This is a genomic window from Oribacterium sp. oral taxon 078 str. F0263 (assembly GCF_000469565.1).
Taxonomy (GTDB): domain Bacteria; phylum Bacillota; class Clostridia; order Lachnospirales; family Lachnospiraceae; genus Oribacterium.
The window spans coordinates 3,230-60,900 of sequence record NZ_KI273139.1 but is presented as its reverse complement, the minus strand read 5'-3'; the positions used below and the strand labels follow the sequence as shown (position 1 = coordinate 60,900).

Sequence of the window (57,671 nt, the reverse complement as noted above, 5' to 3'; positions counted from 1 at the left end):
GCCTCTCCGCCCTGAGTGAAAATCTGGACTATGAAATCCCCGATCGAATCCGGGACGGCTACGGGATCAACCGGGAAATCATCCGCCGGGCAAAGGAGGACGGAGTCGGACTGATCCTGACCTGTGACAACGGGATCTCCGCGAGAGAGGAGCTTTCCTATGCAAAGGAGCTCGGCATCCCGGTACTCGTGACGGATCACCACGATATCCCGAGGGATTCGGAGGGGAGGGAGCTTTTGCCGGAGGCTCTCGCCGTCGTAGATCCCAAAAGAGAGGGGAGCCGCTATCCCTTTCCCGAGATCTGCGGCGCGGTAGTGGCCTGGAAGCTTTTGCTCCTCCTCTACCAGATGAAAAACATCGCGGAGGAGGAGGGGATGAGGCTCCTCCCCTTTGCCGCCATTGCCACAGTATGTGATGTGATGCCTCTCCGGGAGGAAAACCGCATCCTCGTAAAATACGGTCTCCAGGCTCTTTCGGATCCGGAAAATCCCGGCCTCCGGGCTCTCCTCTCACAGAGCGGTCTCTCCGGACTCTCCCCCCTTCGCGCCTATCACCTCGGTTTTGTGCTGGGTCCCTGCATCAATGCAGGGGGGAGGCTTGAGAGCGCAAAGACCGCCCTCCGCCTCTTTCTCTCGGAGAGCCCGGAGGAGGCAGAGCCGCTCGCCCAAAAGCTGAAGGAGCTGAACGAGCAGAGGAAGGCCATGACGAAGCAGGCCTGCGAGGAGGCCTTCCGGCAGGCGGAAGAGGAGAAGGAAGACAGAAGCGTCCTGCTCCTTTATCTTCCAAAGCTCCACGAAAGTCTCGCGGGAATCGTCGCAGGGAGAGTCCGGGAGCGCTACTACCGGCCGAGCTTCATCGTCACAAGAGCACAGGAGGAGGGCATGGCCAAGGGCTCCGGAAGATCCATTGAGGGCTACCCGATGGCAGATAAGCTCGCAGAGCAAAAGGAGCTCCTCGAGCGCTTCGGCGGACACCCGATGGCAGCGGGCTTCTCCCTCCGCGAGGATAAGATCGACGCTCTCCGCTCCGCTCTGAATAAGGATGCGGAGATTCCGCCGGAGAAGCTCAAGGAGAAGCTCTGGATCGACGCTGCGATGCCCTTTTCCTATGTGACGGAGAAGCTCATCACGGAGCTCTCCCGCCTGGAGCCCTTCGGAAAGGGCAACGAAAAGCCCCGCTTCGCGGAGAGGGCGCTCCGGATTCTCTCCGTCAGGGTCCTCGGCCAGAAGCGGAACGCCGTAAAATTTCTCCTTCTCTCCGGGGAGGGAAGGAGGGCGGAGGCGATTCTATTTTCCGACGGAGACCGCTTTCTCCGGGAGCTCGGAGAAAAAAGGCTCATGGATATCGTTTACTATCCGGAGATCCATGAGTATAATGGCAGGAAATCCCTGCAGCTTATCATCAGCGATTACCGCTTCAGGGAGGGGAGGAGGGAGCCATGATTAAGGAAGTGATGGACTATATCGAAAAAGCGGATCCGGAGGTCGGGAGAGAGATCCGGAAAGAGTATGAAAGACAGCAGCAGAACATCGAGCTGATCGCCTCTGAAAATATCATCTCCGCCGCCTCGATGCTGGCGATGGGGAGTGTCCTCACGAATAAATATGCAGAGGGCTATCCCGGGAAGCGCTACTACGGCGGCTGTTCTGTGGTGGACAGGATCGAGAGCATCGCGATCGAGCGGGCGAAGAAGCTCTTTCACTGCGAATACGCAAATGTACAGCCGCACTCCGGTGCTCAGGCCAATATGGCGGTGATGATGGCGCTGTGTAATCCCGGGGACAAGGTCCTCGGTATGTCCCTCGATGCGGGCGGACATCTGACGCACGGCTCTTCCGTGAATTTCTCCGGACGCTATTTCTCCGTCAGCTCCTACGGGATCAATGAGGCCGGCTTCCTGGATTATGATGAAATCGAAGAGACCGCGCTCCGTCTGAAACCGAAGCTGATCATCGCCGGCGCCTCCGCCTATCCGAGGATCATCGACTTCCGGCGCTTCCGGGAGATCGCAGACCGCTGCGGCGCGATCCTCTGGGTCGACATGGCCCATATCGCCGGACTTGTCGCGGCGGGGCTTCACCCCTCCCCCATCCCCTATGCCCATGTGACGACCACTACGACGCATAAGACGCTCCGGGGCCCGAGAGGGGGACTCATCCTCTCCGACAGGGAGACCGCGGAGAGATTCCAGCTCGACAAAAATGTCTTCCCCGGCTCTCAGGGAGGGCCTCTTGAGCATGTCATCGCCGCAAAGGCGATCTGCTTCGGAGAGGCCCTGAAGCCGGAGTTTTCGGACTATCAGAGGCAGATCCTGAAAAACACCAGGGCTCTCGCAGAGGACCTTATGCAGCGGGGCTTCCGGCTCGTCTCCGGCGGGACGGAGAATCATCTGATGCTCCTCGATCTCACAAATCTCCCGGGGCTCTCCGGGAAGGACTTCCAGGACCGCTGCGACGAGGTGCACATCACGCTGAACCGAAACGCGATTCCGAACGATCCCCGCCCCCACTTCATCACCTCCGGCGTCCGGATCGGCACCGCCGCGATCTCCTCCAGAGGCTTCACGGAAGCGGAAATGGAGCCAATCGCGGAATGTCTTTGGAAAACCGCGGCGGATTTTGAGAAGAGCAAAGAGGAGGTCCTTCGGACCGTTCTCTCCCTCAGCGCTGCCCATCCCATCTACGAGGGCTGACGCTCCTTCTTCCTGCTCAGAAGATGATAGTAGACCGGAAGCAGCAGGAGTGCCAGTATCGTGGAGGCACTCAGACCGCCGACATCCACGAGGGCGAGGCCCTGCATGACCTCTCCGTTTCGTCCGAAGGCCGCGGCCATAGGGAGCATGGACAGAACCGTAGTCAGCGTGGTCATGAGGATCGGGCGAAGCCTCGTCGCCCCCGCCTCGACCAGGGAATCCTGAAATGGCATTTCTCTCCGGTACTGGTTGACCGTATCCACGTAGAGGATGCCGTTGTTTACGACGGTTCCGACCAGCATGAGAAAGCCGAGCAGGGAGTTCATGGACAGGGTGGCATTAAAGAGCCAGAGGAAGCCGAAGGATCCGATCAGGGAGAAGGGGATCGTCGTCATGACCATGATGCTGTAGCGCATGGATTCGAACTGCGCCGCCATCACGATGAAGACCAGGAAGACCGCGATGGAAATCGCAAGTCCCAGTGCTCCGAATTCCTCGTCCATGCTCTGCGAAGAGACGCTGCTCGTCTTACTCACATCATGATCCAGATACTTTGAAATAAGCTCCTCATCCAGCTGCTTCTTTGTATTTTTCGTCGCCTTATCCGTATAATCCGCCGTGATCGTGAGCTGATACTTCCGATCGACGCGGTAGATAGAAGCCGGGGAATCCGAGAAGCTGATATCCGCGATATTCTGAAGCTTTACGGAAGAGCCCCGCGCTGTCTTCAGCATGATATTTTTAAGCTTCTCCAGGCTGTCATAGTCCTCCTTCGGATACTCCAGCATGACGGAGGCATCCTCCCCGTCCACCTTCATCGTCATCACCTCCGTGCCGGAGAGGAGAAGATTCAGGTTCTGCGCCGCAAGGATCGGCGAAAGCCCCTCCGCGGCGGAGCGGATCGGATCCAGACGGACCTTCAGAATGGGGGCCGCGTTCTCCATGCTGGAATGAACAGCGGTCAGATCCTCCCTCTGCCGAAGCTCCGAAACCAGCCGGTCCGAGATCTCCTTCAGCTTATCATAATCCGTCCCGCTCAGGATCGCCTCATAATTCGGCTGCTCGCTTGACATATAGGACATGCTGCTCGAGGACTTCACGCGGATTGAGGCATCCGTCATATCCGAAAGCTTCTTCTGCCAGAGCTCCGCCTTTTTCTTCGTGCTCACGGAGCGCTTCTTCTTCAGATAGGCCGTCACACTCGATCCGCTCTCCCCGAAGAGAAGGCTCCTCGCATCCGAACTGCTCCGCACCATATATCGCTCCGTATCCGAATCCGAGGCTGCGAGCGCCTCCGTCTTTTTCAGGATCTTATCCAGCTCCTCGATCCTAAGCCCCGGCTTTGTCGTGATGGAGATACTCACAATCCCTTCATCCGTCTGCGGCATGAGCTCTGTCTTTACCTTGGTCGCGAGGAAGATCGAGAGGACGAGGAGCAGGATCGTCGTAATGACGACCAGAGGCTTATGCTTCAGAAGCCTCCCGATCACATTGCGGTAGCCCTCCTGCAAGGCCCGGATCCCCCGATAGGCGGGTGCCTTCTCATTCTCCTTCGGGCGATAGATGCTGTAGCAAAGCGGCACGATCGTAAGCGCGGAGATCAGAGAGGAAAGCATACAAAATACGATCGTAAAGCCAAGAGGCTTGAAAAACTGTCCGCTGATCCCCTTCATAAAGCCCAGGGGCAGAAAGACCACGCAGGTTGTCAGAGTAGAGCCGAATACAGAGCCTCCCACCGTCTCCACGGAGCGAATCGCCGCCTGTCTTCTCGCCTCATCCCCGCTGTCTCCGATCTTGTCTATGGAGCGGAAGCAGGCCTCCAGCACGACGATGGAATTATCCACCATCATCCCCACACCGAGGACCAGGGCGGAAAGAGTGATCATATTCATGCTGTAGCCCATAGCCCACATGAAGATGAGCGCTCCGAGAATCGCGATCGGGATCGAGGTCCCCACGATCAGAGAGGCCTTCCAGTCCCCGAAGAAGAGAAGGATGATCGCCATGGAGATCGCGACCGCCATGAGCATCGTCTGAAACACACTGGAGAGAGAGTCCCGGATGCTGTCCGCGGCATCGTTGATCACCGAGATCTTCAGATTCGGATCCTCCTTCTCCAGCTCCGCGATCAGCTTCTTTGCCCCCCTTGAGAGCGTGACCGCAGACTCGCTCTGCGTCTTTTTCAGGCCGAGCATCACGGTATCGGAGCCGTTGTATCTCCCGATCGAGCTCTGCTTCTCAAGCGCCGTCCTCACGGTGGCGAGATCCTTCAGATAGATGCTGTCTCCGGTCCCGGTGATAATCGGAAGCTCCTTCAGGCTCTCGACCGTATCGAAATCCTCTGTCGTCGTGACAGAAAGATCCTGCGATCCCACGCCGGTCTCCCCCGCGGGATAGCTGAAGTCCGCATTCTTTATGATATCGGAGAGCTTTGAGAGATCGAGATGATACTGCTCGAGCTTCTCCGGGCTCAGCCGGATCTGCACATACTGCTTCCTCCCCCCGGATAGATCGACAGAAGCCACGGAGGAGAGCTTCTCAAACTGCGGCGAGATCGTATTCTTCACGTAGTTGTACATGTTTTCCTGCGCATTGTTCTCAACCGCAAGATCCATGGATGAGCTGTCTGTGATGTTCATCTCGACGTAACTTGGCTCCTTCGCGTCCTTCGGAAGCGAGGGCTTTAATTCATCAATCTTTTTCTTCAGCTGATCGTAGGCCTTGTCCATATTGGTCCCGTAATTATAGCGAACGACAACCATAGAGAGGTTTTCCGCAGAGGTCGAGGTATATCTCTTGACATCGGAAAGAGCGGCGACCTTCTCCTCGATCGGCTTGCTCAGCAGCTTGTCCACATCCGTCGGGGAAGCCCCGGGATAGCTGGTTGTGATGAGAATCAACGGGAGATTCATATCGGGCATCAGCTCGAGCTTTGAATTCAGGATCGACATAAAGCCGAAGAAAATGAGACAGAGAACGGCGAGAAAGGTCGTGACCGGACGCCTCAGAACAAGCTTTGTGATAGAACTCATACTTATCTCCTATCTGCCTTCCATTCCGGGGAAGCATGTCCCGCACTATCTTTTGGCAAGACTCGTTCCCCCGATGCTTTCTTTCTATATCAGGGGGCCCCGCGGTTCAAAATCCGAAGGCCCCTTCTATTCGCTCTGAGAGGCAGAGCTTCCGCTCTCCCCCGTATCCCCGGACAGCCTCACGAGGGCGCCGTCATAGATCTCATTATTCCAGCTCAGCACTACGAGAGCGTTCTCATCCAGTCCGGACAGCACCTCCGCATGATCTTTATTCTGTATTCCGAGCTCTATGGGGTTTCGAACGACCTTCCCGTCCTGGTAGAGATAGACATAGGGCTCCCCCGCGGAATAATAGACTGCGTCCAGGGGAATCAGCTCCGCGTCCTCCGCCCTCTCTGAGACCAGACTGATCTTGCAGGAGGCGCCGTCGGGGAGAAGCTCCGCATTCTCCAGCGCCGCCTTCACCGGGAAAAGTCCGGTCTCAGGACTTGCAGCGCTCCCGATCTCCGTGATCTTCCCGCTGTAGCTCTGGCCCTCCTTCTCCAGGCTGATGCTCTTTCCCAGGCTCAGCTTCCCCAAAAGATCCTCTGTCACATTGAATTTCGCGATCTTTCCGCCGGAGGCCGCGATCGAGCAAAGCTGCGTGCTCTGAGATACCAGTGCATTCCTGCTCATCGTGCTGTTCTGCACGGTCCCCGAGGCCGGAGCAGTGACCGTCGAGAATTCCACCTGCGTATCATAGTTCAGGCGGGCGGATTTCACCGCCGCCGAAGCGGCCTCCGCCGCCGTTCTCGCGCTCTCATAGTCCTGCTCGGAGATATCCCCCGACTGCCGGAGAGCGGCCATGCGGTTTGCCGTATCCTGGGCGTTTCTCTCCTGCGCTGACGCCTGCTCCAGTGAGAAAGCTGCCGCATCAATCTGCTTTTGATTATCGATCGCCGCGATCTTGTCCCCCGTCTTGACGATGTCCCCGTTTTTCACATAGACCTCCCGGAGCTCTCCCGCGGCCTTCGGAAGGACGCAGTAGGTATCAGAGGGCGCGACCTTCCCCATCAGGGAGACTGTGGTCTCGATACTCCCCCTCTCCGGCTTCCCCGTGCTGACGATCGGGAGCTCCCTCGTCTCAAGCTCCTCCTTCGGCGCAAGCATTCTGGCCGCGATCAGCGCCGCCAGGCAGGCGACGATTGCTGTTCCAATCAAAACCTTCATGATCTTTTTCATACCATTTTGCTCCTCTTTCAGACAAATAGGATTCGCCCCATGGCAAAGCATCACCAGTTCTCAAAACAGAAGGGCTGATCGTTTCAGCCCCTTTCCCTCACGCAATCGCCTCCGACATTCACCGACCCTGCCTCTTAATACGACAGGATCCTCCTTATGGCTGAGCATCGGCGGACATGCAGCCACGCTTCAGGATTCCCATGAGGATATCAAATTCCCTGAGCTCCGCCTTCATCCCCTCGGGATAGGTATAGATGCGAAGCAGCGTGATGAGAGCGGAGCTGAACATCACCTTAAACAGGACAATCCGCTCCTCCTCCGGTGCATTTCCGAGAGATGCCGGGCTCGTGCGCCTGAGAAGCCAGTCGAGAAGGACGCGCTCATACTCGCGCTTCGCATCCTTTCGATTGATAAGGTCCAGTCTTCTGGGAATCCCCGCATAGCTCAGAATGCGAAGACTCTCTTTCACGAGAAAATTCTCCTTCGCTTCGACAAGCCTCCTGAGCCAGCTGTGCACGGCAAGCCAGATATCCCCCTCGTACTCCTCCATCCTCTCCTGGAGATAGGCCGCTGCCAACCTCTCCTCCTCCTGAAAAATATAGGCGAGAAGATCCTCCTTGTCCTCGAAGTAGGTATAGAAGCTTCCGCGGGAGATCCCTGCACAGCGGATAATCTTGTTGATTGAAGCCTGCTCATAGGGCACATGGGAGAACTCCCTCCGCGCTGCCCTGATGATCCGCTCCTGCTTTTCCTTCTCCAACTTTAGAAAACGCTCGCTTGGCATCTTCTCCCCCTTTTTTAGATGACAAGTTGTCATCTTTTGAACTTTTCCCAGTATAATGACAACTTGTCATTCTGTCAAGCCCGGATTTCGTCCTGCTGCCCGGATAGGAGATAAGCCGCTTCGCTTTCATGCTTAGCTTCTGCCTCCTTCCGCTCTTTCCGGCTTTTAGAAAGATTATTGCTTCCTTCATAGCCAAAATCATCCCTTTGATTGGACGGCTCTTCCACGCGTTCAGATCGGGCAAAGGTATGAAAGCGGCACTCAGACAAAATAAAAAAAACCCGCTCCGTTAAATCCCGGGGCAGGGCACAGTCCTCTTTTTTTCAATAGACACATTTCACGGAAGAGACCGTCCGTAATTCCGCCGGAATGCTTTCCTTCCGAGCAACGCCCTCAGGATAGCTCGACCGGACGCAGAGTCGAAGTCCCCCATCCGGGTCGAATCCCCATGCTTCATTCGATCTGCAGGGCAGCACCTCTAATCCTTCTTCTCCACACTGTCCAGAATATTCACGCCGTCCCGCACATCCTTTCCATCCTCATCCAGGACAGTATCTCTGTATTTTTCATAGTGTACCTTTCTCCCACTGTGATCGATAAATTCATTTCCCAGATTGGACCAGGGGATCCAGCCTTCTCCCCACTCTTTGATATTCTCAAGCCCCACTGCCTGACACCAGTAGGCTATCTTTGCCGCTCCCCAGCTGTCACCGCAGAAGAATGCCGTCGTCTTCCCCGTGTCAATGCCGCTCTTTTCCATATAGGCTCGAAGCTCCGCCTGCGTTCTGGGAGTCCCATCCACATTCTCGAAAAATTCTCCTGCCTTCTCCTCATTTTCAAGACACCATATCGTCTTGTCAATTCTTCCCGCAAGGTCATGGTAATCGTAGCCGGAGTACTCTCCCTTCCACTCCTTTTCGCTGCGGTTATCGACGATCTGCCCCTCTTCCTCCCCCGAGAGAATCCTCTTTACCTCGTCCATCCAGATGATCTCCTCCGGATTTTCGATCTGATCCGAGCCAAAGTCCTCCGCGGATGAGGGGATGACCAGGCTGCCACTCCCCCTGTCGAGAGGATAATCGGCATAGGTCCATGCGGAGAGCTTTCCGCTCATCACATATACCTTGACTCCGAGCGAACGAAGCAAAAAGCCAAGTCTCGCCTGCGGGTCCGTAGCATCCCCCGTGAGAATCACGACAGAATCCTTCCGGATTCCATACTGCGGGCACAGGCTGTCCCTGAATTCCGGGAGGGAAATCAGCCTCCATTCCTTCGCGTAGTCCGATCTTTTCTCCGGCACATAGACCCTCGGCCTTTCATAGCTGTCCGTGTTGATGTGTACTGCCCCGGGGACATGTCCCTTGCTAAGATACGTGGACTCCTCTGCATTTCCCCAGCCTACATCGATCAAAATGATCTTCGACGGGTCTGTCCCGAACAACGCCTCCGCTTCCGCCGAGAGCTTCTGAGCCGCTCCCGTTTTCACATCGGAAACGCTCTTCACCAGCGCTGCCGGGACAAAATGCTCATAGCCCGGGTAGGATTCATTCCTCCCCTCCTCCAAAAGCCCATCCGCGTGGAAAATCGCGATGTTCTCCATTCCCTCAGAGAGGAAATAATTTGCGGCGCGCTTCGCCTCTTCCCCTGACCTATCGTAGACAATCAGCTTTTTCCCCTTTATGATCCCCTGCTCCTGCATGCTCCGATCCAGATAGGCTTTCCGCTCTGCCTTCCCGGAATAGGGACAGTCCAGCCAGCGGGAAGAGAAGAGAACGGCATTTTTCAGATGTCCCCCGCTCTTCCCATCGCCCTCTCCCCATCCGGAATAGAACTCCTCCGCCCTTGCGTCTACAAGAACCGTGTTCTCATCGCTGTCCTCCATAAAGGCTCTCACTTCATCCTCTGCTGCCTCGGGAAGATCCCTTAAGGTCTTCGGAAGAAGAGAATTGTCCGCCGACATCTCTCCGGAATCCGCGCCTTCAAAGGCACAGGCCGGACCTTTGTTTTCCTCCGCTTTTTCAGTCTGTTTTGCAGTTTCCGTCGTACTCTCTGTCCCCGGAGCCGAACAGGCGCTAAGAAGCATGAGCGCCGCTGTCAGCACAGATGCCGCCTGGATATAGCCTTTTCTCATTCGATCCTCCCAAAATCACAATACAAAAACAGGAGGCCCTCCGCGGCGCGGAGAGCTTTCCGCCGTAAATCCAAATCCATTCTGGCGGAAAGGATTCCTCCTGTCCAATTATGATTTACGATAAGGGAAAGGGATTATTCCAAATCTCTATCCAGGACCTCTACTTTCCGAATAAGGTTTCCAGGATGCCCCGGCCGAGTGCAGAGCCGACATTCCCTCCGATCCTGCGTCCGACGCTGTTTCCGAGGAGGGACTTTCCGACTGAATTTCCGAGCTCCCGTCCGATCGCTCCCGCGGTGGATTTCCCGACCCTCTTAAAGATCGCACTCTTCTCCTTCTCCGCCTTTGCCTTCTCCTTTTCGGCCCTTGCCTCCGCCTTTTCCTTCTCCTTCGCGGCTTTCGCTTCCGCTCTCTCCCTCTCTTTTTCCTCTCTCAGGGCAAGCCTTTCTGCCTCTGCCTGCTGCCTTTTTGAAAGCTTCTCCGCCTCCGCTCTTTCCTTTGCCGCCGCCTTTTCCTCCGCCGCCCGGCGCTCTGCCTCCTCCTTCTCCGCCGCTGATCTCTCCAGAGCCTTCCGAAGCTCTTCCTCCGAAAGCTCCGTCTTTCTCTTCAGAAATTCATAGGCAGAATCCCGGTCTATGCTCTCATCGTATTTCGAATAGAGCGAGGACGTCTTGATTTTCGTCTCGCGGACGCTGTCCTCGATCGGCCCCATCCTGCTCTCCGGCGGAAGGATCTTCCCCCTTCGCACCGGCTCGGGCCGTCCCTCCTGATCCAAAAAGGATACCAGCGCCTCTCCGGTCCCGAGCTCCGAGAGCAGCTTTTCCGTATCGAATGCGGGATTCTTCCGGAAGGACTGCGCCGCGCTCTTCAGCTTCTTCTCCTCCGCCGGCGTATAGGCGCGGAGCGCATGCTGGATTTTATTTCCAAGCTGTGAGAGTACGGAATCCGGGAGATCGGAGGGGCTCTGGCTGATGAAATAAATCCCGATCCCCTTGCTTCGGATCAGCCGGACGACCTGCTCTATTTTTTCCAAAAGAGCCTTCGGCGCATTATCAAAGAGAAGGTGCGCCTCGTCAAAGAAGAAGACAAGCTTCGGCTTTTCCGGGTCCCCCGCCTCCGGCAGTGCCTCGAAGAGCTCAGAAAGCAAGTAAAGCATAAAGGTCGAGTAGAGCCTCGGGTCCTGCACGATCCGCGCCGCATCCAGGATAGTGATGAATCCCCTCCCATCGCTGTCCGTCCGGAAAAAATCCCGGATATCAATGGCCGGTTCTCCGAAGAAACGATCCCCTCCCGCATTTTCCAGTGCCACCACGGCGCGGAGAATCGCGTTCAGGCTCGGCTTCGACATATTGCCGTATTCTCCGGAATACTGTGCGGCATTCTCCCCGATATACTGGAGCATGGAGCGAAGATCCTTGGAGTCCAGGAGAAGAAGCTTCTCTTCATCCGCGATCCGGAATACGATAGAAAGGATATCTGCCTGAAGATCCGAGAGCTGGAGAAGCCTTGACAAAAGCACCGGCCCCATTTCAGAGACTGTAGTCCGAAGCGGAAGGCCCCTCTCCCCGCTGAGATCGAAGAACTGCACCGGAAAGCTCCGAAACTGAAATCCTGTCCCCTCCAGGCCAAAATAATCGATCCGCTTCCTCATGTCCTCGGAGTCCGCACCGGCCTCACAGCAGCCCGCAAGGTCCCCCTTCACATCTGAGAGAAAGACCGGCACCCCCATCTCGCTGAAGGACTCCGCGAGCACCTTTAAACTCACTGTCTTCCCGGTCCCGGTCGCGCCCGCGATCAGGCCGTGGCGGTTCGCCATCTTCGGCAGGATAGAAACCCTGCTCCCGTCATCAGCATCCTTCAGCACCCAAAGCTTATCCTCAAATCGCATCCTTCCCTCTCCTCCTCTGCCTCTTCTCCATAAAGCAGGACCCTCCCGCTCTGCTCCGCAGCCCTTCGTGCTCATAAAGGGCACATCCTAAAGTCTCTCCGACTCTCCCTTTTCCCGGCTCTTTCAATGATTCCACGCATGCTTTCGCGTCTGCGGCGCTCTCAGCATGCTCCCCGACATTCGCACTCCCGTTCTGCTCCGCATCCCTCCGTGCTCATAAAGGGCGCATCCTAAAGTCTCTCCGACTCCGCCGTGCCGCTCCACTTTTTCCTGATTCCACGCATGCTTTCGCGTCTTCGGCGCTCTCAGCATGCTCCCGGGCATTCGCACTCCCGCTCTGCTCCGCAGCCCTTCGTGCTCATGTCGGGGCGTGTCTTAAAGTCTCTCCGACTCCGCCCGCTTCTCGGCTCTTACAATGATTCCCCGCATGCTTTCGCGTCTTCGGCGCTCTCAGCATGCTCCCCCGGCATTCGCACTCCCGCTCTGCTTCGCAGCCCTTCGTGCTCATGCCGGGGCGTGTCTTAAAGTCTCTCCGACTCCGCCGTGCGAGCACGTCGCGTCGGAGAGACTTTAGACACTGGAATCATTATACCATCCCTCACGAGAATTTCCTGCTTGATTCTGGTCGGATCTTTTGGAGTTTAGTTTTTGGCTTCCTGGATTCCGAGGATTTTCTTTGCGTGCGAGATCTCCTGTTCTGTCGGCGGGTTGACCGTCGGGAGGCGGTAGGGGATCCCCAGCTTTTCGTATTTATAGACCCCCAGGGTATGATAAGGCAGGATCTCGACCTTTTTCACATTATGCAGGTTATCGATAAAGGACTTCAGCTTCCGGAGCTCCTCATCCCGGTCTGTGACACCGGGTACAAGCACGTGTCGGATCCAGACGGGAACCCCGATTTCGGAGAGGTAACGCGCACAGTCCAGGATATTCTCATTGCCCCAGCCCGTGAGCCAGCGATGCTTCCTGCTGTCAATCTCCTTTATGTCCAAAAGCACCGTATCCGTCAGCTTCATAAGTCTTGTAAATTTTCCGAAAAAGGGCTCCTTCCTCGTAAAGGGCTGCGCGGAGGTATCGAGGCAGGTATTGATCCCCCTCCTCTTCGCCTCTTCAAAAAGCTGCAGCACAAAGTCGATCTGTATCAGGGGATCGCCCCCGCTCACGGTAATTCCACCATCCTCTCCCCAATACTCCCGATAGCGCTCCGCCTGGTCCAGGAGAGAGTCCGCGCTTCTCCTGTCCTCGGAGTGATACTCCCAGGTATCCGGATTATGGCAGTAGCGGCAGCGCATCGCGCAGCCCTTCAAAAAGATCAAAAAGCGCGTTCCCGGTCCGTCCACAGAGCCAAAGCTCTCCACGGAATGCACCGCCCCAAGAAGCTTCTTTTCCCCGGAAGGCGCATCCGCCGCATCCTTTTCCCTATTGATAAGCCTCTCCTCCATGACCTCCATAAACCTCCTGATCTCCCAGATTCTCTCCCCAACCATCATTTTTCGATAAGAAACGGCAGCTTCCGATCGTTCCGGGAGCATACACGGAAAAAGGGCCGTCCAGAACATCCCAGGCTCCCGGGCCCTTTGGCACAGTCGCTTCTCTGTCCTGAATGGCCCTCGGCTCATTCCCAGTCTATCTCCATGGAGACACGGATCGATTCCGGTCCCTGTCCCGGAAGTCAGGGCGCCGCGTTCCTCCCGCGGCGTCCCAGCTCCTCTCGCCTCTCAGCTTCCGTCTTTCTTAAAGCTTCTTGTGCTCGGTCCTCGCGATCACATCGAGCTGCTGCTCCCTCGTGAGGTCGATGAACTTCACCGCATAGCCGGAAACCCGGATCGTGAAGTTCGCGTACTCCGGCTTCTCCGGGTGCTCCATCGCGTCCCTGAGCTTCTCGACGCCGAAGATATTGACATTCAGATGATGCGCGCCCTTTGCGAAATAACCATCCATGACCCGCACAAGCGTCTTCGTCTCCTCATCCTCCGTATGTCCGAGCGCCGAGGGATTGATGGTCTGCGTGTTCGAAATCCCGTCCAGCGCATACTCATAGGGAAGCTTCGCGACCGAATTCAGAGATGCCAAAAGTCCGTTCTTCTCCGCCCCATAGCAGGGATTCGCTCCCGGAGACAGGGGCTCTCCGGCCCTTCTCCCATCCGGCATATTCCCGGTGGCCTTCCCGTAGACCACGTTGGAGGTGATCGTCAGGATTGAGGTCGTGGGCTCCGAATTTCGATAGGTATGATACTTCTTGATCTTCGTGAGGAAGGTATGGAGGAGCTCCACCGCGATATCATCCGCCCGGTCATCGTCATTTCCATAGCGCGGGAAATCTCCCTCCGTCTCAAAATCCATGACCAGGCCGCTCTCATCCCGGATCGTCCGTACCTTCGCGTACTTGATCGCAGAAAGCGAATCGACCACATGGGAGAAGCCCGCGATGCCGGTCGCGAAGGTCCTTCTGACATCGGTATCAATGAGGGCCATCTCCGCCGCCTCGTAGAAGTACTTATCATGCATGTACTGGATCAGATTCAGGGTGTTGACATAGAGCCCCGCGAGCCAGTCCATCATCAGATCATACTTCTTCATCACCTCATCGTAGTCCAGGTACTCGGAGCTGATCGGCGCAAAGGGCGGGGATACCTGCTCCTTGGTCTTCATATCTCTCCCGCCGTTGATCGCGTAGAGGAGGCACTTCGCAAGATTCGCCCTCGCCCCGAAGAACTGCATCTCCTTTCCGGTCTGCGTCGCAGAGACACAGCAGCAGATGCTGTAGTCATCCCCCCAGACCGGGCGCATGACATCGTCGTTCTCGTACTGGACGGACGAGGTCTTCACGGAGATGCGGGCCGCATACTCCTTAAAGCTCTCCGGCAGGCGCTTCGTATAGAGCACGGTCAGATTCGGCTCCGGCGCAGGACCCATATTCTCCAGGGTGTGGAGGAAGCGGAAATCGTTCTTTGTCACCATGGATCTTCCGTCCTGCCCCATCCCTGCGACCTCCAGCGTCGCCCAGACCGGATCTCCGGAGAAGAGCTGGTTATAGGACGGGATTCTCGCGAACTTCACCATCCGAAGCTTCATCACAAAGTGGTCGATGAGCTCCTGTGCCTCCTTTTCCGTGATGGCACCGTCTTTTAGATCCCTCTCAATATAGATATCCAGGAAGGTCGAGATGCGCCCCACGGACATCGCGGCGCCGTTCTGCGTCCGGATCGCCGCAAGATAGCCGAAATAGAGCCACTGCACCGCCTCCGCCGCATTCTTAGCCGGGACCGAAATGTCATAGCCGTAGGAGGAGGCCATTTCCTTCATCTGCTTCAGCGCGCGGATCTGATCGGAGATCTCCTCCCTCTGCCGCACGACATCATCCGTCATAATGCCGCAGCCGCAGTTCGCGAGATCCTCCTGCTTCTTTTCGATCAGGAAGTCAATGCCGTAGAGCGCCACCCTCCGGTAGTCGCCCACGATCCGCCCCCTTCCGTAGGTATCCGGAAGACCCGTCACGATCTTATTGTGCCTCGCCTTGATCATCTCCGGTGTATAGGCGTCAAAGACCCCCTGATTGTGTGTCTTGTGGTACTCCGTGAAGATCTTGTGAAGCTCCGGATCCGGCGTATAGCCGTAGGTCGTCAGAGCCTGCTCCGCCATCTTGATCCCGCCGTAGGGCATGAAAGCCCTCTTCAGAGGCTTATCCGTCTGAAGCCCGACGACTTTTTCCTTCTCCTTCGTCCCCTCCGCGATGTAAGCCGGGCCGTAGGCTGTGATCCCGGAGACCCGCTTCGTCTCCATATCCAGGACGCCGCCCTTTGCCCTCTCCTCCTTCTGAAGCTTCTGCACCTCAGTCCAGAGCTCATTGGTCGCCTCTGTGGGTCCCGAAAGGAAGGACGCATCTCCATCGTAGGCCGTGTAGTTCTCCTGAATGAAGTCCCTCACATTGACATCCCTGAGCCAGTGACCGCCCTTAAAGCCTCTCCATTCTTCTCTCATCGCTCGCCTCTCTATTCTCCGGTTCCAGCCGGTCCGAATACTGCCTTCCCGTTTCCGGGAGGGATGAAATAAAAGCTTGAAAAAACTTAACTTCCCTCTTTCCGTGCACAGTATACAATATACATTTTTGCGGGTCAATCTCCCAATCCCTTGATTTTCCCATGTATTGCAGGAAAAACAATAATACTTCTCAGATTTGTTTTTTCCCTGATACATGCTTGAGTAAAGTCTAGTAATATGCTAGGATTAAAAAGATAGACCTGCGTTTTTCGCCGGATGCAGCGGATCCAGTCCGCGCTGTTCCGCTCTCCTCCCCGGCCAAAAGCGCAGCACGGGACAGAGGGAACCTCGTTGCAGATGCAACGCAAAGTAAGTTTTACCTAACTCTATTGAAAAAGTCAAGGACTTTCAGAATCAGCGGGACGGCCGAAAAGGAGGGAGAAGAAAATGATGATTTCCACGAAGGGGCGCTATGCGCTCACCACGCTGATCGATATCGCGGAGAACAGCGACGGACGGACTCCTGTCTCCATCAAAGAGATCTCAGAGCGGCGGGGAATCTCCCTGAAATATCTGGAGCAGATCATCGCCCTCATGGTGAAGGGAGGCTTTCTCAGAAGTGTCCGGGGCGCAAGGGGCGGTTATCTCTTTACCCGCCCCGCCTCGGAGATCGCTGTCGGAGATATTCTGAATGCGGCGGAGGGCACACTCGCCCCGGTGGAATGCCTGATGGACGGAAAGAGCTGTGAGAAATCCGCGACTTGCCCGACCTTTCCCCTCTACCGGGAGATTGACGAGGCGATCTACAGCGTAGTAAACCGCTACCACCTCTCCGATCTTCTGAAAAAATAATAAAGGAGGCACTGCAAATCCACAGTGTCTCCTTCTTTTCTGCGTGCGACATGATTCGAACACGCGACCTTCTGGTCCGTAGCCAGACGCTCTATCCAGCTGAGCTACGCACGCACAGCCGCCTCTTTCAAGCTGCAGAAGCAATTCTAGCAAGCTTTCTATCCGCTGTCAAGGCTTCCTTCAAAAATAGTCCCGCTCGCGCCGCCTCCTTCTGACCTCTCCCCTTAGATAGTCAAAGGCGGCCTTCTCCCCCTCATCCCGGAGAAGCTTCAATAAAAAGATAAGCTCCTCCCTCGTCTTCTCGTGGAGGAGCGGCGTGTGCTCCATCTTTCGAAAATACTCCCAGGGGCAGCTGTCGCGGTAATCCTTCCCCCTGTAGACTTTGCAGGCCGCGACCCGGTCACAGAACATCTCCGCCACATAGCGGTAGGGCATGCGGCAGCCGATCAGACGATTCGGATCCTTGAGATCATAATCCACCCAGTACTCGAAGTGATGCTTGTTCCGCCCCTTGTGATGCAGCCAGGCGGGAGAGACGCCTGTCGCCAGTCTCTCCACCCCGTTCGGGCTCTGGGTTCCCTTGTAGTAGCGGATGCCGGTCCGAAACTCCGTCGGGCTGTACTTCGAAAGATCATGCAAAAGCCCCTGCCGGTAGAGTCCGATCCGGAAGCAGTTCTTCAGGACCTCCCACTTATGGTGATTGATCGTCCGGAAATGCCCCCATGCATTTCGAAGGAGCGGCATCAGCACAGCTCCTCATAGAAGTCGGAGAGGAGCTTCGCGGAACGGCGGTAGGCGGTGAGCTCCTCCGGGTTCAGGTGAATCTCCACGACCTCCTTCGCCCCCTGCCGGTTCAGAATCGTCGGTGCACTCAGAAACACGTTTTTCAGGCCGTAGGCCCCGTCCAGCATCACAGAAACCGGGTATATCCTGTTTTCATCAAAGAGTATGGACTTGATGATCGCCGTGGTGGAGGCCGCGATGCCGTAGCAGGTATTTCCCTTCCGCTGGAAGATATCCCATCCCGCCTGAACGGTTTCCCTCAGAAGCTCCTCCTTCGTCTTTCCGGCGGTTCGCTCCGCGTTGTCACGCATGACATCCGATATATTCTTCCCCCCGATATTCGCGGAATCCCAGGAGACGAGCTCACTGTCACCGTGCTCCCCTATGACATAGGCCTGCACGCTTTTTGCGTCAAGCTCATAGAGCTTCGAGAGGCTGATGCAAAGGCGCGCCGTATCCAGCGTGGTGCCGCTCCCGATCACCCGCTCCTTTGGAAGACCGGAGATCTTCCAGCAATAATAGGTCATGATATCGACCGGATTTGACACGACGACGAAGATCCCGGAAAAGCCGCTCTTCATGACCTCTGTGACGATGCTCCTTATGATTCCCATGCTAGGCGCAAGCATCTCCAGGCGGTTGTTCGAGCTCTTCGGCATCGGAGCCGACGCGGTGATCACGACGATATCCGCCTCCCGGCAGTCCTCGTATCCCCCCTCCCTCACCTTGATATTCCGGTTCATGAAGTAGGTGGAATGCTCCATATCCATCGCCTCTGCCAGTGCCTTCTCCCGATTCACATCGATCAGAACAATCTCCTCGCAGAGCCCCTGGTTTATGATGCTGTAGGCCGTGGTGGCACCCACATTTCCCACACCGGCGATCACTACCCTGCTCTTTCTCTCCCCCATAATGCAGTCCTTCCTAGCTCTCCCTTCTCTTTGAGATCAGCCGGAGACGGCGCTTGGAAAGCTCCCGCTCCGCTGCGAGCTCCCCATCGGGGACCCCATCCTCTTCAAAGACAGGATAGCCATAGATAAATCCATAGACAATACTCGCGAGAATACAGGATGCGCTCACATCCAAAAGTGAATGCTGCTTTAAAAAGAGCGTCGCGAGACAGATGAGAAGCGCCAGCAGGAAGGAGCCTCTCCGGATCAGCGCTCCATGCTTAAGCCCCGCGATGTCCTTACTCTTCATAATCGCAATATGCATCGCAATGGAATTGTAGACGTGAACACTCGGAAAAACATTGGTACAGGTATCCGTCCGGTAAAGCCAGGCCACCCAGTCCGTAAAGATATTTTTATGCGGCATAAGCGCCGGGCGGAGATCCGTCCCGTTCGGATAGATGGTGCAGATCACAAGGCTGAGTATCATCCCGCTGTAGAGAAAGGCCGTGACATGATAAAAATCCGAACGGTTCACGAAAAGGAAATACAGTACCCCCCCGAAGATATAGATAAACCACAAAAAGTAAGGTACGATGAAATATTCGCAAAAGGGAATCATATCATCGAAGCGAGTATGCATGACATGAAAGCCTGTCGCTTTCGTGACGGATTTCTCCAGGACCCGAAACCAAAGAAGATAGAGGATCCCGTAGTACAGCACCCAGGCGCAGCGGTATTTTTTGATAAGCTTTCTGATTCTCTCCATCCGGCTCCTTTTCCGAGATATCCTTCTCTTAAATGGCTAAAGTATAGCATCCTTTTTACCTTCTGTGAAGCCGGAGGACACCCTCCCATCCCGCACTCCTCCTGAGCCCGGAGGAGCGCATGTCCCGGCTGCCGGCAAAATCAAGCGAAGAATCAAAGCTTCCCAAGGCTCAGCGGACTCCGCGGAGGTAGTCCTCCAGGAAGCGGAGAGGAAAGGGAGGATTCGCGAGAGCCTTTACGGCAAGCTGCATGAGCGCAAGCGGATTGTCATCCGAGAGGACGCGGTTTGCGCTCAGCTTCCCGCACTTTTTGCAGCGGTGAATGAGAGCCCACTCTCCGTCCTCCTTCACCCAGACAGCGATCGCCTCCATCTCCCCGCGGCAGTCCGACGCGCGGTCCCCCGGCTCTTGATCCACATGGAGACTGTGAAGACAGTGGGGGCAGTGATTTCTGTGCGCAGAACCTGCCCCTTCGGCCCGGATTTCCCGCCCGCAATGGATGCAGCGAAAGCTCTCCCGGCAGGGCTCAAAGCGATAATCGGGCTCCCGCCCTCTCCCGCCTTCACCGTCCGATCGGTCCTGCCCATGCGCTGACTCAGCGCTCTCCTCGCTCTCCGCTTCCGAGGAGAGACGCTCCCTGAGCTTCCTCTGGTAGGAGGAAAGGAGCTCTCCGCCCTCTGTCTGTATGCGTCCGTCCTTCTTTCTTTTCTTCGGCGGCTTTCTCAAAAAGCGCTCCATCCTCTCCCTCTCTTCCCCGCACCCGATCTCATGCTGTCCCGTCCTTATTCCGCCGCAGCCTCCCTATGCTTCCTAAATCTCTTCCCTGCACCCGGCCGCACGCTGTCTTTCCCTTCCTCTTTTCCTTCGAGGCCCCGCAAGCATAGCACTGCGTAAGCCGGCCCCCGGCAGCTTTATCCGATCAAAAAGGACCGCACCCGAAAGTCCGAATACGGTCCATACAGTGGAGACGACGAGATTCGAACTCGCGACCTCAGCGTTGCGAACGCTGCGCTCTCCCAGCTGAGCTACACCCCCTAAAAGAATCGCTCTCCCTGCGACCTGTATAGTGTAGCGCAATTTGATCCGGAATGCAAGAGGAGAATCATCCTCTCAGCTCTGACTTTTCCAGAGCACGCGGTAGGACTTCTCCAGGACCTCCGCGATTTGCTCGATCTCCCCGTGCTCATCCCGGAAATCGGAAAAATCACTCTCCTCCCGCTGAAATTTCACCGCCGTCCCGCAGGAGGAGCTCAGATCCCGGGGGACCGGCATCATCCTCGCGGGAGCTCCCATCTTGCGAAGCTCCCGCTCGAAGCGCACTGCGCCGAAATGATTATAGAAGGTCGCGATATACTCTCTCATAACTTACTCAGATCCATGCGGTACTCGCCGTTTTCCTCCCGGAACTCCGCCTTGTAGCCCGCACTCGCGGCAAAACGCTTTACATTCTCCACAGAAACCATGCTGTCCAGCAGCACCTCATAGCTCGCTTCCTTTTTCTCCAGCGCCTTCTTCACCTGGATTACCGGCTGCGGGCAGGACAGCCCTCTCACATCGATCATAGCTTCTCTCCCCTCCTTTCCGAAAGCCCCCGGCTTTCTCCCTTAAGCTTCCTTCTTATTAAAAGTATTGGAAACCGCGATCACCGTCACCACGATAAGTCCCAAAATCACGGCAATCCGGCCGTTCGGGGTCGAGCCCTTCCCGGAGGATGCCAGCGCGAAGTTATGCGCGAAGGCCGCGCCGACAAAGAGCCCGAGGTAAGTCACCGCGGAATCCGTATTTCCCTCTCCCGCCATGACCATCTGCCGAAGCGGACAGCCGCCCAGGAGACAGCAGCCATAGCCGGCGAGAAGCATGCCGAGGAAATTCCAGAGACTTTCCGTATGCGCGACCGGCTGATCGGCAAAGCCGGGATGAAAATGCCCGCTCATGAGATTGGCGAGAAGTGCCGCGACGAAGATCATGCAAAAGCCGATCAGAAGCTTCGGCTCGCGGAATAGGATAAAATCCCGGATCCCGCCGACCATGCACATCCTCGTGTGCTGCGCCAGTGCTCCGACCAAAAGCCCAGCAAGAAGCGAGATCAGAACCGCCGCGTGCTTCGCCCCGGGTCCCTCCTTGGTAAAGAAGATAAAGGCCGGAGCCGCAAGTACCAGCACAAGAAAAACGAGCTGAACCGCCGGAAGAACCAGTCCTTCGGGGCGGGTCTGCTGATAGCTTCTCTTCAGAGAATAGCCCCTGTTCAGGAAATAGATCCCTGCGACAATCCCGCATAGAAATCCCAGAAGGCCGAAGATCGCGTTGAAATCCCCTCCCGCGAGCCGAAGCACCGTCCGAAAGGGGCAGCCGAGGAACATCAGACAGCCGATCATCACGAAAAATCCCAGAAGAAATCTCGTCATCGGCGCGGAGCCTCCCCGCACGGAAAACTCCCCCCGGAACAAAGAGAGCAGCATCGCCCCCAGAATCAGTCCGATCAGCTCCGGCCGGATGTATTGCACTGCCTCCGCCCGGTGAAGCCCCAGACCTCCCGCCGTGTCCCGGATAAAACAGGCGAGACAGAATCCCATGTTCGCCGGATTTCCCAGGAGAACCAGCGCCACTGAGACAAGGCCGATCACGGCGCCTGCGACGGCGATCGTGATCCGTTCCGCTTTCACATTCATATTCCCTCCTTCTTTCCTCTGCCCATCCATCTGGCATAACTTTCACCGCCGATTCTAGCATAATTTTAAGAAATATGATATTTTATTATTTAAATCAGAAGGGAAACTTATAGGATTTGACGATAAATAAGGAGGAAAATAGGAATGACCCCCATCTATCTCGACAATGCCGCGACCTCCTTCCCAAAACCGCCCGAGGTCGCCGAGGCTGTCTATGACTTCATGAAAAATATCGGCACAAATATCAATCGGGGCGGCTATCGGAATGCCTACCGGGCGGAAAATACGGTTTTTGAAACGAGGGAGCGCCTCTGCGCGCTTTTCCACGGGCCGGATCCCAGAAATCTCATCTTCAGCTCCGGCGTGACCGCCTCCTTAAACCTCGTTCTGAAGGGCTTCCTGAAGGAGGGAGATCATGTTCTCGTCTCCTCCCTGGAGCATAACGCCGTGATGCGCCCCCTCATGCAGCTTCGAAGCCAAGGCATCAGCTTCACAAGGATCCCGACGGATTCCATGGGACAGATGAAGCTTTCGCTTCTGGAGGGACTGCTCCGGGACAATACGCGCGCCCTCGTATGCACCCATGCCTCCAATGTGAGCGGCCTCATCCATCCCGCAGCTCTTCTCGGAAATTTTTGCCGCCGCCACAAGCTCCTCTTCGTCCTGGACTGCGCCCAGACGGCGGGCTCAGTGCCGATCGATATGGAAAAAATGCAGATCGACGCGCTCTGCTTCACCGGGCACAAGAGCCTTCTCGGCCCCCAGGGGATCGGGGGAGTCCTGCTCCGGGACGGTCTCGGCGAAGAGCTTTCTCCCCTGATCTCCGGCGGCACCGGAAGCCGCTCGGACAGCGAAGAGATGCCGGACTTCCTTCCGGACCGTCTGGAGGCAGGCACGATGAATCTCCCCGGAATTTACGGGCTCTCCGCGGCGCTCTCCTTTTTGGAGAGAACCGGCATTGAGAATATTGCGGGGCGAGAGGCCGCCCTCACAGAGCGCCTCTTAGAAAGGCTCCGCGAAATCCCGGAGCTCCGGATCCTCGGCCGTCCGGATGCCCCGTCTTCTTCCCCAAAGAGAGAAGACAGCGCCCACGATGCGCTTGAAGCCGCTCCGCAGGCTCCCGCCTACTGCCCTGTCCTCTCTCTCCAGGCCCCCGGGCTTCCGCTCTCGGAGCTCGCCTTCCGGCTCGATGAGCGCTTCCACATCTCGAGCAGAGTCGGGCTCCACTGCGCCCCCTCCGCCCACAGGGCATTCGGCAGCTTCCCGGAGGGCAGTCTCCGCCTCTCCATCGGATACTTCAATACGGAGGAGGAGATCGACCGCACGGCGGATGCACTCCGGGAGCTCATACTTGAGCTCTCCCGGAATTCCTCCGTCTGATGCCGTCCCATCTCCTCAGGTACCAGTCAAGTGCTGCACATAATATGCTCCGGGCAGGCCGCAATGATTTCTGCTGCCATCTTTTACCACCTTTTTGCGGCTCTTCTCTTTGCCGGGATCTGCATCGACAGGATCAGGCAAAACCGCACAGGGATCCTGCGCAGCTGCTTCCCATGGGATTATCAGCACATCGGCGTCAAGAAATGAAAAAAGAAAATTCCCCCTTCCTTTCCGGAGTACTTCATTATGTGAAAGCACAGCCTGAAAGAACGCACCCAGCATTATGCGAAAGTACAACCCGGAAGAACTCACCCAGCATTATGCGAAAGCACAACCCGGAAGAACTCACCCAGCATCAGGCGAAAGCACAGCCCGGAAGAACGCACCCAGGTGACATGTCAAGCGGAGACCAATGTGCTGATCCGCGCGAGCGCGCTTTTCGGCGCGGTTCCGTTTGACATGCTCCGCTTCTTTCTCCTGAACCCGCCCGTATCCGGGTGCTCTGCTATAATTTTCCTTGTGACGCAGCGCCGCCGCCAAAGTCGGCTGATGACGCTTCTCGAGAGACAGCGCGCCATTAGATCCTGTTTTTATCCCCCCACTCACACATCCCATCCAGAATGGGAATCAGGGATTTCCCTCTGTCTGTCAGACTGTATTCAACTTTCGGCGGGATCTGCGGATATTCCTCTCTGTGTACAAGCCGATCGGCCTCCAGTTCCTTCAGGGCAGAGCTTAAGGTCTTATAAGAAATCCCTCCGATATATTTTTTCATCTCATTAAAGCGAACCACGCCAAACGACATTAAGGTATAGAGGATTGTCATTTTATATTTCCCGTTGATTAACGACAGGGTATAACTGAATCCTGTGGAACTCAGACATTCCTTATCGATACATTTCCCATGCATTTTACACTCTCCGAAAAGTAAGTATCTGACCTCCCTGTAAGTATCGCACCTCAATGTGCGTACTTGCCGCAAATCTCATTCTGAATAAAATTATAATGCAGGCCTCGGAGAAAGTAAACGTGCTCTACCGGCCGACAAAGAGCAAAAAGAACAGGAGAAGAGCAGGAGGGATTTTCATGGGAAAGAAAATCGTAGTCATCACCGGCAGCCCCCGAAAGAACGGGAACAGCTTTGCCATGACAGACGCCTTTATCAAAGAAGCAAAAGCAAGGGGTCACAGTGTCATCCGCTTTGACGCGAACTCCTTAAATGTGGGCGGATGCCGTGCCTGCGAAAACTGCTTTAAAAGCGGAAAAGCCTGTGCCTTTGACGATGATTTTAATTCTATTGCCCCGCTTATTTTGGAGGCGGATACCGTCGTCTATACCATGCCGGTGTACTGGTACTCTATCCCGGCAAAAATCAAAGCCGTGATCGACAAGACGTTCCCCTTCGGTATGGAGCATGAAAATATCGCCGGGAAGGGCTGTGCCCTGATCTGCTGCTGCGCAGAACCTGATATCTCTGTAATGGATGGCGTGCGCTTTTCCATCGAACGCACTGCTGCCCTGCTGCAGTGGCACATGGTGGGCGAGGTATTGATCCCCGGTGTACAAAACCCGGGGGACATTGAGAAAACCGACGGCTGTAAACAGGCCGCCTCTCTTGCGGAAAGGCTCTAAACGATAATGCCTTTGTGACGAAGCACCCATTGCATTCCATCAAGCTTTCTCTAAAAGGGATACGCGCAGCAAAGCTTTTCGAAATTGCCAAGTATATTGCTGTAAACAGCGGTGCGCTTTATGATCCATCATCAGCACTTGCTTTTTTGAGATTGTATGGTATGATTAGTTATACAAATCATACTGCAGAGGGATCAATCATCATGAAAGCACCAAAGGGGAAATATGCCTGGACAGCCACAGTTGGAGAAAAAGGGCAGATAGTAATACCAAAACAGGCACGGGAAATCTTTAATATCAAACCCGGTGATACCATTCTGCTTCTCGGCGATGAAAAGCGGGGTATTGCCATACCGCCAAAGGGAGCATTCGCACACTTGATGGAAGCAGCTTTTCAAGAGGCAGAGGATGAATGATATGGGATACATTCTGGAAGTAAATGGCCTTTCGAAAATTTATCCGACTTTTGAACTAAAGCCAATCAGCTTTCGTATTAAGGCCGGTGAAGTTATGGGCTTTATAGGCAGAAATGGCGCAGGTAAGACGACAACGCTCAAATCCATTCTGAATCTTGTACATCCCGACGCAGGCAGCGTTCATATTCTCGGAATGAATTATCTCGATAATGAGGCCAAAATCAAACAGCAGATCGGTTATGCGGTGGGCGGAATCAACTATTACAAGAGAGAAAGACTAAAGGATATTGTTGCCATCACCCGCATCTTCTATGACAATTGGGATGAAGAGGCATATCGTCATTACCTTGACGCTTTCAAGCTTGACAAAAATAAAAAGATTATAGAACTTTCCGAGGGCATGAAGGTGAAATTCTATCTTAGCCTGGCTCTTTCTCATCATGCGAAGCTCTTGATTTTGGATGAGCCTACAAGCGGACTGGACCCTGTGTCCAGAGATGAAATGAATGAAATTTTCCGGAAGCTTGCCGAAAAGGATGTCGCAATCTTATTTTCCACCCATATCACCAGTAATTTGGAGAAATGTGCGGATACTATCAGCTATATCAAAAATGGCGCATTGCTTTTATCCGCAGAAAAAGAAGATTTTATCCGTCATTACGCAAAGGAAATCGGCGGTGCACCGACGCTGGAAGATATTATGGTACACATCGAAAGAGAGGAGGTGAATCTGTGATGAAAAAACTTCTTTATAAGGAAATGAAGCTGTCGGCAAATCCTTTGAGCTATTGCTTTATCGCCTTTTCGGCTATGACAATGATTCCAAGATATCCCATTCTTGTCTCTTCCTTTTTTATCTGTCTTGGTATTTTCCATACCTACCAGCAGATCCGGGAATACGACGATATTACATACACAGTCATGCTGCCGGTTAAGAAACGAGACGTTGTCACAGCTAAATATTTATTCGTTTTGTTCATCGAATCCATGGCTTTTATTTTATATACATTGCTGACGATTATCAGGATGAAAGTTTTAGGGACTGCCGCTCCTTATGCTGCAAATCAATTGATGAATGCAAACGCGGCTTATCTTGGATATGCAATGATTGTATTTGCAGCATTTAACAGTATTTTTCTCGCGGGCTTTTTTAAGACAGCTTACAAGATCGGAAAACCTTTTCTAATGTTCTGCATTGTCAATTTCATCATAATAAGCGTGGGGGAGATCCTGCATCATCTTCCCGGTCTGGAAAGCTTGAATGACCCTTCCAATTTGAGCATAGCGCAGCTTGTCCTATTTGCAATTGGCGTCACCGTATTTCTCTTATGTACATGCCTATCCTATCAAACATCCAGAAAGGACTTTGAGCTAATTGATTTGTAAGCGAAAATCCCGCTTCAGAAAATCTTCCGGCTTTCGGCATTCTTATCCTCCTTCGTAATGCCGTTCTGCTTTCGTTTGCGCTTGTGCTTCAGCCTGATTTTTCGCCACGATCCTGCACCGCAGCGGCCAGAGAAGCCGCTGATCACAGTGTTTCAAACAGCTATGACATCACACAAAACAAGCGATCATTTATCAGCCATAAGTACTGCAAAAAAGCTTGACCAGAACAAGATTTTCAGTTTTAGCCGACCCTAGTCTAAGACTCTTTCAGAGGTATCGAACTGCATTGTCTTAATCATATGATGAAATTCGCAAATGGCTCTTTCCCTTTGCTCCTCAGTCATTTCTTCTTTGGAGACAGTGAGCAAAACGGAGTAGTCCAAATCCATAGCATAGACAAACTCATAGTAATAATCTTTACTCTCTCCAAAAACAAGATAATCAAATCCATTGCTATGGATCGTCCGAAGCTGGAATTTCTCAATGCTCGGATATGCTTTTTTACACCTTTCCGTAAACGCTTCCCAGTCCTCCGGGTTCTCCGTGATTTGCTGAAAAGAGATATAAGTCTTGCTGTCTAAATTCACCTGACTCCCGTCGGGAGAATAGGTATAGATGGTGTCAATCTCCATCGTATCAGCATCATAATCTGCATTCAAAAAGGAGCTGGGGGACAGCTTATGAAAGCTAATCTTCATTTCATCTTTTGTTGTAAAGCTTTCCAAGTCAGGGTCTTCCTTCAGACCAAGCTCCCCGGCTTTTTTCGTATCCAAGTAATCCGTCTGTATCTTCGTCTCATCATAGCGGAATAAGCTGCCGGAAGAAGATCCCATTTTATCCTTCACCTCTTTCGCGACGAACCCATTTAACAAAACCCCGACTCTTCCGTCATTTTCACCGACAGAAGAAATTAAATTTCTTCCCTGTTCAATTGCTGTTACCTTCGCCGGACATAGCCCATCCTCTGTTTCCAGCAAGACAAAGTCTCCCGTCCTGAGAGTGCCTTTTGCATTGCCTACTACTACCAGGCCTCTGTTTTTCATCAAAAGACAGTCATCAAAACGGAAAATGGCAGCCCCCTCTTCGGAATCTGTCTTGCCGGATGCTTTCGAGGAAAGCTCTTCTTTATCTGCTGATTGACCATGACTGCTGTTCCCGGTCTCGCTGATTCCCTTTTCAGGATCAGACGTCCCTTTATTCTGCGCCTCGTTTTTGCCGCAGCCGCTCAGCATTATCATCAGGATCAAACTAAAACAAAGACAAAATCTCCTTATCATCTCTCGATTCCCCCTCTTTCGCGATATCTCGACCGTTTTGTACCGGCTTATTGTCTTATCCGCTTTATCGTCACTATATCATTCACTGAAATATTTTTCCATTAAGTTAAGCCATTCTTCTTGTCCGGGACTGTAACAAACAGAGTTCCCCAAAATAAATCCTTCTCCGGTCATGAAACCGGAGTAATACGGCGAGATCTGCAATTCTATCTCACTTCCATCTTCTTTTATAAGAATCAATAAATCTTCATAGGATGGCCTCCCCATATAAGATACATCAGAGCTTTTTAAAATCTTTGTTATTTTATCAACGGCATCCGCATCTTCTATGTTTACAATCTTGCTCTGCCGTCCTTCCGGGTTTTTTCGAATCAGTTTTATGGAAGAAATATTTATAATTTCATCTAAAGAACGGACTTCATAAAAATCTTCAATTTTTTCATAAAGGGATCGATTAACAGAATCCATAAAAGGCATAGGATCCCCATTATAATCATATAAGTGCACACATTCACGATTTATTTTTGACGGATCAACTTTGCTCTTGTCCTCTGTAATTGTAGTCAGTTCATCGTATGAGATCGGTTTGTATGCATAAAAATCTTCTCCGTGTTCCCACTTATACATCGATATATATGGCGTCTTAAACGGCTTAAGAGCTCTTAATTGTTTTTCGTGCAATTGACTAATATATTCCAGTCTGTTTTTATTTACTATTTCATCAAACACCTTGCCTAAATTCATATCTGAATATTTTATATCACCTAAATCGGAATATTGTCTAATGCCCAGGTACAAAAACTTTCCGTCTCTACTTTGATAGAAAGACAGAATCCCCGGAAAATCATATATTTCCTCAAAGCTCTCCTCGTTGCCCATCTGACTATCCATCCATTTTCCCAACTGAACATATCCGATTTCCTCAAGCCTGCAATCTAACTCTCTCAAAACAGCAGTTTCGGTCTTAGATATTCCGAGAATGTAGGCGTATCCGTTATTAGAAAACCGTCCCAAAAACTTATAGTCATTTTTTATAGGCTTTGTGTAGAACCCCAAAAGAGATTGATCCATATCCGCATATTTGATTTCAGGAGTTTCCGCCTCCATCGAAGTTATTAAATCCCTTATTTCACCCATTTCCGTATCAGTAAACCGATTTTCTGTAATACCGTCAGAAACAGCATTTGTTTGTTTATCGGTATCTGTATGTTCAAAGGTTTCCACGGAATTTAATCCCTGCCGCCCGGTACAGGCAATCGATAAAGCCATTGGTATAAAAATATAAAGCCAAAGTTTTTTCATGGTTATACTCTTCCATAAGAATCTCTGAGGAAAATATTCAAGCTTGAAGGATTAGTTTTCGTATTGATTCTCCCCATCAATGATAATGATCCAAGTCTTTGCCTCGTACCATTACCCGATAATTTCCGATTCGACGCACTGCAGATTATCCCCATTTTACATACTACATCTGAAATGCCGTTATCCAAAAACATATTCCGGCTATAAGTGAAAGGGGAGTCATAACATATTTTTCTTTCCTGCTTTTTGAAAGCATGTTCATAATAGTATTCAAAGATAGGTAAGCGGCAAAGAAGAAGCAAATATATTTAGTAACCGTAAAGGGCAGCCACAGGGAAATAAAACCTCCGGCCTGCAAAATAATTATCATTGCAAAAATTTGGATAGCCACCGAGATGACTGCCGCAACTCTAAATTTCTTAGGTAAGATTTTATGTTGTCCACCCATTGTAAATTCACCCAAAGGCAAACCGCAGGCAACAAGAACTGTCATAGCTGCTATAACTCCAAATATTACTGCACCTAATATTGAAAGCATAAATCGGTATTCTCCCTTCGCAAAATACAAAAAATTTCAGTTACAAATTTGTAATTTATCGCTTATCGATCTCTCTCGCTATCCTGCTTTTTTTCAGCGTTTTATTTTTCAAATGCTTAATGAAAACAGTTGGATTATAATTGTAAGACAACCTCACGATATAGTAATTTATCCACTCAATAACAGAGAACAACAAGAGAAAGACGGACACTGCTGTTACAATAAGATTGCTGCAATTCAGCAGGAGGATTGGGACCCCTATACACAACAGAACCGCATCCATCACTTTGAGTATTCTATATGTATTTCCAGTATATTTTATAAGAAACAGAGGGTCAGACACTCTCTTTAATAAAATGAACCAGTAAACAGAACCCTGCATTAAAATAAAACTCAAAACGGACAGCGGATACAGGATAAGAATTATCATTTTAGAATCTACAAGCCACGCTTTCATAGCAAAAAAGCATAACCAAAACGATACAAGCGCAGCAAGCTCCCCAGTCCCTAATTTTATCAGCTCCTTTTTTATCGCAATCGCATTCATTGGTCCCCCCGGAAAAATTCAGTTTATCTCATACATCCCATTAAAGACGGAAATACTTGTCCTCGACGCAACGGGATGAGAATACCTTCCATCAGGAGCTTTATGAAATTTAATCCATAAGTGTCACAAAAGCACTTCTCCCTTGTATTCACCTACAGTTTTAAAGGTCTCGCATTTCATATTATCATAGTTAATTTCAAGGCGGAGTTTTGCGATATCTTACCGGTCTCCTTTGCCAAAAGGATATGGGGTTAAAGTTATATATGCCTTAAAGAAACCTGCGCACCTTTTTTCTCCAGCGTATATAGCCCCCATAAGAAGCTCATAATCGGATTTCAGGCATAATATCATCCTCCAAAAGGGCTTACTCCTTCGATATTAGATGAGAGATTTGCATTTGTCAATTTAAAAGTTCTCCTTCAAATCAGGGGATAGTCCAAGAGACCTTTTCTCCTCTCAACGAAAAACAGCGGCCTGTGCGTCATAAGAGGCACAGGCTGCTGTTTTGCTTCCGGCTTTCGGATAAAGGTATGACGCACTGGAGCTTCAGTGAAAGTCATGTGTTAAAAGAGATGCTGTCGCTTTCGGAATCCTCTGTCACGAAAGCTATGGTATCTCGGGATCATCTCTTTCGCCCTATCATACAGAGACTCCATGGACATATCCTCACTGCCGATGGAACAGCCTTTACCAGAAGCCTGTCATCATAGATACCGCCAAATACTCTATCACGATAGTAAAGGATATATTCTCTCATCATCGCACGGAAGCTGACTTCATCAAGTCCAGACAGCTGCTCTAAGATAAAATCAAGCTACTCTTTCGTTGATACCATACCCCATCCTCCTCTCTTTTCTGCTATCCTCAATGCAGGCAGCAAGCAGATCCGTGGACTACCCATGTCCTTTGAAGGCCCCACAGTCACAGATCAAATATGCTCATCTGCAGATACTTCTCAGGAAATTCCTGCAGAAACCGAAAGCAAACATCCGGTGTCGACAGGATTCCATTATCTCTGCAGATATTTCGGAATATTCCCGACAATTCTTTCGCATTCGGACTCGGCAGCTCATATGCATTCCCATACCGTCTGATATACCGCTCTTTCATTCCCGGAAAATGCTTATCAAGTGCTGCATAATAGTATTCCCGATCACCTTCCCGAAGTGTAAGTCCCATGCCGAAATCGATAATACCCTTTACGCCGACTCTGACGCACTCATTCAGAATTGCCGTGATATTATCTTCTGTATCATTGATAAACGGCAGAATGGGAGTAATCCAGACAATCGTTGGAATGCCTCTGCTCTGCATTTCTGCCAGCACCTCGATCCGACGCTTTGTATTGCAGACATTCGGCTCTAAAATCCGGCATAGCTCATCGTCGTAGGTTGTGAGAGTCATCTCTACGACGCACTTTGCAGACCGGTTAATCTCTAACAGCAGGTCGATATCCCGAAGGATGCGGTCCGATTTTGTCTGAACCGCAGCCCCAAAGCCATTTTCCAGAATAATCTCCAGGCATCGTCTTGTCAGCCGCAGCTCTTCCTCGCAGTGCATATATGGATCCGACATCGCTCCTGTTCCGATCATGCACCTTTTTCTTTTCGACTTCAGCGCTTTTTCCAGAAGCTCCGGCGCATTCTTCTTCACCTCGATATCCTCAAAAGGATGCATGAACTGATAGCAGCTGCTCCTGCTGTCACAGTATATACAGCCATGGCTGCATCCCCGGTATATGTTCATTCCGAAGTATCCGCCGCTGCCATTCAGAATTCCTTTCGCTTCCGCAAAATGCATTTTCAGCTCCCCTTTATCTTAATCGGATGCCTTATCACGGTCTTTCGCTTCTCCGGAGCGACCTTTCTGGCATCACTGAGATAAATCTCATGATGCAGCCGTTTATCCGTAAGATCCAGCTCATAACCCTGCTGTTCCATGAACTCATGCATCCTCTTAACTGTAGCAGGCTCATCATCATAAGAACCGATATGCATGCACTGGACGCATAGGCCTTCTTCGACTGTCAAAAACTCTGCCCTGGAAAAATCCAGCTTTTTCTTTTTCGTCGCCTCCTTCACAGCCCAGCTGAAATCATCCTCTGTCACGAAATCCGGAAGGCGCATCACGGAAATCCAATGGAAGTTTTCCTTATGCGCATAGTCAATTCCAGCCGCGCTTTCCCGCCTGCCGGATCGGTCGGTTCGCAACATGGCATCCGCTGCCTGCCGCTCAGACTGCCACCAAAAACCTTCCAGCGGCGGTACGACATAATCGAAGTATCCCTCTATCCGATGCTCTCCCTTCCTGCTCATTTTGATCGTAAAGGAAATTCCATACAGCAATCCGATAGACTGCCTGTATTCCCCATCCTCCTGATTCGGATCTCCCGATCCGCGCACAGCGACATAATGCATGCTCGGCACTGTCACGATACCGGGCTTATCCTTTGGCATGTAAAGCTCTTTATATTCCTTCTTAAAATCAAATGCCACAGTATTCTACCTCCTTGCATCCTTCTCTTCAAAACGCCTATTCCATGAAGCAATCTCGATCAGTCTGTCTATCTTCATTCTGCTCATGCTCTGCAGGTATCCTATCACGCCAAACACGACAACAGTATGTCATGTCTATTATGCTTCAGCTACGTACTCTCCGTGGGGCTGGTGGATCAGGTACAGATCCATATCATCCGTTCCCAGCTTTTTAAGATTATAATTGGGTTTTTTCAAGTAAGGTCAACCCCTCCGCAGTCATCCTGTAAACTTTATCGCAGACTTCGGAGATGTATTTTCGATCGTGGGAAACGCTGATGATGGTCCCCGGGAACTGTTTCAGGATCTTACGTACTTCCGGCCCTGAGAGCGGCGAAAAGTTTCTGGTCGGTTCATCCAGGATCAGGACATTAGCCTCTGTCAGACTGATCTTCAGGAGAAAGAGTTTTGCTTTCTGGCCGCCTGAAAGCTCCCTGATCGGATGGAACATCTCATCCGACGTATATTTCATGGATCCGAGATATGTCCGTACCATCGTCACATCTTCTTTTCTTCCTGAAGGCGCCAGATATTCCACCGGCGTCAAATCGAACGGAAGTCTTTCCTCATAATTCTGAGGCATATAACAGGCTGTCAGATCCTGCCGCAAAAGAAGTTCTTCAGCAAGCTTCCGGATCAGCGTTGTCTTTCCCACGCCGTTATCCCCGATGATGCAGACTTTCTCAGGCCCTCTCACATTCAACACAATGTTTTCTGCAAGAATCCTTCCCTCCAGCGACTTCAGTTCAGTCAATAAAAATTCTATCACTGTTTTTCCGGCCGGCATGGCCTTCTGCCGCTCAAACTGTATCGTAATAGGGGCCTCCGTTTCCGGGACTTCGGTCATCTCTCCATGTTCCCTTTCGTAACGCTTCTCCAGGGATTTCACAGCCTTCATTTTTTTCTTCAGCCGCCGTCCTCCGCTCGGATCCCGCCTTGATATATTCCGAAGATCCGATTCCACCGTTTGTTCAATGCGGCGGAATCGTTCCATGGCTTTTTTCTCATCTCTGCGCTCGCTGTAAGCCTCCTGCGCCTGTTTATCGAACGCCCTCCGCCGTTCCTCCATGAAGGTCCGAAACGGCACGTTGGCCACAGTCAATCTGGAAGCTGTTTTTCGCCGCAGCTGCTCGATCAGGATCACCCGGTTTGCCGTCCGCTCTATCAATGTCTCGTCATGGGAAATGAAAAGGATCCCGCCTGGAAACCGGTTGATCATTTTCTCCAGCCACTGAAGGGTCTTCAGATCAATATCGTTTGACGGCTCATCCAGAAGAAGGAAATCCGGATGTGCAAGAAGTAAACCCGCCATCTGAACCTTGACCCTTTCTCCTCCCGAAAGCGTCTGCATTTCCTGATCGGAATAAAACAGGGAATCCATAAATCCCATTTCCACTGCTGTTTTCTTCAACTCAGAAGGATTTGCTTCCCGGAAGGCCGAAAGACCCGAAAGATACTCATAAACAGTTTTTCTTTTATCTTCATCCCGAAGCTCCTGCGAGAGATATCCCAAAAGCTCTCCCTGTATGGTTTTCACTCCATTCGCTTCAACATAGTCCTCTACCAGTGAAGGGTCATAGATCCACTTCAGCAAAGTAGACTTTCCATTCCCTTCTTCACCGACCAGGACAGCCTTGTCACCGGCTTTCAGCACAAGGTCAAAGTCCTGAAGGATCGTTCTGAAATCTTTGGTATGTATTATGGTAAGCGATTTGACCTGTAACAAAAAACACCCCTCTCTGACGCGCATAGACTGATTGATAGTCTGTCAGAGCGGGACGGTTTCTAAGTTTACGTAGAATGCTGCAGGAAAGGGCACAGAAGATATGCAGCCAGAATGCACACTGCGATCAAAAACCTTTCTCCAGATCCGCTCAAAAAACAGACAATCTTCCTTCAGTCTACGCAAACCGATTATGGGCATGACGCGCCCATCGAACATCCATCGTTTACCTATCCCGAAATCGATTATCTGTTAATCATTGCTTCACCATCACATGAAGGTCATGTGCCTTTCAAAAGAATCAAGAAATACATACCATATAAATGTCTTTTTTTCAATACTTGTTTCGGACCTTATGTCAAGAAACTATCCTGTTTTCAAGAAAAACGATGGGTTTATAGAAAGACGGCGACATCTTCGGAAAGATAGCGGCTCTATTGTCATTGGGTCGGTATACCGATATAATAAGGGCGTACAGAAATGGAGGTGCCATTATGGATTTACAGACACTGCTCGATCAGCGCCAGATCACAAAATATCATCTCTCCAAAGTCAGCGGCGTTCCCAAGACCACGATCATGGATATATGCGCAGGCCGCAGCGAGATTGAACGCTGCTCGGCAAAGACTGTCCAGCAGCTTGCAAAGGCGCTGGGCTGTACGATGGAGGATATGATGGAGCTGTCATCACCGTATGACAGCAAGACGGGGCTGCCAAAGGATCAGTCCTATTTTGAGTGCGACCTGCCGCCTTTTCTTGCGGCGTCCATCGAGGCCATGAAGGACGCGCAGGCAAAGCTGGACCGGGGCGAGGAATACTATGAATGGGACTGCGACTTCTGCGACCTGCAATCCAGCATCAACGTAGCGGAGGTGGAACAGATCATAAGCCCTGACCAGGCGTGGTATCTCAGGAAAAAATATTTGGGATTGGAAAGGGTGTAGCCGATGGAATACATTGATTTTACAAACTTGAAGCAGCGGAAAAAGACCTACGCAGGCGCGAATGGAAATAAGATTTCCGTCATCTATGAGGGCGAACAATACATGCTCAAATGCAATTAGTAGACCATGGCAGCTTGCTGGAACGGTTTTGGGACATGTTCATCGTGGACGCCCTGATTGGGAACTGGGACCGCCACAACGGGAATTGGGGCTTCCTGTACGATGACCGGTGCGATGAAATGATCCTTGCTCCGGCCTATGACTGTGGCAGCTGTCTGTACCCGCAGGCGGATGAAACCATCATGAAGCACGTCCTGACGGATCGGGCACAGCTCAATAAGCGGATTTACGACATTCCACTTTCAGCCATCAACGTGGACGGGAAGAAAATACGGTATTTTGATTTCATTTCCTCCTTGCAATATGAAGGCTGCAACGAGGCGCTAAAACACATCCTGCCACGGATCGACGTGGAAAAGATAGGGGCTGTCATTGAGCAGACACCGTTCATCAGTGATTTACAGAAGCAATTTTATATGACTATACTGACAGAACGAAAGGCGTGCATCCTTGATTTTAGCCTTGCGGCTTTGGAGAAGAAGGCAAAGGCATGATAGCCCTACGGGCGCAGCAAGGAAAGAGATGCTGTAATGAGAATAGAACTTGGAAATGATTTTCTGGAAGCTCCTTGTATCGAAGTATTGCCGAATTTCTGATATTCTTAATCACCGTGTTCTGAAATAATGGATATTCTTGCCTTTTCCTTCCCGCCTCAGGTCCCCATACTCCACCAGTTTCCGTAAGGCACCTTCCACAGAGCTTAAACTCAGGGAAGGACATAGCTCCCAGATATCCTGTTTGGTGAAACTCCCGATCTTTTGCCGAGAAGCCAGTCTCACTGTTTCCAGAGCAGAACGTTTTGTTTCTACTAAAACAAATCTGTCCTCAAAATCTCTGTAGGCTGCAAGAATCGTCCCAAGAAGGTATTTGATAAACGGAACAGGATCATCATTTCCTTCATGCCATCTATTCCGAGAAGCCCCAAGAGCTTCATAATAAAGATCTTTATTCTTCACAATCTTGGCTTCCAGAGAAATGTACCTGCCCACATAGAATCCGCTTCTATAGAGCAATAGAGTCGTCAGCAGTCTGCTCATGCGGCCATTCCCGTCATTGAAAGGATGAATACAGAGGAAATCGTGGATAAAAACCGGGATCGCGATCAGCGGCTCCAGTGCCATGTTTCCGATCACCCGGTTATATTCTTCGCAGATCCTATCCAGTGCCTCCGTCGTTTCATATGGAGCAAGCGGAGTAAACAAGACAGCTGTATGGCCATCCGGATACGTGGCACCGATATAGTTCTGCACGTTTTTTGTGTGACCGGCGATCGGATTATTCGCATGATTATAAAGGATCTTATGGAGTTGAAGGATATAGTTCTGCGTGATCGGGATGGCATCGAAACTTTCATGGATAATCGAGAGTACATCCCGGTAACCGGCGATCTCCTGTTCGCTGCGGTTTCTAGGGCTTGTCTTTTCTTCGACCAGCTGTCTTATACGAGTATCTGTCGTGACAATACCCTCAATCTCGTTAGACGCTTCTGTGCTTTGGATCTTAGCGATTTCAACCAGTTTTCCCAGTTCCTGCGGTCTCTGTTTTAAATACAGTTCCTGTTTTCCTGCTTCTTTATAGATTGCGGCGATCAGTCCAAGTACTTCGGAATCCCACTTCATTTCACTGATCTTTGTATAATTGAACTCCCGCATTCCCTTACCTCCGTTCATTTCCCTTATTTTATATCATTATTTAAGGGATGCGTCAATCAATTAAGGGGTTATTCCCTTAATATCTTTCAATTTTTAAGGGAATTATACACTATCGCCCATCTCTGCCTTCATAATGCGCAAGGATGTCAGACGGCACTTTATAATCTTTCTGAAGTTTTTTCTTGATGAGGGAATACTCAGCTTCCGTGATCAGGTTTGCATACCTGAGCGTTTGGCGTTGTATCATAAATCTTGACACTTGGGGGCGGATCGGAAAGCTGGAATGCAATTTCATTCTCTCGAAAGACAATTTCGATTATGCTTACGTTCAGGTATGTATGACGATCATGAACGACATCAATACAGAGGATCACCAGAACCGCACACGGCATTACAGCCCTTACACATTTCACCATAGCAATAGCAGGCACTGCAATCAGACTCACAGCAGCTGATACATTCGGTCAAATCATTCCTCTCCCAATATCTCCTTTTGTTTCTTCTTACTGAAGTTCCCAAGCACTATCTGATATGCCTTATCAAGCAGATCCTTCAGGATGTCATCTGGCACCTCTCCATCAGCCTTTACTGAATTCCAATGCTGCTTGTTCATATAGTAGCCGGGGATTATATCTTCATACTGTTTCCGCCAGAAATCCCCCTCCAGCGGCTCAAGCTTCAGCGTAATGTAATAAGGCTCATCATTATCATCCAGACATATCGCGGCAAACATCTTTCCACCGATCTGAAATCGAATCCAGTTCCATTCCGCCTGTAAATCTCTGGTCACAGCTGTTTTTTCCATCAGATACTCTTCAATCCAGGGATATTTCATGCCTTTTGTTCCTCCTGTAATTCTTTATCATAGCTTCTATCGTAGTTCTGACCTTCTCACGAACTTCCTCAGGTTCAATTACCTCCGCTTTATCTCCGAATGTCAAAATCCAAGTGATCAGATTCTCCATGTCCGTATAATCCGCTGTAAAGAGAAGCCTGCCATCCTCATTTTCCGTAAAACATGAAGTCCCGAACTCTTCTACCAACCGCCACTTCTGATCCGCTTCAAATAATGCCTTCACTTTGATCCCACCCGGAAAGATTTTTTCATTCGAGAGATCCGGCATAGTCGCGTCTCTGCATTCAAAATTCCTTTCCGTTATTTGAACACCATCCATACGGTTCAGTTTGAACAGCCTAAAGTCCTTGCTTTTCAAGCACCACGCCCAAAGATACCAGCTCGACCAGCGAAACACCAGATAATATGGTTCAACCGTTCGCTCACTCTCGCCGGATGGAGCATAATATCGGAACTTGATCAAACTCCTGTCTGCGATTGCATCCTGTATCATCTCTATTTTTGGAGCCAGCGAATCCCGGTACCATGATGACAGATCGATCAGAATGGAATCCCTGCCAGTGATAAACTCAGAGGAACCAGCCTGGATCTTTTCCATCAGCTGACCGTAATAACTGCTTCCGCTCACGCTGTCCAGACTCCGCAGCCCTGCAAGGATCATCTGCATATCCTTTGATGTCAGGATTATCCTGTCCATCCGATATCCGTCCATAATGCTGATTCCGCCGCCAGTGCCTTGTGCTGTACGGATAGGAATGCCCGCCCTGCAAAGATCTTCGATATCACGGTTTATTGTTCTTTTTGAAACCTCAAACCTCTCTGCCAGCTCCGGTGCCGTAGTTTTCTCTTTCTGCAGCAGCACTGACAGTATCCCGATCAGCCTGTCTATCTTCATTCTCATTATGCTCCGTATGTATCATATCAAGCAAAACACGACATCTGTATGTCATGTTTATTAAACTTGATATACAACTGAAAACAGCTGACAGAAGCTCTGTACAGTTTCTGTACAGTTTTTTCGATTAGACGTGATTTTTGTGCTATCACAAGCGTTATTTTAAGGCAATAAAAATAGCTTAAACACGTTGATTTTCTTAGGAATCTACGCATTTAAGCCATTTTCTTTTTCGTAGCGAGAGGGGGACTTGAACCCTCGACACCGCGGGTATGAACCGCGTGCTCTAGCCAGCTGAGCTATCTCGCCTTCTCAAACCATCCGACCCGAATCGCGATTAGCCGCGCCCCGGGCCGGACACTGGGGCCTACAGGGCTCGAACCTGTGACCCTCTGCTTGTAAGGCAGATGCTCTCCCAGCTGAGCTAAGACCCCTGTCCGCACTTTTCGCGACCTCCTTAGTCTACTAAACGGGCATTGCTTTGTCAATCCTTTTCTCAGTTGAAGCCATAGAACTTCTGACTCAGTTTATAGGCCATGATGGTGAGGCGGTTTCCGACCTTTCCGGGGAGGTTCACGCCCTGCCCGAGAAAGCCCATCCTGAGCCGCCACCAAAGCTTCAGGTCCTTCTTCCGGAAGTACTCCCAGAGCTTCCGCTTCTTCTCCATGTTTTCCTCTGTACCGGAGCGGATCGCGAGCACAGAGGAGATCGTTGTGATGATCTCCAGATAGTGAAACATATAGTTTCGGAGCTTGGGCGGCTGCACCGCCGCGAGATTGCAGCAATCCGCCATGAATTGATTGACCCGGATCTGCTGATCGATCCGTCCGATCATGACCTGCTCATTGACCGACTGATCTTCTCTTCCGATAAAATAGTGATAGAGATTTTCATCCATATAATAGATATTCTTCACGAAGGGGAGCGGCTGGTAGACAAAGATATTGTCCACGTAAAAGGTGTGCTTTGGGAGCTCCAGTCCGCAGTCCCGGAGCATCTCCGTGCGGTAGATGACGGAATGCATGAGGATGTATTGACCGAGCAGAAAGTGCTTCACCTCCTTCCAGCCGAAGATCCTGTCCTCGGGGAAGGCTGTCTTATAGCGCATGACCTTCTTTCGCTCCTGCCCGACCTTGTCGTAGACAAAATTTGCGACAAACATATCGACCGGAGTACCGGCGAGGACCTGCTCCCGAAGCTTATCGAGCACCCGGAGAAGGACCGCGCTGTCCAGCCAGTCATCGGAGTCCACCACCTTAAAGAAGAGTCCCTTTGCGTTCCGAAGTCCCGCATTGACCGCCTCACCGTGTCCCCCGTTCTCCTGATGGACCGCCCTGCAGATTCCCGGATACTTCGCCTCATACTCCTCCGCGATTTCCAGCGTATTGTCCTTTCCCGATCCGTCGTCAACGATGATGATCTCAAGCTCATCACCGCCGGGCAGGATACTCTCGATGCAGCGCCTCATATAGGCGGCGGAATTATAACAGGGAATCGCAAAACTGACTAATTTCATCTCGGTCCTTTCCATAGCGGAATGAATCCCTTCACGGCATTCAAAAATCGACATCCTCTCTCCCGGTGCTTCTGCAGTCTCCGCCGCTTCCAAAGTCCGGCCGGCAGATATAGAAAACGAGGAGCATCTCTGCTCCTCGCCGGGATCGGAATGACAGGACTTGAACCTGCGGCCTCTTGACCCCCAGTCAAGCGCGCTACCACCTGCGCTACATCCCGATGCCCGTTAATATTATCGCAAAATCCAGAGAAAAGCAAGAGATTTAGGGGAATTTACTTTTATTTTGCGGAAGATAAATCCGTCCCCCCCTGGAAGCCCTGCCACTGCTCTGTCCCGTTGACCGATGCCTCTCCGCTCTCCGCTCCGATCGGATAGGAGACCCCGAGAAGCTTCTTGTGCTTTAAAAATCCGACCATGGTCGGGATCGCCCCGAGCAGCGTAAAGAGATAGTAGAGCGCCAGATTTTGATAGTAGACCGCTGTACTCCCCGATTCCCTGACGACCATTCCCACTGCCGGAAATGCATCGAAGAGATTCACTTCATAGGCCCTCATGATGGAGATCGCCCAGTCCAGATTATTCCCAAGGTAAACCATGAGCGCCATGACAAGGACAGAGAGAATCATTCCGAGGATATCGAACTTCCCCGCGAGAAGCTCATATCCCTTGGTGACACAGACTCCCATGACGATCCCTGCCCAGAGAGAAACATAGCCGAGCTGTCCGATAAAGACCATCACCGCAATGCCGATAAAGCTCCCGAGCAGTGCCCCGACGATTCCCGCGATAAAATTCCCTCTCTTTCCATTGTTCTTCTCAAACTCCGACTGCGTGCGGTTCCTCTCCTGGGCATACTCCTCCTTTGTCAGAAAGCGAAGACTCCCCCCGACAAAATAACAACCGTTTTCGTCCGTGCGGCCGCTGAGCTCGCTGCAGTCCTGCAAACCATTTTGATGCAAAAATGTCGTGAGGTCCCGGATCCCCTCCGCGCATCTTTCGATCTGTGACTTCGCCGTAAGTCCGCTCTTCGCCAGAAAGCTCGCGCGGTGCCCCTGCAGCATCAGCTTCCCGAGCGTCTTTTTATACTCCTTCGGCGCCTGCTTCAGAACCTCCTTCTCCGGCTTCTGTCCTGCCCCCATCGAGACGGACACCACAATCTTTCGGACATTCGCATCCATGATCACCGCGACATGGTAGCCATTGAAATAGCCGGCGCTGATCCCGCTGTCCTTGTCAAAGCTAAGACCGGTCTGCTCCGCAATCTTCCGATTTACATCCTTTACCGTCATACTCTCCCCTTCTTTTGATACCGTGGTCCAGCCCCCTGCTGACCACCATCCACTAATCACTAATCATTGACCACTGAATGAGTATAAGCCAATCCGCCTGCGGCTTCAAGCTCCAGTATAGACATTTCCTCAAAATTTGCTCAGAAAAAGGCCGGGCAAACACCCGGCCCTTCTCAAGGTTTTCTCTGTCTTATTTCTTTTCTCCCCGCAGGAACTCATCAATCCCCTTCGCTGCCGCTTTTCCGGCTCCCATCGCCAGGATAACGGTCGCGGCGCCGGTCACGGCATCTCCTCCGGCATAGACCGCCTTCTTTGAGGTCTCTCCGTTCTCCTCCTTCGCGATGATACATCCGTGGCTGTTCGTATCCAGACCCTTCGTAGTAGCGCTGATCAGCGGGTTCGGAGAGGTGCCGAGGGACATGATCACGGAGTCACAGTCGATGACATATTCGGATCCCGGGATCTCCACCGGTCTTCTTCTGCCGGAGGCATCCGGCTCCCCGAGCTCCATCTTGATGACTTTGATGCCCTTCACCCAGTCATTTTCATCAATGAGGATCTCCACCGGATTTTGCAGGAGATCGAAGATGATCCCCTCCTCCTTCGCGTGGTGAACCTCCTCCTGTCTCGCGGGGAGCTCCGCCTCGGATCTCCGATAGACGACATGCACCTCCGCGCCGAGGCGAAGCGCGGTCCTCGCCGCGTCCATCGCCACATTTCCGCCGCCGACCACGACGACCTTCTTTCCGCACTTGATCGGCGTATCCGCATCCTCCCGATAGGCCTTCATCAGATTATTTCTCGTGAGGAACTCATTCGCGGAGTAGACGCCGTTCGCGGTCTCCCCCGGAATATTCATAAACTTCGGAAGTCCCGCCCCGGTCCCGAGGAAGACCGCATCGAAGCCCTCCTCATTCAGGAGCTCGTCCACCGTGATGGATCTTCCGACCAAGACATTGGTCTCGATCTTCACTCCGAGCTTCTTTACATTCTCGATCTCCGGGATAACTACCCTGTCCTTCGGAAGACGGAACTCCGGGATCCCATAGAGAAGCACGCCGCCCGGCTCATGGAAGGCCTCAAAGATCGTCACCTCGTAGCCGAGTTTCGCGAGATCTCCCGCGCAGGTCAGTCCGGAGGGACCCGCTCCGATGACGGCGACCTTCCTGCCGTTCGGCTCTCCGGGCTTCGCCGCGACATAGCCGTGCTCCCTCGCCCAGTCGGCCACATAGCGCTCGAGCTTTCCGATCGCGACAGGCTCTCCTTTGATCCCTCTCACGCACACGCCCTCGCACTGCGTCTCCTGCGGGCAGACTCTTCCGCAGACAGCGGGAAGGGCCGAGGAGCGGGCGATGACATCCGCCGCCTTCTCAATATTTCCCTCATTGATCTCATGGATGAACTCATTGATCTGAATGGAGACCGGGCAGCCGACTACACAGCGGGGGTTTTTGCAGTTCAGACAGCGGGAGGCCTCCTCCTTCGCCTGGGCATCGTCATAGCCGAGGCAGACCTCCTTGAAATTGGTGGCGCGCACCTTCGGATCCTGCTCCGGAACCGGAACCTTGTTCTTCATCATATTCACAGCCATTCTCTCACCTCCGATCATCCATTGCAGTTGCCGCAGCCGCCATGCGCCTTCTCCGCCTCGAGGAGCTCGAGCATCGCCCTGCCCTCCTCGGTCTTATAGGTCTGCTGGCGCTTCATGGCGAGATTGAAATCGACGAGATGGCCGTCGAATTCCGGTCCGTCCACACAGGCAAACTTTACTTTGTCACCGACAACGAGGCGGCAGGCGCCGCACATGCCGGTCCCGTCGATCATGATCGGGTTCATGGAGACAACGGTCGGGATGCCGAGCTCCTTTGTGGTCAGGCAGGCGAACTTCATCATGATCACCGGTCCGATCGCGATGCACTTCGTGTACTTCCTGCCCTCCTCCAGGACCAGCTTTTTCAGGACATCCGTCACGACACCCTTTGCGCCGTAGGAGCCGTCATCTGTCGTCACATAGACATTTTTCGAGACGGAGCGGAGCTCCTTCTCCATGATGAGAAGATCCTTATTTCTTGCGCCGAGGATGACATCCGCCTCAACGCCGTTCTCATGCAGCCACTTGACCTGCGGGTAAACGGGAGCAGCGCCCACGCCGCCCGCAATGAAAATGATGCTCTCCTTCTTCAGCTCCTCGATCGGGGTCTCAATGAGCTCAGAGGGTCTGCCGAGGGGGCCCACAATATCCGTAAAATACTCTCCCTCCTTCAGCTTGCTCATCTTCTCCGTGGAAGCTCCGACGACCTGAAAGACAATGGTGATCGTCCCGGCCTTTCTGTCATAATCCGCGATGGTGAAGGGAATCCTCTCCCCAAGCTCCCCCAGCTTCGCGATCATGAACTGTCCCGGCTCCGCGTTCCTTGCGACAAAGGGCGCCTCCACGACCATGAGCCAGTCCTTGTCTACCAGATGCTCAACTTTTGTGATTTTGTACATGTTCTCCTCCATGTCCACTGCTTTCGGCCTGATACCCCTGCTGTACAGACCCGTGCGACTTTCGTCATCTTATGATTCCAGTATCAAAAGTCCCCCATCCAGGATCTGCTCGCACAGGAGTGGATGAAAGACTCTATGATACGCCCTCTTCGGCTATGGAACGAAATAGCAGCCGGTATGCAGATAAGAGGCGGCATGGATGGGAGCCGCGAAACAGCGGAACCATGCGGAATCACTTTCGGCGTTTGATTTATTATAGCATATCCGCATGAAAACAGCATCATATAACAGGCGATTTTGCCCCATTTTCCGCCTTGCTTCGCAAATAATACATAAACTTTGCCGTAAAAGCCCCGTCCAATGCCCACGATCGGAGATGAGATGCGCTGCGGCATTGAACGGGGCTGAGCAGCATTGAGCATGCAGGCCCGAAAAGCCGGAATGCAGACGGCAGTAGCTGCCGCGCCCGGGCCATCGGCCTTTACAGACGAGGAGAAGCGGTAAATCATGAGCGCTCCCCGCGGACAGACAAGGCGCCGGAATTCACAGGTACTGGAATCCAACAGGCAAATAAGAGATCGGGATGCCTAGCTCTCTCCCCTCCGAAGGAAGGCCGCCGCTTCGTAGGGGCGAAGCCTTCCGTCCTCCCTTCCGTCCTCGGGATAATTCCCGATGAGGCGCTCCCATCCTTCTTCCCGGGAAGGAATCCCCTCGGCCCTCTCCTCCTCCGCGGAGAAGCTCCCGAAGACGAGGAGGCGCTCTTCCCCGAGGCTCCTCTCATAGCTCAGGACCTTCTCATTCCCGGAATCCGTAAAGTGAATCCGTCCCTCCGAGATGAGCGGGAGCTCCTTTCTGAGAAGGATCAGTTCCCGGTAGCAGTGCAGGACAGAGTCCTCGTCCGCCTCCTCTGAGGCGGCATTGATGAAGCTGTGGTTTTCCGGCACCGCTATCCATGGCTCCGCCTTTGAAAAGCCGGCATATTTCCCACCGTCCCACTGCATCGGCGTCCGGCTGTCATCTCTCGAGCGGGCCGCGAGAATCCGGAGGGCGTCCTCCCTGCTGTGCCCGTCCTTTCGGAGAATTCCATAGTAATTTATGCTCTCCACATCCCGATAATCCTCGATCCTCTGATAGCCCGGATTCGTCATGCCGAGCTCCTCTCCCTGGTAGACATAGGGCGTTCCCCGCATCAGATGGATAAAGATCGCAAGCATCTTCGCGGACTGCTTCCAGTATTTTCCCTCGTCGCCAAAGCGGGAAAGCACTCTCGGCTGGTCATGATTGCACCAGAAAAGCGCATTCCAGCCGCCTCCCTCCTGCATCTTTTCCTGCCACTCCGAGAAAAGCCTCCGGAGCTCCCGAAGATCCGGCGCCATCAGGGCCCATTTGTTTCCATCCTTGTAGTCCACCTTCAGATGGTGAAAGCTAAAGCACATGGAGAGCTCCTTCTCGGAGGGCCTTGTATAGAGAATGCAGTTCTCGATCGAGGTGGAAGACATCTCTCCGACCGTCACCATCCCATCGATTCCGGTCTTTTGCACGAGCTCCTTTAAGAAGCGGTGCACATGTCTCCCATCGGTATAGAACCTCCTGCCGTCCCCTTCCTCATCATCCAGAAATTCCTCCGGCTTTGAGATCAGATTTACGACATCGAAGCGAAAGCCCCGGAGCCCCTTTTCCTTCCAAAAGAGTATGATTTTCCGAAGCTCCTCCCGAAGCTCCGGGTTCTCCCAGTTGAGGTCCGCCTGCGTCCTGTCGAAAAGATGCAGATAATACTTCCCGAGCGAGGGGACATATTCCCAGGCGCTTCCGCCGAACTTCGACTGCCAGTTGCATGGCGCACCTCCGGATACGGGATCCCGGAAGATGTAATAATCCATATATCTTTTCTCACCGCGGAGCGCCCGCTGAAACCATTCGTGCTCCGTGGAGCTGTGATTAAAGACCATGTCAAACATCATCCCGATCCCGAGCTCCCCGGCCTCCCGGATCAGATTCACCGCATCCTCCATCGTCCCAAAGACGGGATTCACCGAGTAATAATCCGAAATGTCATAGCCGTTATCGCGCATCGGAGAGCGGAAAAAGGGCGTGACCCAGATATAATCAATGCCGAGTTCCTTCAGATAGGGAAGCTTTTCCCGGATGCCGTTCAGATCACCGATGCCGTCTCCATTGGAATCCGCGAAGGACTTGATGTAAATCTGGTAGATCGTGCTTTTCCTGAAATCGTTCATTCTGTCTTCCTTATACACTCCTCGCGATCTCGTCCTTTCCGGCCCTGACCTCCTTCCCGGTCTCAAAGGAGAGCTCCGGCCCCTCTGTGACGACGAGAACGGTAATGAGGGGATGGCCCGCGGCGCGGATCTTTTCCGGATCAAAGCGGATGAGCTCCTGACCCTCTCTGACCTTCTCCCCCATCTTCACGAAGCTCTGGAAGCCGTCCCCGTTCATTGCGACGGTGTCCAGCCCGATGTGGAGAAGGATTTCCGTCCCATTCGGAAGGCTCAGACCGACCGCATGATTGCTCTCCTCCATGACGACACTGACGCTGCCGTCCGCCGGAGCGAGAAGGACATTGTCCGTTGGCTCAATCGCCATCCCCTCTCCCAATGTTTTCTTAGAGAAAACCTCGTCCGGAACCTCTTCGATCGGGACCGTTTTCCCGCTCAGAAAGGCCTTTAAGTGAAGGGGAGCGCCGGAATCTTCCGCGGCGGGAGCCTCCTTTTCGGGAGCTTTGTTCTCCCTTTCCTCCTCCCGGTCAACTCCCTTTTTCCGTCCGATCCCATAGGTCAGGAGGAAGGGAAGCGCGACAGCGACCAGCATGCAGAGCGCAAACATCCCCATGCTCTCCGGCTTGATGGAGAGGATCCCCGGGAGTCCGCCGACTCCGATCGCGGAAGCATTGACGGAAAATGCCGTGCTCAGAACTCCAGCGACGCAGGACCCCGCCATGGCGGAGAAAAACGGAAAGACATATTTCAGGTTGATACCGAACATCGCCGGCTCTGTCACGCCGAGATAGCAGGAGATGCAGGACGGAATATTGATCTCCTGCGCCTTCGCGTTTCTCCTTTGCAGTACGATCATGCCGAGAACCGCGGAGCCCTGCGCGATATTGGAAAGCGCGATCATGGGCCAGAGCATGGTCCCTCCGAAATCGGAAATCAGCTGGAGGTCGATGGCATTGGACATGTGATGCAGTCCCGTGATGACAAGGGGCGCATAGAAGAAACCGAAGACCGCCCCGAAGATGACACGGTAGGGGCCGCTGATCCCCGCGTAAACCACCGCTGAGATCACGGAGCCGATGCGCCAGCCGATCGGGCCGAGCACAAAGTGCGCTGCCATCACGGAGAGGAGCAGGCTCATAAAGGGCGTCACAATCATGGACACCACCTTAGGCGTGACCCGTTTAAAGAAGCGCTCCAGATAGACCAGCGTAAAGGCGGCGAGAATCGCCGGGATGACCTGCGCCTGATAGCCGATCATATTGACCTTGACGAAGCCAAAATCCCATTTCGGAATATCCGCCGCCGCGGTCCCCGCGACAGCGTAGGCGTTGAGGAGCTGTCCCGAGACCAGGGTGAGACCGAGGATCAGACCCAGGATCTCCGTCCCCCCCATCTTTTTCATCACAGACCAGCAGATTCCCACCGGGATGCCGACATGGAAGACGGCCTCACCGAGCAGCCAGAGGAAGCTGTCCACTCCCGCCCAGAACTGACTCTGCGATACCAGGGTCGCCCCGTTAAAGATATTCAGGCTGTCAATCACATTTCGAAAGCCCAGGATCAGACCTCCGACGACGATCGCCGGGATGATCGGGGCAAAGATCTCCGCGATGGAGGTCATGACTCTCTGAAGCGGATTCTGGTTTCTCTTCGCCGCGCTCTTTACCTCGCTCTTCGAGACACCGGAGACGCCCGAAACCGCGACAAAGTCCTGATAGAAATCCGCCACCTCATTTCCGATGATAACTTGAAACTGCCCCGCCTGCGTAAAGGTTCCCTTCACGCAGGGGATCGACTCGATCTCCGGAATATTTGCGATCTTCGGATCATTGAGCACAAACCTCATCCTGGTGATGCAGTGAGAGACCGCGTGGATATTGTCTTTTCCGCCGATCGCCCGAAGCAAACGCTCCGACGACTCCGTAAATTTCCCCATAAGCCCTCCTTCGAAAATCCATGCCTTTCATTTACTTGTATAAACAAATTTCTCCTTTTCTACATCTTATCTTGTTTAAACAAATTGGTCAAGCAAATTTTCCTGTCTGATAAGGGAAAACTATGCTATAGTCATCTCAGCATAAAAACACCCCCGCGGACTTTCCCTTCCGCGGGGATGAAATGAGTCTCAGAAAGGAGATCTTATGTTCGAACAGCAAAAGCTCGGCTACAGCTACGATGCTCTGGAGCCCTTCCTCGACGCCCTCACGATGGAAACGCACTACAGCAAGCACCACGCGGCCTATACCAAAAATCTGAATGCCGCCCTGGAGAATGCCGGCATCCGTCCGGACTCCATCGAAAAGCTGCTCTCCTCCCTCGACGAAATATCCGACGAGGCCGTCCGGAAGGCGGTGCGGAACAACGGAGGAGGCTTTTACAACCACAATATCTACTTCCAGTCCCTGAGCCCCGAAAAGCACCGGGAGCCCGTCGGAAAGCTCGCGGACGCAATCCGGACACAGCTCGGCGGGACGGACAGCGTGAAGGAGAAGCTCAGCGCCCTCGCGGTCTCACTCTTTGGATCCGGCTGGGCCTGGCTCTCCGCAAATCCCGATGGAAAGCTTCAGCTTTCCTCAAGCCCCAATCAGGACAATCCCCTGATGGAGGGAAAGGGCTTCGTCCCGATCCTCGCGATCGATGTCTGGGAGCACGCCTATTACCTGAAGTATAAAAACCTCCGGGCCGACTATGTGAAGGCCTTCTGGGAGGTTCTCGACTGGGAAAAGGTCAGTGAAAGCTATGAAAAGCTCCTGAAATAGAAGACGCCCCGTATTTCAGCCGCTTTGCCTGCTCGTAAAAGGCAAAGCGGTCCGGGCGGTGCCGCGACTGCGTATACTCAAACATGACGCCATCCTTATTATAGGTATGGCTGGAGACCACGGCGAGGCAGTTATAGTCCTTCATATCCATATATTTCCCATCGATTTCCGTGATCCGTTCCACCGTGTACTTTCTTTTCGTGGTGACGATCGTCTCTCCGAGGACACCCTCCATATATTCATAGACGGAGCCCTCGGCGATTTCTTTCGTGAGATTCCTCACAATGCTCTTCAGAAAATAATTGTGATCCAAGATCAAAGCCTCTCCATCCAGGTAGCGAAGCCTCTGAAGATAATAGATCTCCGCCCCGATCGGGAAATCCGTGCGGCGCTGAATCCGCTCCTCTACTAAAAGCTCCGCAAAGAAGATCACCTTCGTCTTTAATTCCAGACGGTTCCTCGCGGCGGCCTCGCGGAGATTCTCGATTCCGCCGATCAGAAACTCCGCCTGCTCTTTTCTGCGGAACAGGACCACCGCTCCCTTCCCATGAATGATCTGGACATAGCCGTCCTCTGCAAGCTGCTGGAGAGCCCTGCGGACCGTATTTCGGGAGCAGCCGTAGTGCCGGATGAGCTGATGCTCTGAGGGAAGCATGCTCTGATAGTCATAACGCTGGTTCTCGATTTCCTCCCTCAGGTCCCTGTAAATCGCATCATACTTTGCTGCGGGCATGGCACTCTCCTCTTCAGCTGCTCCCCTCCGATTTCAAAAAAGAGAATAGCATCTTTTCCCCCGGCGGTCCACCGGATCCGCTGTCCTACTGGATTCCGACAAATTCGTATCCGGCCTCCTCCACCGCCTTTCTGAGTGTCTCCTCCGGGATCTCCTGCCCGAGGGTGAGAAGCGCGGTGCCGCTCCCGTGGGAGACCAGCGCGCTCTCCACTCCGGGGAGCTTTTCCAGGGCCTCCTTCACATGTCTCTCACAGTGCTCACACATCATTCCCTTAATCTTCAGCGTCTCTTTCATCTTTTCTTCCTTTCCGGAAAGCGGTCCTTCGCTTTCCCTCCTGTTTGGATCGTTTCCGCTCTCCTCCTCGGGGCAGGGGGCGGGCAGCGGCTTCTCTTCCGCTTTTTCCCTGCCCGGTCCCTCTGGCGCTGAGGATGCCTCAGCTCTAAGCTCTCCTCCCCGGCTCCTCCCCTTTCCCGTTCCATGGATCGGGAAGAGATTCAGGCGAAGCGCATTCATGCACACCGTGAAGCTGGACAGAGACATCGCCGCCGCCCCCAGCATGGGGCTGATCCTCAGCATCGGGAGGAGGCCGGCCGCGATCGGGATCAAAATCGCATTATAGGCAAAGGCCCAGAAGAGGTTCTCATGGATATTCCGAAGCGTCGCACGGCTTAAGCGTACCGCGGCGGAAACATCCGTGAGGCGTGAGTTCATGAGTACCAGGTCTGCGGAGTCGATCGCGACATCCGTCCCCGCGCCGATCGCGATCCCGATGTCCGCTCTCGCAAGAGCCGGGGCATCATTGATGCCGTCCCCCACCATCCCGGTCATGCCCTCCTTCTGGAGCTCCCGGATCACGGCCTCCTTTCCATCGGGCAGTACGCCCGCTATGATCCGATCCACTCCGGCCTCCCGGCCGATCGCCTTCGCCGTCCTCTCATTGTCCCCGGTCAGCATGACAAGGGAAATCCCCATCCGCCGAAGCTCCGCCGCGGCCTCCGCAGAATCCTCCTTGATGCGATCCGAGACAGCGATCATCCCAAGAATCTCTCCGTCCCTTTCAAAATAGAGTGCTGTCTTTCCCTCCGCTGAAAGGGCTGCGGCTCTCTCCGAGAGCTTTGGGGGGAGCTTCGCCAAGGTGGAGATAAAGCTCTCGGACCCCCCGTGCAGCACGCTGTCTCCAAGTCTCCCCGTGAGGCCGTTTCCGGCGAGGGCGCGAAAATCGCGGAGCTCTCCCGCATCGACATGCTCCTCCTCGGCTCTTCTCATAACGGCCCCGGCGAGCGGATGCTCACTCCTCTTCTCGAGGGAGGCGGCGAGGAAGAGAAGCTCCCTCTCCGAGACATTTTCCGCCGGGATCAGATCACTCACCTCCGGTCTCCCCTCAGTGATGGTCCCCGTCTTATCCAAGGCTATGATCCGAAGCTTCCCCGCATTTTCCAGGGCCTCCGAGGTCTTAAAAAGGATTCCGTTTCGGGCCCCCACTCCGTTTCCGACCATGATCGCGACCGGAGTCGCGAGGCCGAGCGCGCAGGGGCAGGAGATCACGAGCACACTGATCGCTCTCTCCAGGGAAAAGGCGAAGCTCTGTCCGGCGAAAAGCCAGCCCGCAAGCACAAGAAGCGCGATCAGCATGACCATAGGTACGAAGACTCCGGAGACCCGATCCGCCACTCTCGCGATCGGAGCCTTGGTCGCGGCCGCATCGCTGACCATCTTGATGATTTGGGAGAAGGTCGTATCCTCCCCGACCCTCGTCGCTCTCGCCCGGATAAATCCGGATCGGTTGATCGTCGCCGCGCTCACCCGATCCCCCTCCTTTTTATCCACGGGAACAGATTCCCCGGTCAGCGCGGACTCATCCACCGCTCCGCCGCCGTCCACGATCACGCCGTCCACCGGGATGGAATCCCCGGGTTTTACGAGAAAGATATCTCCCGCTCTCACCTCCTCGATCGGCGTCTCGACCTCCCTTCCGTCCCGCTCGAGAAGCGCGGTCTTCGGCGCCATTTTCATCAGATTCTTCAAGGCGTCCGTCGTCCTCCCCTTGGAGAGAGACTCCAGGGTCTTTCCGACCGTGATCAGAGCCGGGATCATGGCCGCGGATTCGAAGTAGAGCTGATTATGATAGAGCTCCATGAGCTCCTGACTCTGCGCCCCGTTGGAGACAAGCCAGCTCATCCGGTAAAGGATATAAAGAGACCAGAGAAAGGATATTCCGGAACCAAGCGCCACAAGGGTATCCATGTTCGGGCCCCCATGGCGAAGGGAGCGAAAGCCCGAGAGGAAAAAGGCCCGGTTAATCATCATCACGATGCCCGCGAGTAAAAGCTGTGTGAGCGAAAGCCCGATGGGATTATGCTGCAAAAAGCCCGGGATCGGCAGTCCCAGCATCTTATGCCCCATGCTGAGATACATAAGAAGAAGCAAAAAGACGAGAGAAAGCTTAAGTCTTTGAAAAAGCTTCGCTGTCTCTCGGTCCCGGAGCGCTTCCTCTCCTCTGTCCGCCTCCTCTCTCTTCCCCGCTCTCTCCTTCGGGACCGCCCTGTATCCCGCGTTCTCCACGGCTCTCTCGATCTCGGCATCTCCCGCAGTCCCCTCTACCGACATGGAATTCGTGAGGAGGGAGACGGAGACGGACTTCACCCCCGGAAGCCTGGAGACCGCCTTTTCCACATGCACCTGACAGGACGCACAGCTCATGCCGCTCACATTGTACTGCCTTATTTTCCCCCGCTCTTTTTCCATCCTTTTCCCTCCCCTTATCTCTCTCATTCTGCCATTTCCCTGAGTCTGCCCCGCAGAAAAACCCTCGGCGAAGCTTCGTTTTCCCGGCGGCCTGCCGCTCCGCTCCTCAGCGCATCAGCCTTTGGAGGAGGGCGCAGAGCTCATCGATGGCCTCGTCCTTTCCCTCCCGGATATCCTCCGCGACGCAGCTGTGGATGTGACAGGAGAGCAGGCTCTTATTGAAGCTGTTTAAAGCGCTTGTCGCAGCGGAGACCTGAACCAGAATGTCCGGACAGTAGGCATCCCTCTCCACCATCCTCTCTATCCCCCGGATCTGTCCCTCCACCCTCTTAAGCCGTAAAAGAAGGGCTCTTTGCTCCTCCTCGCTCCGCTTCTTCCGGCGGGATCCGCAGCAGGACTCCAGGGAAATGTCTCCCTCCGCCGACTCCGCATCGAAAAAATCCCTGTCCTCTGTCTCCTGCTTCCCCATCCTCACCTCCATAAGCCAAAAGCCATAGCGAAGCTTTGTACGGCTTCCTTTTCTCTGCAGTGCTTTTTCCGACAAGCGGCAGATCTTTTCCCCACAGTCCGAAGCTTCCGAAATCCACCGCTTTCAGGACGCGGCCGGGGCCTTCTCCGCCGCTCTTCAAAGCCGGGATGTATACCCCTCAGGGGTATCTCTTTTCAAAAGAATATTATACCCCCTATGGGTATTTGTCAAGTCCCGCTTCTCCGCTTTTTTCCATCTCCTCTTCTCCGCTTCGCGGGAGCTTTCGTCTTTTCAATTATTTATTATAGAAATTCTCAATATATTGTCGTTATTTATTTAACAAAAACTCCTTTTCAAGCTCCTCCCATGGTGCTATGCTTCCAAAGGGCGGTGCAGGGCCGCCCTTTGGGACCGGATTCTATCCGGGAAAGGAGAGAGCGTATGGCAAGATTTACTTTACCGCGGGATATCTATCATGGAAAGGGAGCTCTGGAGACACTGAAGAAGCTCGAGGGTAAGAGGGCGATGCTCCTTGTCGGCGGAGGCTCCATGAAGCGCTTCGGCTTCCTGGACAAGGCCGTCTCTTATCTGAAGGAAGCCGGTATGGAGGTCGAGCTCTATGAGGGGATCGAATCCGACCCTTCCGTAGATACGGTTATGAAGGGCGCAGAGGCGATGCAGCGCTTCCGCCCCGACTGGATCGTCGCGATGGGCGGAGGCTCTCCGATCGATGCGGCAAAGGCGATGTGGATCCGCTACGAATACCCCGACTGCAGCTTTGAGGATATGTGCAAGGTCTTCGGTCTTCCAAAGCTTCGGAGGAAGGCCCGCTTCTGCGCCATCTCCTCCACCTCCGGCACCGCCACGGAGGTCACTGCCTTCTCCATCATCACAGATTATAAAAAGGGAACAAAGTATCCGATCGCGGATTTTGAAATCACTCCGGATATCGCCATCGTCGACCCGGAGCTCGCGGAGACCATGCCGAAGAAGCTGGTCGCTCACACCGGTATGGATGCGCTGACACACGCGATTGAAGCTTATGTCTCGACAGCGCACTGTGATTTTACGGACCCCCTCGCCATCCACGCGATCGAGCTCGTTCAGAAGAATCTCATCCCCTCCTACCAGGAGGACATGAGTGCGAGGGATACGATGCACAACGCGCAGTGCCTCGCCGGCATGGCCTTCTCCAATGCCCTGCTCGGCATCGTCCACTCCATGGCGCACAAGACCGGCGCCGTATTTGCGGACTGCGGAGCGCATCTGATCCACGGCGCGGCAAACGCGATGTATCTTCCGAAGGTTATCGCCTTCAACGCAAAGAATGCGGAGGCGAAGAAGCGCTACGCTGTCATCGCAGATTACATGCACCTTGGCGGAAAAAATGAGGATGAAAAGCTGAGCCTTCTCATTGCAGAGCTCCGCCGCATGAATGATGCGCTCAATATCCCCCACTGCATCCGAAATTACGGCGCGGATTCCCTCCCGACGGAGCATGGCTTTGTTCCGGAGAAGATCTTCCTTGAGAGACTGCCCGGTATCGCGGAGCGCGCGATCGGAGACGCCTGCACCGGATCGAATCCCAGGATCCCGACGCAGGAGGAGATGGAAAAGCTCCTGAAGGCCTGCTACTACGATACGGAGGTCGACTTCTAGGAAGGCCGGGATAAAATTTCATGTTGGATCTTCCGAAAGCACTGTGAAATACTGCCCCCGGCGGGCGGCCGCGGCTTCGCCGCTCTGTCTGCGCGAGGGCGCCTTACGCCGCATAAAAAGCCCCCCGCGGATCCTTTGATCCACAGGGGGCTTATTCCCGAAAAAGCTTAGAGAATTACTTCAGCAGGAAACCGTACTTCACGGGATCATCCTCATCCAGAACAAGCTGATTGAAGCCGGTTATATAGGCGCTCCCGGAGATCTTCGGAATGACCGCATCGTAATCTCCGACCTTCGCCGTCCCCACGATCTCTCCCTCGAAGATCGTGCCGAGAATCGACTCATAATAAAATTTCTCATGCTCCTTCAGTTCCCCGCGGGCAAATAAAGTCGCAAGCTTCGCGCTGGTTCCCGTTCCGCAGGGGGAGCGGTCAATCTGCCCCTGTCCGAAGGCGACACAGTTTCTGAGACTGGCTCCCTTGGTCTCCGTCTCGGACCACCATTCGACGAGGTCGACACTGTGGATATGCGAAAGCAGAGGGTGCTGCACCGGGATCTCCCTGTTGATGATCTCCCTCAGCTGAATTCCAAGCTTACTCAAAAGCTCCGCGTTCTCCGGCTTGATCTCGAGGCCGACCTGGTCCGCCCTCACGATCGCGAAGAAGGAGCCGCCAAAGGAAAGGTCAAATCGAATCTTTCCATGGCCGGGAAGCTCCACCTCCTGGTCCTTCTTATAGAGAAAAGCCGGGACATTCTGGAAGCTCACGCGCTTCGCCCTGCCGTTCTCCACCTGAACCTCGCCGCGGATAATGCCGGCCGGCGCCTCCTGGATGATCTTTGTGACAGGCTCCGTCACGGGGACCATCCCCGTCTCCACCGCAGTCGTCATGGCACCGATCGTCCCATGTCCGCACATATTCAGGTATCCGCCGCCATCCATGAAAATGATGCCGTAATCCGCCTCCGGATCCGTCGGCTGAGTAAGGATCGCGCCGAACATATCATTGTGTCCCCTTGGCTCCAGCATGAGAGAGGTCCTCAGCTGGTCCATATTCTCCTCCAGCCACTGCCTCTTTTCCGGCATGGACTTCCCCTTGATATTCGGGACACCGCCGATCACAATTCTGGTGGCCTCACCCGCCGTGTGCGTGTCAACTGCCTGGATGCTTCTGAAAAGATTCATGCTTATCTTCCTCCATCTTCAAGTTCCTTATTCCTCCGCGGTCACTCCCGCGCCAAAAATCTCCTCTTCTACTATTATCTTCTAATGGGAAGCGCTGATTCGCTGTCTTGTCCGGGCTCAGACCTTCTTCTCTCCGCCCTCCGCTTCTGTCTCTCCGGCCTTTTTCTCCTTGTAGAGAGAATAGAACATCGAAAGTGCCGAGTAGGCCATGACGATGACGATGACGATGCTGAGCACCTCATGAGAGAGACCGAGCACGAGACGGCTCGCGATAAATACTCCGATAACGCTCGGGATCACGGCGAAAAGCGACATCTTCCGGTTATACATCCCCTCCTTGATAAAGCGGATGGACGCCACCGGCATGAGATAAGCGCAGGATCCCATCATGATCGGAAAAGCGACCTTCGGATCCATCCCCAGCAGCGAGACCAGAGCAAAGCAGGGGGCATAGAGTCCCACGCCGAGCGTCATGATCGCGCCGAGGAAGAAATTGATCACGACCGCAATGATGAGCTTCACCCCATGAAGACCGATCGCCTCTCCTTTTCCGGGAACCAAGCCTACCGTCTGGCAGACGATGACAACGCCGATCACCACAAGGGCGATACCCATAAAGAGCTGAACCTTCTGCTTTGAGAGCTTCGAGACCGCACCGGCACCGATCCATGCGCCGAGAGTCGCGGAAACAAGCATTGCGGCCAGCGTGAGCGGCTCTACCTGCACTGCCGAAATGAAGAAGCAGGCCTCCGCTATGACGGGAGGAACACAGGAGACATTCAGAGTCCCCGGGATCTTCCTGTCATCCACCTGATGAAGGCTCTTGTAGAGAGCGAGGCCAAGCGCGAAGGAACCAATGCCGAGCGTGTCCAAAAAATTGATTCCGAAACCGATCAACGCCGAGAGAAGACCGTTGGTCCCCTTCTCCAGTTCTCCGCGGTGGGCCAGGATATCTCTGACAAAATAGACTGCAAAAATCACAGCCAAAATCCCGAGTCCCCCCAATAAAAGATTGCTAACCATATTTTTTATCCTCCTCTGTCCTTCCCTTCCGTGAAATGATCCCGGATATCGCCAAAAACAACGACAAACCGCGAATCCCATCACTTCAGCTCTGCGGCCGATGCCGCATTCCCTGCGCTTCCCCCATTTTCCGGAAATTACACTTTGACGCTATCCCAAACGGAGACGTCTCTATTCTATGGCATTTCTGTTGGATTTTCAATCTATATTTTAATATAAATTAGTCACATTATCGAGGCTCTTCCCGTCCACCGCTCCACTGCTTTTTCCAAAAACTTCACGACAATTTCCCCGCTATTTTTCTCATTTTCCGTCTTTTTATTCTTATTTTTCTCATTTTCCACTTGCATTTCCGGAGAATTCGCGGTATATTGATTCCAGAAATTAGCAGCCACTCAGCTCTAATTTCAAATCAGGGACTCCTTCCATTGACGTGACTTCTCAGGAATGACATCGGAAGGAGTTCCATTTGTTTGTAAAAGTCCCGGACGGCGCCCTTTCGTCTGCCGTGCTGGCACGGGCAGACGAAAAGGCATCGGACGGGCTAAGCGTCATGAGCATGGAAGGCCGATAGGCCTGGAATGCGAATGGCGGCGACGATTGCGAAAGGGCGAAGCCCGAAGCAATCGACTTTTACAAAATATATGCACAGCATTACATCCGGCGCATATAGACAGC

48 protein-coding genes, 5 tRNA genes and 1 pseudogene (1 of these 54 cut by a window edge) are annotated in these 57,671 nt (G+C 53.0%); 12 read left to right on the top strand and 42 right to left on the bottom strand.

Features of this window, described 5'->3' with window-relative positions; genetic code table 11:
• On the top strand, nt 1-1,442 hold the 3' portion of the coding sequence (gene recJ, locus HMPREF1986_RS11715; protein WP_021775070.1) for a single-stranded-DNA-specific exonuclease RecJ. It extends 304 nt beyond the left edge of the window; 1,442 of the gene's 1,746 nt are visible here — the last part of the coding sequence; its start codon lies off the left edge, out of view; it ends in the stop codon at nt 1,440-1,442.
• Nucleotides 1,439-2,692: a serine hydroxymethyltransferase gene (gene glyA, locus HMPREF1986_RS11710; protein ID WP_021775069.1), complete on the top strand. Its 1,254-nt coding sequence runs from the start codon at nt 1,439-1,441 to the stop codon at nt 2,690-2,692. Before recJ ends, glyA begins: the two co-directional genes overlap by 4 nt.
• Here the strand turns inward: glyA and HMPREF1986_RS11705 are convergent.
• From HMPREF1986_RS11705 to pflB, 7 genes are all read right to left on the bottom strand, one after another.
• Nucleotides 2,680-5,724 (bottom strand): efflux RND transporter permease subunit, encoded by a 3,045-nt coding sequence (locus tag HMPREF1986_RS11705; RefSeq protein ID WP_021775068.1) that lies wholly within the window; start codon nt 5,722-5,724, stop codon nt 2,680-2,682. The two genes, glyA and HMPREF1986_RS11705, sit on opposite strands and share 13 nt — an antisense overlap.
• A 126-nt stretch (nt 5,725-5,850) precedes the next feature.
• On the bottom strand, nt 5,851-6,945 hold the full coding sequence (locus HMPREF1986_RS11700) for an efflux RND transporter periplasmic adaptor subunit (RefSeq protein WP_036600542.1): 1,095 nt from the start codon (nt 6,943-6,945) through the stop codon (nt 5,851-5,853).
• Between the two features lie 154 nt (nt 6,946-7,099).
• Nucleotides 7,100-7,729, bottom strand: a complete 630-nt coding sequence (locus HMPREF1986_RS12685) for a TetR/AcrR family transcriptional regulator (RefSeq protein WP_081688489.1) — start codon at nt 7,727-7,729, stop codon at nt 7,100-7,102.
• Nucleotides 7,730-8,207: 478 nt separating this feature from the next.
• Nucleotides 8,208-9,860, bottom strand: a complete 1,653-nt coding sequence (locus HMPREF1986_RS11690) for a sulfurtransferase (protein ID WP_021775063.1) — start codon at nt 9,858-9,860, stop codon at nt 8,208-8,210.
• Between the two features lie 160 nt (nt 9,861-10,020).
• Complete coding sequence (locus HMPREF1986_RS11685; protein ID WP_021775062.1) at nt 10,021-11,748, bottom strand: helicase HerA-like domain-containing protein; 1,728 nt, start codon at nt 11,746-11,748, stop codon at nt 10,021-10,023.
• Nucleotides 11,749-12,389: 641 nt separating this feature from the next.
• Entirely contained in the window at nt 12,390-13,199 is an 810-nt protein-coding gene (pflA, locus tag HMPREF1986_RS11675; RefSeq protein WP_242837389.1) for a pyruvate formate-lyase-activating protein, read from the bottom strand.
• A 283-nt stretch (nt 13,200-13,482) separates the two neighbouring features.
• Nucleotides 13,483-15,729, bottom strand: coding sequence for a formate C-acetyltransferase (gene pflB / locus HMPREF1986_RS11670; RefSeq protein ID WP_021775057.1), 2,247 nt, complete (start codon nt 15,727-15,729; stop codon nt 13,483-13,485).
• 447 nt (nt 15,730-16,176) lie between these two features.
• Between pflB and HMPREF1986_RS11665 the strand changes: the two genes are divergently transcribed.
• The gene (locus HMPREF1986_RS11665; protein WP_009214033.1) at nt 16,177-16,581 is read left to right on the top strand and encodes an RrF2 family transcriptional regulator; all 405 of its coding nucleotides are present in this window, start codon (nt 16,177-16,179) and stop codon (nt 16,579-16,581) included.
• 40 nt (nt 16,582-16,621) lie between these two features.
• Here the strand turns inward: HMPREF1986_RS11665 and HMPREF1986_RS11660 are convergent.
• The 9 genes from HMPREF1986_RS11660 to yedE form a co-directional block, all read right to left on the bottom strand.
• Nucleotides 16,622-16,695 (bottom strand) — tRNA-Arg (locus tag HMPREF1986_RS11660).
• 66 nt (nt 16,696-16,761) lie between these two features.
• The gene (locus tag HMPREF1986_RS11655) at nt 16,762-17,325 is read right to left on the bottom strand and encodes a DUF5662 family protein (RefSeq protein WP_021775055.1); all 564 of its coding nucleotides are present in this window, start codon (nt 17,323-17,325) and stop codon (nt 16,762-16,764) included.
• Nucleotides 17,325-18,275: an L-lactate dehydrogenase gene (locus HMPREF1986_RS11650; RefSeq protein WP_021775054.1), complete on the bottom strand. Its 951-nt coding sequence runs from the start codon at nt 18,273-18,275 to the stop codon at nt 17,325-17,327. The genes HMPREF1986_RS11655 and HMPREF1986_RS11650 overlap by 1 nt, the downstream gene beginning before the upstream one ends.
• Nucleotides 18,276-18,288: 13 nt before the next feature.
• Complete coding sequence (locus HMPREF1986_RS11645; protein ID WP_021775053.1) at nt 18,289-19,023, bottom strand: phosphatase PAP2 family protein; 735 nt, start codon at nt 19,021-19,023, stop codon at nt 18,289-18,291.
• 169 nt (nt 19,024-19,192) lie between these two features.
• The gene (locus HMPREF1986_RS11640; protein WP_021775052.1) at nt 19,193-19,759 is read right to left on the bottom strand and encodes an RNHCP domain-containing protein; all 567 of its coding nucleotides are present in this window, start codon (nt 19,757-19,759) and stop codon (nt 19,193-19,195) included.
• Nucleotides 19,760-19,983: 224 nt separating this feature from the next.
• Nucleotides 19,984-20,056: transfer RNA gene (locus tag HMPREF1986_RS11635), tRNA-Ala, on the bottom strand.
• A 75-nt stretch (nt 20,057-20,131) separates the two neighbouring features.
• Entirely contained in the window at nt 20,132-20,383 is a 252-nt protein-coding gene (locus HMPREF1986_RS11630; protein WP_021775051.1) for a DUF3343 domain-containing protein, read from the bottom strand.
• Nucleotides 20,380-20,583, bottom strand: a complete 204-nt coding sequence (locus HMPREF1986_RS11625) for a sulfurtransferase TusA family protein (RefSeq protein ID WP_021775050.1) — start codon at nt 20,581-20,583, stop codon at nt 20,380-20,382. Before HMPREF1986_RS11625 ends, HMPREF1986_RS11630 begins: the two co-directional genes overlap by 4 nt.
• 42 nt (nt 20,584-20,625) lie before the next feature.
• Nucleotides 20,626-21,690 carry a YedE family putative selenium transporter gene (yedE, locus tag HMPREF1986_RS11620; RefSeq protein WP_036600537.1) on the bottom strand — a complete coding sequence of 355 codons (1,065 nt, stop codon included), beginning with the start codon at nt 21,688-21,690 and terminating at the stop codon, nt 20,626-20,628.
• A 144-nt stretch (nt 21,691-21,834) separates the two neighbouring features.
• On the opposite strand from yedE, the gene HMPREF1986_RS11615 reads away from it, so the two are divergent.
• The gene (locus tag HMPREF1986_RS11615) at nt 21,835-23,070 is read left to right on the top strand and encodes an aminotransferase class V-fold PLP-dependent enzyme (protein WP_021775048.1); all 1,236 of its coding nucleotides are present in this window, start codon (nt 21,835-21,837) and stop codon (nt 23,068-23,070) included.
• 577 nt (nt 23,071-23,647) lie between these two features.
• Here the strand turns inward: HMPREF1986_RS11615 and HMPREF1986_RS11610 are convergent.
• Nucleotides 23,648-23,980 carry a winged helix-turn-helix transcriptional regulator gene (locus tag HMPREF1986_RS11610; RefSeq protein ID WP_021775046.1) on the bottom strand — a complete coding sequence of 111 codons (333 nt, stop codon included), beginning with the start codon at nt 23,978-23,980 and terminating at the stop codon, nt 23,648-23,650.
• A 176-nt stretch (nt 23,981-24,156) separates the two neighbouring features.
• On the opposite strand from HMPREF1986_RS11610, the gene HMPREF1986_RS11605 reads away from it, so the two are divergent.
• The 4 genes from HMPREF1986_RS11605 to HMPREF1986_RS11590 are packed head-to-tail and all read left to right on the top strand — an operon-like array spanning nt 24,157 to nt 26,504.
• Nucleotides 24,157-24,702, top strand: a complete 546-nt coding sequence (locus tag HMPREF1986_RS11605) for a flavodoxin family protein (protein ID WP_036600570.1) — start codon at nt 24,157-24,159, stop codon at nt 24,700-24,702.
• Between the two features lie 29 nt (nt 24,703-24,731).
• Entirely contained in the window at nt 24,732-25,118 is a 387-nt protein-coding gene (locus tag HMPREF1986_RS13720) for an AbrB/MazE/SpoVT family DNA-binding domain-containing protein (RefSeq protein WP_330365169.1), read from the top strand.
• Nucleotides 25,111-25,854 (top strand): ABC transporter ATP-binding protein, encoded by a 744-nt coding sequence (locus tag HMPREF1986_RS11595; protein ID WP_021775043.1) that lies wholly within the window; start codon nt 25,111-25,113, stop codon nt 25,852-25,854. Before HMPREF1986_RS13720 ends, HMPREF1986_RS11595 begins: the two co-directional genes overlap by 8 nt.
• Nucleotides 25,854-26,504, top strand: a complete 651-nt coding sequence (locus tag HMPREF1986_RS11590) for an ABC-2 transporter permease (protein ID WP_021775042.1) — start codon at nt 25,854-25,856, stop codon at nt 26,502-26,504. The genes HMPREF1986_RS11595 and HMPREF1986_RS11590 overlap by 1 nt, the downstream gene beginning before the upstream one ends.
• A gap of 251 nt (nt 26,505-26,755) precedes the next feature.
• Here the strand turns inward: HMPREF1986_RS11590 and HMPREF1986_RS11585 are convergent, their stop codons facing one another.
• The 8 genes and pseudogenes from HMPREF1986_RS11585 to HMPREF1986_RS11555 all read right to left on the bottom strand — a co-directional run bounded on the left by HMPREF1986_RS11585 (nt 26,756) and on the right by HMPREF1986_RS11555 (nt 34,428).
• Complete coding sequence (locus HMPREF1986_RS11585) at nt 26,756-27,781, bottom strand: hypothetical protein (protein ID WP_155978814.1); 1,026 nt, start codon at nt 27,779-27,781, stop codon at nt 26,756-26,758.
• Between the two features lie 78 nt (nt 27,782-27,859).
• Entirely contained in the window at nt 27,860-29,083 is a 1,224-nt protein-coding gene (locus HMPREF1986_RS11580; RefSeq protein ID WP_021775039.1) for a hypothetical protein, read from the bottom strand.
• A 163-nt stretch (nt 29,084-29,246) separates the two neighbouring features.
• Complete coding sequence (locus HMPREF1986_RS11575) at nt 29,247-29,621, bottom strand: hypothetical protein (protein WP_021775038.1); 375 nt, start codon at nt 29,619-29,621, stop codon at nt 29,247-29,249.
• A gap of 55 nt (nt 29,622-29,676) precedes the next feature.
• Nucleotides 29,677-30,168, bottom strand: a complete 492-nt coding sequence (locus HMPREF1986_RS11570) for a hypothetical protein (protein WP_021775037.1) — start codon at nt 30,166-30,168, stop codon at nt 29,677-29,679.
• Nucleotides 30,169-30,823: 655 nt separating this feature from the next.
• Nucleotides 30,824-30,973: pseudogene (locus HMPREF1986_RS13620) on the bottom strand (TfoX/Sxy family protein); the annotation flags it as partial.
• 116 nt (nt 30,974-31,089) lie between these two features.
• Complete coding sequence (locus HMPREF1986_RS11565) at nt 31,090-31,968, bottom strand: SPL family radical SAM protein (RefSeq protein ID WP_021775033.1); 879 nt, start codon at nt 31,966-31,968, stop codon at nt 31,090-31,092.
• A gap of 2 nt (nt 31,969-31,970) precedes the next feature.
• A complete protein-coding gene (locus HMPREF1986_RS11560) occupies nt 31,971-32,663 on the bottom strand; it encodes a GyrI-like domain-containing protein (protein ID WP_021775032.1) in 693 nt (230 codons plus the stop codon).
• Nucleotides 32,664-32,880: 217 nt separating this feature from the next.
• Nucleotides 32,881-34,428, bottom strand: coding sequence for an ATP-binding cassette domain-containing protein (locus HMPREF1986_RS11555; RefSeq protein ID WP_036600531.1), 1,548 nt, complete (start codon nt 34,426-34,428; stop codon nt 32,881-32,883).
• Nucleotides 34,429-34,919: 491 nt separating this feature from the next.
• Here HMPREF1986_RS11555 and HMPREF1986_RS13000 point away from each other — a divergent pair, with 491 nt between their 5' ends.
• Nucleotides 34,920-35,369: a helix-turn-helix domain-containing protein gene (locus tag HMPREF1986_RS13000; RefSeq protein WP_021775030.1), complete on the top strand. Its 450-nt coding sequence runs from the start codon at nt 34,920-34,922 to the stop codon at nt 35,367-35,369.
• Nucleotides 35,370-35,479: 110 nt separating this feature from the next.
• On the top strand, nt 35,480-35,983 hold the full coding sequence (locus HMPREF1986_RS11545; protein ID WP_021775029.1) for a HipA domain-containing protein: 504 nt from the start codon (nt 35,480-35,482) through the stop codon (nt 35,981-35,983).
• 111 nt (nt 35,984-36,094) lie between these two features.
• Here the strand turns inward: HMPREF1986_RS11545 and HMPREF1986_RS11540 are convergent, their stop codons facing one another.
• The 12 genes from HMPREF1986_RS11540 to treP form a co-directional block, all read right to left on the bottom strand.
• A complete protein-coding gene (locus HMPREF1986_RS11540) occupies nt 36,095-37,141 on the bottom strand; it encodes a Fic family protein (RefSeq protein ID WP_036600529.1) in 1,047 nt (348 codons plus the stop codon).
• Between the two features lie 469 nt (nt 37,142-37,610).
• Nucleotides 37,611-37,976: an MmcQ/YjbR family DNA-binding protein gene (locus tag HMPREF1986_RS11535; protein ID WP_021775026.1), complete on the bottom strand. Its 366-nt coding sequence runs from the start codon at nt 37,974-37,976 to the stop codon at nt 37,611-37,613.
• A complete protein-coding gene (locus HMPREF1986_RS11530) occupies nt 37,957-38,892 on the bottom strand; it encodes a helix-turn-helix transcriptional regulator (protein WP_036600526.1) in 936 nt (311 codons plus the stop codon). The genes HMPREF1986_RS11535 and HMPREF1986_RS11530 overlap by 20 nt, the downstream gene beginning before the upstream one ends.
• Before the next feature lie 235 nt (nt 38,893-39,127).
• Nucleotides 39,128-39,201 (bottom strand) — tRNA-Met (locus tag HMPREF1986_RS11525).
• Between the two features lie 52 nt (nt 39,202-39,253).
• A tRNA-Val gene (locus HMPREF1986_RS11520) sits at nt 39,254-39,326 on the bottom strand.
• A 62-nt stretch (nt 39,327-39,388) separates the two neighbouring features.
• Nucleotides 39,389-40,408 carry a glycosyltransferase family 2 protein gene (locus HMPREF1986_RS11515; protein ID WP_036600561.1) on the bottom strand — a complete coding sequence of 340 codons (1,020 nt, stop codon included), beginning with the start codon at nt 40,406-40,408 and terminating at the stop codon, nt 39,389-39,391.
• 145 nt (nt 40,409-40,553) lie between these two features.
• Nucleotides 40,554-40,626 (bottom strand) — tRNA-Pro (locus HMPREF1986_RS11510).
• A gap of 60 nt (nt 40,627-40,686) precedes the next feature.
• Complete coding sequence (locus HMPREF1986_RS11505; protein ID WP_021775023.1) at nt 40,687-41,697, bottom strand: FUSC family protein; 1,011 nt, start codon at nt 41,695-41,697, stop codon at nt 40,687-40,689.
• A 190-nt stretch (nt 41,698-41,887) separates the two neighbouring features.
• On the bottom strand, nt 41,888-43,288 hold the full coding sequence (gene gltA / locus HMPREF1986_RS11500; RefSeq protein ID WP_036600558.1) for an NADPH-dependent glutamate synthase: 1,401 nt from the start codon (nt 43,286-43,288) through the stop codon (nt 41,888-41,890).
• A 14-nt stretch (nt 43,289-43,302) separates the two neighbouring features.
• Nucleotides 43,303-44,187, bottom strand: coding sequence for a sulfide/dihydroorotate dehydrogenase-like FAD/NAD-binding protein (locus tag HMPREF1986_RS11495; RefSeq protein ID WP_036600524.1), 885 nt, complete (start codon nt 44,185-44,187; stop codon nt 43,303-43,305).
• A 587-nt stretch (nt 44,188-44,774) separates the two neighbouring features.
• Nucleotides 44,775-46,424, bottom strand: a complete 1,650-nt coding sequence (gene treC / locus HMPREF1986_RS11490; RefSeq protein WP_036600523.1) for an alpha,alpha-phosphotrehalase — start codon at nt 46,422-46,424, stop codon at nt 44,775-44,777.
• Nucleotides 46,425-46,434: 10 nt separating this feature from the next.
• Nucleotides 46,435-48,357: a PTS system trehalose-specific EIIBC component gene (gene treP, locus HMPREF1986_RS11485; RefSeq protein ID WP_021775018.1), complete on the bottom strand. Its 1,923-nt coding sequence runs from the start codon at nt 48,355-48,357 to the stop codon at nt 46,435-46,437.
• Nucleotides 48,358-48,562: 205 nt separating this feature from the next.
• Here treP and HMPREF1986_RS11480 point away from each other — a divergent pair, with 205 nt between their 5' ends.
• Nucleotides 48,563-49,180: a superoxide dismutase gene (locus HMPREF1986_RS11480; protein WP_021775017.1), complete on the top strand. Its 618-nt coding sequence runs from the start codon at nt 48,563-48,565 to the stop codon at nt 49,178-49,180.
• Here the strand turns inward: HMPREF1986_RS11480 and treR are convergent.
• The 3 genes from treR to HMPREF1986_RS11465 form a co-directional block, all read right to left on the bottom strand.
• Entirely contained in the window at nt 49,149-49,913 is a 765-nt protein-coding gene (gene treR / locus HMPREF1986_RS11475) for a trehalose operon repressor (RefSeq protein WP_021775016.1), read from the bottom strand. The two genes, HMPREF1986_RS11480 and treR, sit on opposite strands and share 32 nt — an antisense overlap.
• An 85-nt stretch (nt 49,914-49,998) precedes the next feature.
• Nucleotides 49,999-52,659, bottom strand: a complete 2,661-nt coding sequence (locus tag HMPREF1986_RS11470; protein ID WP_242837388.1) for a heavy metal translocating P-type ATPase — start codon at nt 52,657-52,659, stop codon at nt 49,999-50,001.
• A 106-nt stretch (nt 52,660-52,765) separates the two neighbouring features.
• Nucleotides 52,766-53,128, bottom strand: coding sequence for a metal-sensing transcriptional repressor (locus tag HMPREF1986_RS11465; protein ID WP_242837387.1), 363 nt, complete (start codon nt 53,126-53,128; stop codon nt 52,766-52,768).
• 441 nt (nt 53,129-53,569) lie between these two features.
• On the opposite strand from HMPREF1986_RS11465, the gene HMPREF1986_RS11460 reads away from it, so the two are divergent.
• Nucleotides 53,570-54,787, top strand: coding sequence for an iron-containing alcohol dehydrogenase (locus HMPREF1986_RS11460; RefSeq protein ID WP_036600520.1), 1,218 nt, complete (start codon nt 53,570-53,572; stop codon nt 54,785-54,787).
• Nucleotides 54,788-54,962: 175 nt separating this feature from the next.
• On the opposite strand, the gene HMPREF1986_RS11455 is transcribed toward HMPREF1986_RS11460, so the two are convergent.
• Together HMPREF1986_RS11455 and HMPREF1986_RS11450 are read right to left on the bottom strand one after the other, a co-directional pair.
• Nucleotides 54,963-55,970: a proline racemase gene (locus HMPREF1986_RS11455; RefSeq protein ID WP_021775011.1), complete on the bottom strand. Its 1,008-nt coding sequence runs from the start codon at nt 55,968-55,970 to the stop codon at nt 54,963-54,965.
• Nucleotides 55,971-56,087: 117 nt separating this feature from the next.
• The gene (locus tag HMPREF1986_RS11450) at nt 56,088-56,993 is read right to left on the bottom strand and encodes a sulfite exporter TauE/SafE family protein (RefSeq protein ID WP_009213973.1); all 906 of its coding nucleotides are present in this window, start codon (nt 56,991-56,993) and stop codon (nt 56,088-56,090) included.
• Nucleotides 56,994-57,671: the final 678 nt, after the last annotated feature.

Bases quoted from the DNA above. Each gene is read 5' to 3' on its own strand.
- glyA (WP_021775069.1), top strand. From the start codon at position 1,439: ATGATTAAGGAAGTGATGGACTATATCGAAAAAGCGGATCCGGAGGTC.
- HMPREF1986_RS11705 (WP_021775068.1), bottom strand. From the start codon at position 5,724: ATGAGTTCTATCACAAAGCTTGTTCTGAGGCGTCCGGTCACGACCTTT.
- HMPREF1986_RS11700 (WP_036600542.1), bottom strand. From the start codon at position 6,945: ATGAAAAAGATCATGAAGGTTTTGATTGGAACAGCAATCGTCGCCTGC.
- HMPREF1986_RS12685 (WP_081688489.1), bottom strand. From the start codon at position 7,729: ATGCCAAGCGAGCGTTTTCTAAAGTTGGAGAAGGAAAAGCAGGAGCGG.
- HMPREF1986_RS11690 (WP_021775063.1), bottom strand. From the start codon at position 9,860: ATGAGAAAAGGCTATATCCAGGCGGCATCTGTGCTGACAGCGGCGCTC.
- HMPREF1986_RS11685 (WP_021775062.1), bottom strand. From the start codon at position 11,748: ATGCGATTTGAGGATAAGCTTTGGGTGCTGAAGGATGCTGATGACGGG.
- pflA (WP_242837389.1), bottom strand. From the start codon at position 13,199: ATGGAGGTCATGGAGGAGAGGCTTATCAATAGGGAAAAGGATGCGGCG.
- pflB (WP_021775057.1), bottom strand. From the start codon at position 15,729: ATGAGAGAAGAATGGAGAGGCTTTAAGGGCGGTCACTGGCTCAGGGAT.
- HMPREF1986_RS11665 (WP_009214033.1), top strand. From the start codon at position 16,177: ATGATGATTTCCACGAAGGGGCGCTATGCGCTCACCACGCTGATCGAT.
- HMPREF1986_RS11655 (WP_021775055.1), bottom strand. From the start codon at position 17,325: ATGCCGCTCCTTCGAAATGCATGGGGGCATTTCCGGACGATCAATCAC.
- HMPREF1986_RS11650 (WP_021775054.1), bottom strand. From the start codon at position 18,275: ATGGGGGAGAGAAAGAGCAGGGTAGTGATCGCCGGTGTGGGAAATGTG.
- HMPREF1986_RS11645 (WP_021775053.1), bottom strand. From the start codon at position 19,023: ATGGAGAGAATCAGAAAGCTTATCAAAAAATACCGCTGCGCCTGGGTG.
- HMPREF1986_RS11640 (WP_021775052.1), bottom strand. From the start codon at position 19,759: ATGGAGCGCTTTTTGAGAAAGCCGCCGAAGAAAAGAAAGAAGGACGGA.
- HMPREF1986_RS11630 (WP_021775051.1), bottom strand. From the start codon at position 20,383: ATGAGAGAGTATATCGCGACCTTCTATAATCATTTCGGCGCAGTGCGC.
- HMPREF1986_RS11625 (WP_021775050.1), bottom strand. From the start codon at position 20,583: ATGATCGATGTGAGAGGGCTGTCCTGCCCGCAGCCGGTAATCCAGGTG.
- yedE (WP_036600537.1), bottom strand. From the start codon at position 21,690: ATGAATGTGAAAGCGGAACGGATCACGATCGCCGTCGCAGGCGCCGTG.
- HMPREF1986_RS11615 (WP_021775048.1), top strand. From the start codon at position 21,835: ATGACCCCCATCTATCTCGACAATGCCGCGACCTCCTTCCCAAAACCG.
- HMPREF1986_RS11610 (WP_021775046.1), bottom strand. From the start codon at position 23,980: ATGCATGGGAAATGTATCGATAAGGAATGTCTGAGTTCCACAGGATTC.
- HMPREF1986_RS11605 (WP_036600570.1), top strand. From the start codon at position 24,157: ATGGGAAAGAAAATCGTAGTCATCACCGGCAGCCCCCGAAAGAACGGG.
- HMPREF1986_RS11595 (WP_021775043.1), top strand. From the start codon at position 25,111: ATGAATGATATGGGATACATTCTGGAAGTAAATGGCCTTTCGAAAATT.
- HMPREF1986_RS11590 (WP_021775042.1), top strand. From the start codon at position 25,854: ATGAAAAAACTTCTTTATAAGGAAATGAAGCTGTCGGCAAATCCTTTG.
- HMPREF1986_RS11585 (WP_155978814.1), bottom strand. From the start codon at position 27,781: ATGATAAGGAGATTTTGTCTTTGTTTTAGTTTGATCCTGATGATAATG.
- HMPREF1986_RS11580 (WP_021775039.1), bottom strand. From the start codon at position 29,083: ATGAAAAAACTTTGGCTTTATATTTTTATACCAATGGCTTTATCGATT.
- HMPREF1986_RS11575 (WP_021775038.1), bottom strand. From the start codon at position 29,621: ATGCTTTCAATATTAGGTGCAGTAATATTTGGAGTTATAGCAGCTATG.
- HMPREF1986_RS11570 (WP_021775037.1), bottom strand. From the start codon at position 30,168: ATGAATGCGATTGCGATAAAAAAGGAGCTGATAAAATTAGGGACTGGG.
- HMPREF1986_RS11565 (WP_021775033.1), bottom strand. From the start codon at position 31,968: ATGCATTTTGCGGAAGCGAAAGGAATTCTGAATGGCAGCGGCGGATAC.
- HMPREF1986_RS13000 (WP_021775030.1), top strand. From the start codon at position 34,920: ATGGATTTACAGACACTGCTCGATCAGCGCCAGATCACAAAATATCAT.
- HMPREF1986_RS11545 (WP_021775029.1), top strand. From the start codon at position 35,480: ATGCAATTAGTAGACCATGGCAGCTTGCTGGAACGGTTTTGGGACATG.
- HMPREF1986_RS11540 (WP_036600529.1), bottom strand. From the start codon at position 37,141: ATGCGGGAGTTCAATTATACAAAGATCAGTGAAATGAAGTGGGATTCC.
- HMPREF1986_RS11535 (WP_021775026.1), bottom strand. From the start codon at position 37,976: ATGAAATATCCCTGGATTGAAGAGTATCTGATGGAAAAAACAGCTGTG.
- HMPREF1986_RS11530 (WP_036600526.1), bottom strand. From the start codon at position 38,892: ATGAAGATAGACAGGCTGATCGGGATACTGTCAGTGCTGCTGCAGAAA.
- HMPREF1986_RS11515 (WP_036600561.1), bottom strand. From the start codon at position 40,408: ATGAAATTAGTCAGTTTTGCGATTCCCTGTTATAATTCCGCCGCCTAT.
- HMPREF1986_RS11505 (WP_021775023.1), bottom strand. From the start codon at position 41,697: ATGACGGTAAAGGATGTAAATCGGAAGATTGCGGAGCAGACCGGTCTT.
- gltA (WP_036600558.1), bottom strand. From the start codon at position 43,288: ATGGCTGTGAATATGATGAAGAACAAGGTTCCGGTTCCGGAGCAGGAT.
- HMPREF1986_RS11495 (WP_036600524.1), bottom strand. From the start codon at position 44,187: ATGTACAAAATCACAAAAGTTGAGCATCTGGTAGACAAGGACTGGCTC.
- treC (WP_036600523.1), bottom strand. From the start codon at position 46,424: ATGAACGATTTCAGGAAAAGCACGATCTACCAGATTTACATCAAGTCC.
- treP (WP_021775018.1), bottom strand. From the start codon at position 48,357: ATGGGGAAATTTACGGAGTCGTCGGAGCGTTTGCTTCGGGCGATCGGC.
- HMPREF1986_RS11480 (WP_021775017.1), top strand. From the start codon at position 48,563: ATGTTCGAACAGCAAAAGCTCGGCTACAGCTACGATGCTCTGGAGCCC.
- treR (WP_021775016.1), bottom strand. From the start codon at position 49,913: ATGCCCGCAGCAAAGTATGATGCGATTTACAGGGACCTGAGGGAGGAA.
- HMPREF1986_RS11470 (WP_242837388.1), bottom strand. From the start codon at position 52,659: ATGGAAAAAGAGCGGGGGAAAATAAGGCAGTACAATGTGAGCGGCATG.
- HMPREF1986_RS11465 (WP_242837387.1), bottom strand. From the start codon at position 53,128: ATGGGGAAGCAGGAGACAGAGGACAGGGATTTTTTCGATGCGGAGTCG.
- HMPREF1986_RS11460 (WP_036600520.1), top strand. From the start codon at position 53,570: ATGGCAAGATTTACTTTACCGCGGGATATCTATCATGGAAAGGGAGCT.
- HMPREF1986_RS11455 (WP_021775011.1), bottom strand. From the start codon at position 55,970: ATGAATCTTTTCAGAAGCATCCAGGCAGTTGACACGCACACGGCGGGT.
- HMPREF1986_RS11450 (WP_009213973.1), bottom strand. From the start codon at position 56,993: ATGGTTAGCAATCTTTTATTGGGGGGACTCGGGATTTTGGCTGTGATT.